Source organism: Pseudomonas sp. H3_C08, assembly GCF_054669455.1.
The window spans coordinates 113,287-168,646 of sequence record NZ_CP162803.1; the positions used below are offsets into that span (position 1 = coordinate 113,287).

The window sequence follows — 55,360 nt, forward strand, 5'->3', positions numbered from 1 at the left end:
GCACTCAGCGAAACCATTACCTATCCGATTGCCTTTCCCAAAAGCGTGCTCTTTCTCTCGGGCGGCGATCTTTCACCGGCATTCTCCGACCTGCGCTTTTCCCTTTACCGACTCTCGCAAAGCCAGTTTCAGCGCTTCTCCAATGCTGACCCTGGTGGCTGGAACTGGTTCGCCATCGGCTTCTGAAATCAACGGTGAATGAAATGAAATACATTGATTTTGATGCCCAGGGCGAACTGCTCGGGCGCTATGACTCGGCGATTCACACGCAGATGCCTGCCACTGCTCTAGAAATCTCTGATGAGTTGTTCCTGCGCACGATCGAGGAACGCGATGGCATCTGGAAGTGGACCGACGGCAAGGTCACCAAGCATGCATTGCCGAACGCATCGCTGCTGGTTGAAAGCGAACAGCGAGCATTGGCCCTGGCGCGGCGTGACGAGCTGCTGGCTGAAGCCGATCAGCAGACCGTCGGTATGGCCGACGCCTACATTGCAGGATTGCTGGATGCCGAAGACATGCAGCGGTTCAAGGCGTATGCCTCCTACAAACTGGCGCTCAACAAGATCGACAGGCAGCCAGGTTATCCGCAGAACGTCGACTGGCCAGTGCTACCGGCTTGATGCTCTTTCTGACATGAAGCCTGCAAAACAGCTTCGTAAACAGTCACCCAGAATAACGGGAGGTCCCCGCGTGGATTATCCAAACAGTGTGCCCAGCGCCGGATTGGTGAATGGGAAGTTCGTTGATGAAAACCCGATGATCGGAACGCCCGGATCGCTGATTCCGGCGGATTGGGGGAATGGGGTCACGCAGGAAATTCTCAACGTGATCAATGCCGGGGGGCTGACCCCCGATGAGAAGAAATACGATCAGTTGTTGCTGGCGATTCAATCGGTGACGGCCAAGGGCTGGAACCAGGATCTGGCGTTGCCGCTATCGGCTTTGCCTTTGCCAACCGTTGCCACGGCGGATGCCCGGTTAACCATCACGCCAGCCGCCGTATCGAGCAGTGGCGGGCGAGTGTCCGTACCGGCGGGCGTATACGTCAGCCTTGGTCAGGAAGTGGTGGCGGGTCAGTTGGGGCGTTCACGTACTTTCACTACCCAGGCCTGGAGCAGTGCAGACCTGCTGCCCAGCTCGAGCTACTTTTTGCGGGCGCAGGTGGTGGGTGGTGTGCTGAGTTTCTATACCCAGCGCGGTACGATTTACGACGTGACACCCGAGACGCTGAAAGGTTTGGCCAACGGCGCTGCCGGCGGCGGTTTTCAGAGTTCGGTGTTGGACATGTGTCTGGCCTGGGTCGTCACCGGCGCGCCAGGCTCCGTGCCGACAGTGCGTGCGATTTACAACCGTGCACGCTTGACCTGGACTCAGACCGTCAACGGCACGGGTGCAGTGTTTCTGCCCCTAGACCCGCATGCGCGTGCTGCGCGGCTTGTGGTAGGCAATCCGACGCCGTCATCGACGGCCGTAACGAGCGTCGCGTTTCCGGCGACTGGATGGGCCGGGGGCAACTATAGCTATCTGTCACCGGTATCGACGGGTGTATCCAATAATGCGGGAGGCTGGAACCCGTCTACTGTGCAACCGTGCGTGATATTCACCAACAACATCGTCTACGACGTCACGGTTTCGACGCTGACCGCCAGTTTTGATCATGCCAATTTGCGCTCGCTCTGGCAGTCCTATCAGGCTGAGCACAATCTGGGGCAATCCAATGCTGACAGTGATGAATTGCTACTCAGCATGGGGATCAAGAGTCATCCGCTAACCGACTATACCGCCGGCATCGCGATCAATTTCGGGGAAGCTGTGAACGTCCAATTGCAGTGGGAGCTGATTCGATGATCGTCATTCAGGAACTCCATCAGATTGACGGCGAGTTGCGCCTTCCTCAACCCTCCGCTGCCCATGACTGGGACGGTGAGAAATGGGTATTGGACGACGATAAACAGGCTGCGCTGGACATGCAGGAAACTGAACGCTTGTGTGCCAAAGTCGACGCCGCCGCTGACGACGCCCGTACCGCTCTGGCTGGTGACCCGCTCAAAGCCATGGAGTACGCCCAGGCTGCCGCCGATGCTCAGGCCTATCAGGACGCCGGTTACCCGAAAAAGGAAGTGCCGCTGTCGGTCGCTGCATGGGTTGCCAAAGGACGCAGCGCCAAACAGGCCGCCGAGCAGATTTTGAGCAAGGCCTATCAACTGACCGACCATCTGCTGGCGCTGCGTGCGCTGCGCCTGAAGGCCAAAGCGCAAATTCGCGCGCAGGCTGCCAAGGGCAACATGGATCTGGCGCGCAGCGCTGGTGACGAAGCTTTGATCGCCATTCGCGAATTGGCCAGCGGCCTTTCCAGCTAAGCCGAAAATTCTGCGTTCCGAGTCACCCAAGCCCACTTCGTTGTGGGCTTTTTATTTTCAGAAAACGGACCGTGGACAGGCACGCAGAAGACGCTGTGTCGACGCCGGTCATTTGTCATTTCAAAGGAACGAACATTCTATGGATTATCCAAAAAGCGTCCCCAGCGTCGGCTTGGTCGATGGCCGCTTCGTCGATGAAAACCCGGTGGCGGGTACGCCGGGGTCGTTGATTCCGGCGGTGTGGGGAAATGCCGTCACCGAGGAAATACTCAACGTTGTCACCGGAGCGGGACTGGAGCCTGCTGAAGGTGATAACCGACAACTGCTCAAAGCCTTGCAGGTGCTGTTGGCATTGGCCAGCCCTATGGCAACGTCAGTGACCAGTGTGTCGGCCTCCAAAGCATTGGCGGCAAATGAACTCGGGCTGGTGCTCGTCAATGCGAGCAGTGGTGCGACCACCATCAGCCTGCCGCCGGCGGACCTTACGTTAGGGATTCGCGACGTCATATTACGTCGGGTCGACAACTCGACAGCGCGCTTGGCAGTGCGCGCGTCGGGCACCGACAAAATCAGGTTTCATACCCATCTTGCCGCAGCCGGGTATCCCTTCTTTGTGCTGATGGGTTCGGGTGACTGGTGGCACCTGCGCAGTGATGGCGCAGGCAACTGGTGGCCGATCGGACGCTTCGATGGCACGCCGTTGGGCCGGGCTGTCTTCGAGACTACGGCGCTGCTCAATCCCGGAGGATACGGTCCGCTTAACGGGGCGGTATTCAGTCGCAGCGACTGGCCGTGGTTGTGGGATCACGCGCAGCAGTCCGGCGCCCTGACCACTGAAGCCGCGAGAGTAGGGGCCGAGGGTGGCTGGACCAGCGGAGATGGCACGTTGACCTTTCGCGGGCCGGAGGGGCGAGGTGAGTTCATCAGAGTGTGCGATGAGGGACGTGGGGTTGATGTCGGTCGCTCGGTTGGTAGTTGGCAGGTCGACATGTTCCGCTCGCATCGCCATGAACTCAAAAGCGACATGTTGGGCGTGCCTTTGGTATCAGCTCAGAACGCAGCACCGGACGCGTTGTTCAACCAGGCCAATATCAGTCTCGGGTTTACCGAAAGCACCGGCGGCCCTGAAACGCGACCGCGAAACATTGCCTATCCAGGCCGGATAAAGCTCATCTAACGCGAGCTTGTCGTTTTCTTGGCACCATTGAATGGAGTTGAACAATGTCCTATTACTACGTAATAAATGAAGGGACGCAAGAAATTAACGGACCGATCGAATTGCCGATCACACCCGGAATAGGCGTTCAAGTACCGGGCAATGCAATCGAGTTGACTGAATTGCTGCCCACCGTTGATCCCGGTTATGTTTGGGTGTGGCGCAATGGGCAAATTTTGCAACTTATCGACTTGCGCAACCAACTGGTTTATCGCAAAGACAACGGCAACCCGCTTTACTGGAGCGAGCTTGGGCCTATCCCTGACTATCTGACCGTCAAGCCGCGTCCCGACACTTTCTACTTCTGGAAAGACGATGACTGGGTGCCGGATGTCGACGCCCAACGTACGGCATTGGTGACGCAGGCAGGCTTAGAGCGCGATAACCGCCTGCACGAAGTGGTCATTCGTGTCGCACCACTGCAATACGCTTACGAATTGGGGGAGGCGAGCAGTGATCAACTGGCCACGCTGCAAACATGGAAACGCTACGCGCTTACTCTGGCCCGGATCGAGCTGCAACCGGATTATCCCTTGGTCATTGAATGGCCCGCGACGCCCGCCGAGCTGGTTGTTTCACCAATCTCATAAGCACAACTCAAGTGATTAAAGCCTCGTAGACGGCCTGGTGCTGTCGGTATTCGGCTGCCTGTCAGAAGCTTGAAGGCTATGGCGTGGAGGGGCTGGAACAATGCGCGTTTGTTGACAGCAGATTGACGGCCTTCAGGGCCAGAGTGGCTTGTTTAAAAAACAGGAGAAATTTAATGGATTATCCAAATAGTGTACCCAGTGCCGGTCTTGTAAACGGCCGGTTTGTCGATGAAGAGCCGCTGAGTGGTAGGCCGGGATCGTTGATTCCGGCGAGTTGGGGAAATAGCGTTACGCAGGAAATTCTTGAAGTTATCAGAACCTCGGGAGCAGTCGCGGACGAAGCTGATAACACTCAGTTAAGAGCAGCAATTAATACGCTGATTTCGAAGAAATACAGTGAAAGCCTGGCCAGTCAAGAAGACGCGGAGTCTGGTGCCAGTACCACCAATTTAATGACACCTTTGCGCGTAGTCCAATCCATTGCGAAGAAAATCCAACAGTCGACAGAGTCCATCGTAGGCATAGCAAAAGTTGCTTCTCAGGCAGAGGTCAATGCTGGCGTCAGCGACGCGTCTATTGTGACTCCGAAAAAACTTAGACTTGGATTCAAGGTGAATCTGGGCATTTCAGGCTACATCGTTTTTCCCTCTTGGATGGGAGGGTTGATCATCCAGTGGATTAACGGCAGCGCCAGTCAGTCAGGCAACAACAATTGTGGTGACCTGAATTTATGGCCACTCGCATTTCCCAATGCGATGTTTCTCGCGGTCGCCACCCATGAAGGTGGTTCAACGGCAACCTTCTTGACGTGGAACGATACTTCAACAGTAAGTAGGAGAGTGGGCATCAATGTGCGCTGTCCTGATTATTCCAACTCTTCCATTTCCGCCCGAATCATAGGAATAGGGTACTGACTATGTATTATTTTTCGCCGGCAACTTCTGGTTTTTATCATTCGGATGTACATGGAGTGAGTATTCCTTCTGATGCGTTTGCACTCAGCGAAGGTGAATACTGCGGGCTGGTATCGAATGCTCCAAAAGGTACGGTTCTTTCGCTGAATAGTGAAGGACGACCGGAGCGGATATTTTTGGCGGAACCGTCCAGTGACGCGCAGGAGCGAATGTGGCGAGACAAAGCGTTGGGGCTGACTCAATGGCTGGTCCTTCGCGATGCCGAAGAATTGGAAGTGGGCGAGGGCACGACCCTGCGTACGGAGGAGTTCAAAGAACTCCTCGCCTATCGGCAGGCGCTGCGCGACTGGCCCAATCAGCCGGACTTCCCGGATGCCCGCTCGCGCCCGGTCGAACCTGACTGGCTTGAAGATTTGCTGCGGACCCATGGCTGAGCGGTTCGCCCTTCCATCAAGGATAGATATACATGGATTACCCAAAAAACGTCCCGGGCTCAGGCTTGGTCGACGGCAAGTTTGTCGATGAAGATGCCATCGCTGGAACGCCGGGGTCGTTGATCCCGGCGAGCTGGGGCAACAGTGTCACCCAGGAAATTCTCAGCGCGATTACCGCAGCGGGTCTGAAACCTGATGAACAGCAAACTGATCAGTTGGCGCAAGCGATCCGTCAATTGTCCAGGCCTGATCCGCTACAGCAGTTTCCTGTGCAGGTGTACCGCAGGAATGTGCTGATCAATGGCGGGTTCGATATCTGGCAGCGCGGCACGACCAACCAAGGGCCAAATATCGGTGGCTATGTAGCGGATCGTTTTCGCTGCGACTGGAATGGCAATGCTGCCGTAACCATCTCTCGTCAGGACTTTGCCCCAGGCCAGACAGAAGTGGCAGGCGAGCCGGGTTATTTTTTACGCTGGCAGCAAACCTCAGCGGGCGTCGGCGCTACCGAGCACAAGATTTCCCAAAGCGTTGAGTCAGTCAGGACTCTGGCCGGACGAACCGCCACCGTGACCTTTTGGGCGCGCTCCGATGCCACACGCTCATTGAAAGTGACGATCGGCCAGTACTTTGGCAATGGTGGTTCGGAAGCCGTCGTCAAAGTAGTCGATGTTTTTCCATTGAGCACGGCATGGAGCAAGTACAGCGCAACGTTCCAAGTGCCATCGATCGCGGGGAAAATGCTGGGCGCCAATGATTGTTTGCGCTTGGCTTTTGATTTGCCGCTCAACGTTTTGCAAACCGTGGATCTGACTCAGGTTCAATTGGAAGAGGGACCGGTTTCCACTCCATTCGAATACCGTCTTTCTGGCGAAGAATTGACGTTGTGTCAGCGTTATTTCGAAAAGTCTTTTGCCAACCGTTTACCGATTCGTGCAAACAACGGCACTGGCACCTGCATCGTCTCGTTTACTCAGGCAGCGGCTGGAAATACCGGTCAATACGGTATGGTCGTAGACATGCAGACTCAGAAGAGAGTGCAGCCGACTGTTGTCCTGTATTGCCCTGGAAATGCAAGTAATCAGGTTTGGAACTATTCGCAGGGAGTGCCTTGCACAGGCACTACGGTGCAAAGTGTGACACAGCGTAGTTTCGCGATCGGCACTGTGACGCCTGTAAACAGTCAGCCCGGTAACGGATTGCAGATTGAATGGACAGCGGACGCTGAGATCTAGGAGTGACCCCATGACCTATCAACTGACCACTTGCGGAGTACTGCGCACGGAGGACTCTTCGTTTATCCCGCAGGACCCAACCAATCGCGACTGGCTTGATTATCAAGCCTGGCTGTTATCTGGCGGCCAAGTCTTGCCGTTGAATGAAACCCTCGAAAAAGCAGCCCCGGACAGCTCAGTGAAAACTCTGGCAAAAAAATGGCTTGCAGGCATTGGTCGTCAACCGTGATTCAATCGGGGCAATATCCAGGGAGGATCAAGCATTATGCAAATAACTGAAAACAACCTTATCGACATCATGCCCAACGCCCGCTCCCAAGCGGGCGTTTTTGTTTCGGCGCTCAACAGCGCGATGGCGCGCCGTCATATCGACTCGCCCAAACGCGTCGCGGCGTTCCTTGCGCAAGTCGGTCACGAGTCCGGGCAATTGCGCTACGTGCGCGAACTGGGCAACAACCAATACCTGAGCAAATACGACACCGGTACGTTGGCCTTGCGTCTGGGCAACACACCAGAGGCTGACGGCGACGGGCAAAAATACCGCGGACGCGGGTTGATCCAGATTACTGGCCGTTCGAATTACCGCCAGTGCAGCGTTGGCCTGTTCGGCGATGAACGTCTGTTGTCCCTGCCCGAACTGCTCGAACAGCCACAATGGGCCGCCGAGTCTGCGGCATGGTTCTGGGAACAGAACGGCTTGAACGAACTGGCTGATCGCGATCAGTTCAACACCATTACCCGTCGCATCAACGGCGGGTTGAACGGCCTGCAGGATCGCCTGGAAATCTGGGCGCGGGCGAGGGCGGTGCTATGCCAATCCCCTGGCGAGTGATCGGCATCTTATTGCTGGCCGCTGCTGCGTTTGCAGCGGCCTGGCAATTTCAGGAGTGGCGCTACGGCCGACAGTTGGCCGAGCAGGCCCGGTTAAACGCCGAAACCCTTAATCAACTGACGCAGACCGCCGCCACCGCGCAACAGGCCGAGCAGGATAAACGCCTGGCGCTGGAGCAGCGGCTCGCGACCAGTGAACAAACCCATTATCGAGCGCTGAGCGATGCCCAACGTGATCAGGATCGCCTGCGCGATCGTCTTGCCACTGCTGATGTGCGCCTGTCAGTCCTTCTCGACGCCAGCGACATCGCCCCAGGCTGCAACGTGCCAGCCACCGCCGGCGCCGGCCGCGTGGATCATGCAACCGTACGCGCCCGACTTGACCCGGCGCATGCTCAACGAATTATCGCCATCACCGACACCGGCGACCGTGGACTGATCGCCTTGCAGGCGTGTCAGGCGTATATCAGAGCGCTGGCGCCCGAACATTTTGAATGAGTCTGTGTATTGAAAGCGCAACCGGCTCGTGTACGGTGGAGGCATTCCACACGATCCGGAGCACGCCGTGAAAGAGATCACTCAACTGGCCGCCGACCTTGGCCGACGTCTGCAACTGCTCAATGCCCACGTCACCACCGCTGAATCCTGTACCGGTGGCGGGATTGCCGAAGCGATCACGCGGATCCCGGGCAGTTCGGCGTGGTTTGAGGCTGGCTACGTCACGTATTCCAACCGGCAGAAAACTCAGCAACTGAATGTGCCGGTCGAGCTGTTCGAAACAGTCGGGGCGGTCAGCCGCGAGGTGGTCGAGGCGATGGTACGTGGTGCCCAGGACAAAAGCCTGGCGCGATTTGCCGTAGCGGTCAGCGGTGTCGCCGGGCCGGACGGTGGCTCGCCGAACAAGCCGGTCGGTACGGTGTGGCTGGCGTGGGGCGTTGGCGAGACGGTCACCACTGAGGTTCAGCACTTTCCCGGCAACCGCGATGAAGTCCGCCGACAAACGGTGAAGGCCGCGCTAGAGGGGCTCTTGCGACTAGCGGCACGAGAAATCGAAAATCAGGGGTAGGCGATCCGCGAACGCTGTGGAATAATACTGGCTACTTATACAGGTGTTGGCCGTCAGGCCTTATTGATTACGTGAGGACTTTAATGGACGACAACAAGAAGAAAGCCTTGGCTGCGGCCCTGGGTCAGATCGAACGTCAATTCGGCAAGGGTGCCGTGATGCGTATGGGCGATCAAGACCGTCAGGCGATCCCGGCTATCTCGACTGGCTCTCTGGGTCTGGACATTGCACTCGGCATTGGCGGTCTGCCAAAAGGCCGTATCGTTGAAATCTACGGTCCTGAATCTTCCGGTAAAACCACGCTGACCTTGTCGGTGATCGCCCAGGCGCAAAAAGCCGGCGCGACCTGCGCATTCGTCGACGCCGAACACGCCCTCGATCCTGAATACGCCGGCAAGCTGGGCGTCAACGTCGACGACCTGCTGGTGTCCCAGCCGGACACCGGCGAACAGGCGCTGGAAATCACCGACATGCTGGTGCGCTCCAACGCTGTTGACGTGATCATCGTCGACTCCGTGGCAGCCCTTGTACCGAAGGCTGAAATCGAAGGCGAAATGGGTGACATGCACGTGGGCCTGCAAGCCCGTCTGATGTCCCAGGCGCTGCGTAAAATTACCGGTAACATCAAGAACGCCAACTGCCTGGTGATCTTCATCAACCAGATCCGTATGAAGATCGGCGTGATGTTCGGCAGCCCGGAAACCACTACCGGTGGTAACGCGCTGAAGTTCTACGCTTCGGTTCGTCTCGACATCCGCCGTACCGGCGCGGTGAAGGAAGGCGACGAAGTGGTCGGCAGCGAAACCCGCGTCAAGGTTGTGAAGAACAAGGTCGCTTCGCCGTTCCGTCAGGCCGAGTTCCAGATTCTTTACGGCAAAGGCATCTACCTCAATGGCGAGATGATCGACCTGGGCGTGCTGCACGGTTTCGTCGAGAAGTCCGGCGCCTGGTATGCCTACGAAGGCACCAAGATCGGTCAGGGCAAGGCCAACTCGGCCAAGTTCCTGGCGGACAACCCGGAAATCGCCGCGAAGCTCGAGAAGCAACTGCGTGACAAGCTGCTTACTCCAGCCGTGATCGACTCCAAGGCCTCAGCAGTCAAAGAGACTGAAGACGACCTGGCCGACGCTGACATCTGATTGCAGCGATGACCACTGCAGTACTCGATACCCTCGTCGCGGTGCGACGAACCGCCATGGACCTGCTCGCACGTCGCGAGCATGGTCGAGTCGAGCTGACGCGCAAATTGCGTCAGCGCGGCGCCGAGGCGCAGATGATCGAAACAGCCCTCGACCGTTTGACGGAAGAGGGGCTGCTTTCCGAAGCCCGTTACCTTGAAAGCTTTGTTTCCTACCGTGCCCGTTCCGGCTATGGCCCTCTGCGGATTCGCGAAGAGCTGAGCCAGCGCGGTTTGCAGCGCGCCGATATCGAACTCGCCCTGCGCGAAAGCGGTATCAGTTGGCAGGAGCAATTGCAGGAGACGTGGCAACGCAAGTTCTCCGGGCATTTACCGATTGATGCGAAAGAACGGGCCAAACAGGGCCGGTTCCTGGCCTATCGGGGGTTCTCGATGGAGATGATCAACCGCTTGTTCAGCGGTCGAGGGATGGACGATTAAACCGATTCAATAAAAACGGCCCGCTATGAAAATAGCGGGCCGTTTTTTTTTGCCCTCAAATTACCTTTGACGGTTCGCGGCTGCGTTGCGCTGTTTGCGGTTGGGAATCTGCCCAGTTTTCCGGTAGGTTGATGTAATCGATCAACTCCCTCAGACGCCCGTGAGTGCGCGCGTTGAAGGTGAAGGCCAGTCGCGCCAAATGGCTGAACTGCGCTTCATCGTGTTCCTCGCCGGCGTAGTCGTGCTGATGAAACTGGTCACTCAGGCACAGATCGGCGAATGCTTCCTGCATGTGCTCCAGCGCCTGATCGCTGAGTTTGTGATGCATGCGAATTACGAATTGGCGCTTGAGCCAGCGACTGGAGTGGAAGTTACTGTAGAACTGGTTGATCTGCTCCACCGCCTCGTCGACGCTGTAGACCAGTCGCATCAGTTTCATGTCGGTCGGCAGGATGTAGCGGTTGCTCTCCAGTTGCTGGCGGATAAAGTCCATCGCGCCCTGCCAGAACGTGCCGCCCGGCGCATCCAACAGCACCACCGGCACCAATGGACTTTTACCGGTCTGGATCAATGTCAGCACTTCCAGCGCTTCATCCAGCGTGCCGAAGCCACCGGGGCATAAAACCAGTGCGTCGGCCTCTTTGACGAAAAACAACTTGCGGGTAAAGAAGAAGTGGAACGGCAGCAGATTGCCGGTACCGTCCACCGTCGGGTTGGCATGCTGTTCGAAGGGCAGGGTGATATTGAAGCCAAGGCTGTGATCGCGGCCGGCACCTTCGTGCGCGGCGGCCATGATGCCGCCGCCAGCACCGGTGATGACCATCATTCCCGAGCGGGTCAAGGCTGCACCGAGTTCGCGAGCCATCGCATACAACGGATGTTCGACCGGTGTGCGCGCCGAACCGAATACGGTGACTTTGCGTCGGCCCTTGAATTGCTCCAGTACCCGAAACGCCTGCTCCAGTTCGCGCAGGGCTTGCAAGGTGATCTTGGCATTCCAGCGGTTATGGTCTTCCTGGGCCATGCGCAGCACGGTCAGAATCATGTCGCGGTAGATAGGGATATTCGGGCTGTTGGGGGAAACACGGTTGAGTTGTTCTTCGACCTTGCTGATGAGGTCGGGGCCGCTTTCCTGAAAATGACGACTGAGCAAGTCATTCGGTTGGTAAGGCATTCAACGTCTCCTTCTGCACAGGGCGTCGGCCCTGACGAGCGGCGTCAGTGCCGCGCTGCAAAAAACACACGATCGGCAGTTCCTTGCCTGCCGTTGAAAAAAGATCGGGAATACACTGAATCTAGACCCTCGCACGGATTTGCGCTGACTTGATCATTGCGCCGTAAAGTTTTGGCTGGCAATCGTTTATTGATTTTCCGCGCGTTGCTTCACCGCTCGTCCGAACGTGCGCCAAGCGGCAATCCCTCTGATTAACTAACGTACAGGCGCCGTACGACAGCTTGCGTCAACGACCGTAGGCCAGGCGCATGCAATTCAAGGATTCGTGGGTGGCAAGGAGGCGGGACATATGGCCAGAGTGATTCTGGAGATCGATACGCAGCTGTATCGGATGTTGAAAGCGGCAGCCGAGACCAATCAACTCAGTCTCGAAGAGGAGTGCTGCCGGCGGTTGGCGGGCGGCGAGCGCCGTTCACACTATCTACAGGCCTTGCTGGCCGAACTGCGCGCCGAGGATGAACAGCGGCGCGCCAATTCGCGATGATTACTTCTTCTTCGCCGGGGCGGCTTTCGGGCAATCCGATTCCTGGTAGCTGGCGGAGCCGATCGCTTTGTTGGTTTTCACTTCAGTGAAGTCGTAACGCATGATCGCACCCTTGGCCATCAGCTTGCGGAACGACGGGTTGTTGCACACCGAGGCGCCCAACTGGAAATACACGGCTTTAGGGTCAGCGCGCATTTTGTCGGCGTGGCTCTTCTGCACGCTCAGGTGGTTGATCAACTGCGTGCCTTCCACGGTAAAGCCCTGATCAAGAATGTCTTCACTGATGGCGCGTGGCGTGCCGACGCTGCTTTGTGCGGCGACGTTGCGCAGCTCGCGGTTCAGATTCTGCTCACTCAGGGAGGCAGCCTGAGCGGTGAAGGACGACGCCAGCAGAATGGCAGCGGTAGGAACGATAAGGCGCAGCATGAAACTCTCCTGATTCAGTGACTGGTGGTTCGACCAGCCCTGTGGCTGTGCGTTCAGTGGCGCCGGATTATAGGGGAGCCGGTCGGGACGGTACAGGTTTGCACTCGCCGCTCTGGTAAACTGCCGGCCTTTATAGCCTTGCCGAGTGCTGTGCGTGTCGAGTTTTCCTGCCGTAAGGCGTTGCCCGTGACCCATCATGCCCCCAACGCCGTAGCCCGCTTGCGCGATCAGCGCGAGGACGAGGGCATCAAGCCGATTCAGGCCCGTGGCTTTCGCTCCGAACGTTGCCGCGATTGCCGGGTGATCATCAGCCATTGCCTGTGCGCCTGGCGACCTAGTGTCGAGACGCGGTCGGGCGTGTGCCTGATCATGACCGGCAAGGAAGTGTTCAAACCGAGCAACACCGGTTGGCTGATTGCCGACGTGGTACGCGATAACCATGCGTTTATCTGGTCGCGTACCGAGCCCGATCCGCAGATGCTGGCGCTGCTCAATGACCCGCAATGGCAACCGTACCTGGTGTTTCCCGGCGAATACGTGGAGCCCTCGCGAGTGACCAATACTGTCGCGATCGATAGCAGCAAGCGCCCGTTGTTCATTCTGCTGGATGCGACCTGGACCGAAGCGCGGAAGATTTTCCGCAAGAGCCCGTATTTCGATCGCTTGCCGATTCTCAGTCTGCTGCCCGATAAACTCTCGCGCTACCGCTTGCGCCGTTCGACCCGCAGTGAGCACCTGTGCACCGCCGAAGTCGCGGCGTTGTGCCTGGAGCTGGCCGGTGACAGCGATGCCGCCTCGGCGTTGGACGCCTATTTCGACGTGTTCAGCCAGCATTACCTCGGCGCCAAACAGCAACTGGACATGAATGAATCGACGCCGGCTCACGCCGAGTTGCTGCCCTATATACGAAAGCCGCAGCCGGAGTTGGCCCAATAGTGGCCCATACTGTACAAGCCAGCGGCCGTGCTGCTTGACCACCCCGTCTTCGCTGGGCATGCTTGGCGCCGATTAGGGTGCGGCCAAGGTTTGAAACGCCGTGTTTGCTGATGATTGGCGTTGAACGTGCCCCTGTGGATATCGCTTGAAAGCGGCATCTTGAGTTGCTTTGGCCAGACCGGAATGCTCCGGGTCTGCCATCAAAAACAGGATCATTTGAAAAATGGCCACATACGACATCCTGATTGCCGATGATCACCCCCTGTTTCGCAGCGCCCTGCATCAAGCGGTGACGCTAGGCCTTGGCCCGGATGTACGGCTGGTGGAAGTGGCGAGCATCGCCGAGCTGGAAGCGCGTCTGACCGAAAAGGCTGATTGGGATCTGGTCCTGCTGGACCTGAACATGCCCGGCGCTTTCGGGTTTTCCGGGTTGGTCATGCTGCGCGGGCAGTACCCGCAGATTCCGGTGGTGATGGTTTCGGCGCAGGAAGAAGCTTCGGTGATGGTCAAATCCCGTGAGTTTGGCGCCAGTGGTTTTATTCCCAAGTCCAGCGACCTCAGCGTGATTCAGGAAGCAGTGCGCAAAGTGCTCGATGGCGATGTGTTCTGGCCGCCACAAGCGTTCGAGGCGGTCAGTGTTTCCGACGAAGCCAAAGCCGCCAGCGATGGCCTCGCCAGCCTGACGCCGCAGCAGTTTCGCGTGTTGACCATGGTCTGCGAAGGCCTGTTGAACAAGCAGATTGCCTATGAACTGAGCGTGTCGGAAGCGACCATCAAGGCCCACGTCACGGCGATCTTTCGCAAGCTGAATGTGCGCACTCGCACGCAAGCGGCTTTACTGCTGCAACAACTTGAGTCAATTCCGAGCCAATAATGGCTGGCGTCTTCACGCTTTTTTGACTTTTGTTGATCTAGCTTTCCCACTCCTTTTTGGTTGGTTTCTACTTTATGTCACCTTTCAAGGGCCAGACCGGCCTGAAACGTATCCTCAATGCCTCCGGTTACTCGCTGGATGGCCTGCGCGCAGCTTTCACTGGTGAAGCGGCGTTCCGCCAACTGGTACTGCTCAATGTGGTGCTGATTCCGCTGACGTTCTTCCTCAGTGTCAGCCGTGTCGAACAAGCGCTGTTGATCGCTGTGTGCCTGTTGGCGCTGATCGTCGAGTTGCTGAATTCGGCGGTGGAAGCGGCCATCGACCGCATCTCGCTGGAACTGCACCCGCTGTCGAAGAACGCCAAGGACATGGGCAGCGCCGCACAATTCGTGGCATTGAGCATGATCGCGCTGGTGTGGGCAGTGATTCTGCTTTAAGCGATTGTCGGCAAAACGATCTCGTCGCTGCGCTGCACCCCGGCGGTGAAAGCGCGGCACAGATCGAGAAATTCGCGCATGGCAGAAGTCTGATATTTCTGTTTGTGCCAGATGAAGTAGAACTGTCGCGCCAGATCCAGATCCGGCGTTTCCACCGGCACCAGACTGCCGCGGCGGAACGCATCACGCAGCGCCAGCCGCGAGATGCAGCCAATCCCTAGTCCTGATTCCACCGCGCGTTTGATCGCTTCGGTGTGTTCCAGCTCCAGACGGATATTCAGTGCGCTGCGATGGTGACGCATGGCCTGATCGAAGGTCAGCCGCGTGCCGGAACCCTGTTCACGCAGAATCCATGCCTCGCGAGTCAGTTCTTCCATGGTCGCGCTGCCGCGTTGGGCCAGCGGATGCTGCGGCGCGCAGAACACCACCAGCTCATCTTCAACCCAGCTCTGCACTTCGATGTCCGGGTGGCTACAATCGCCTTCGATTAGACCCAGATCAATTTCGTAGTGGGCGACTTGTTGCACGATATTGGCCGTGTTCTGTACGTGCAGCTTCACCTGGCTTTCCGGGTGGCGCTGCATGAAACTGCCGATCAGCAGGGTCGCCAGATAATTGCCGATGGTCAGCGTCGCGCCCACCGACAGCGAGCCGAAACCGGATTTGCCGTTGAGCAGGTCTTCGATTTCCTTGGCCTGATCGAGCAGGGCCACCGCCTGCGGCAAGAGCTGTTTGCCGAGGGCGTTGAGGCTCAGCCGTTTGCCGGCGCGGTCGAACAGCTGGCAGCTGGATTGGCGCTCGAGTTCGGTGATCGACGTGCTGGCGGCCGACTGCGAGAGGTTGAGCAGACCCGCAGCACGGGATACGCTTTCCTGCTGGGCGACGGCGACGAAGACTTGCAGTTGACGGAGAGTAAATCGCATATCGATATAACCGATAACCCTTATCTTAATAATCCAGTTAACAGATATTGTCGTCGCTATTAGAATGCGATGCAATTGCGCACCGTCGCCTTCAAAAGCCAGCGCAGACCCAATCTCCAGGAGTCAAACGTACATGAGCAACATGAACCACGAGCGTGTCCTCAGTGTTCATCACTGGAACGACACTCTGTTCAGCTTCAAGTGCACCCGCGATCCGGGCCTGCGCTTCGAGAACGGTCAGTTCGTGATGATCGGCCTGCAACAGCCCAACGGCCGCCCGCTTATGCGCGCTTACTCGATCGCCAGCCCGAACTGGGAAGAGCATCTGGAGTTCTTCAGCATTAAGGTGCAGGACGGCCCGCTGACCTCGCAACTGCAGCACTTGAAGGAAGGCGACGAGATCATCATCTCGAAGAAGCCTACCGGCACCCTGGTTCTCGACGACCTGAACCCGGGCAAGCACTTGTACCTGCTGAGCACCGGCACCGGTCTGGCGCCGTTCATGAGCGTGATTCAGGACCCGGAAACCTACGAGCGCTTTGAAAAAGTGATCCTGGTTCACGGTGTGCGTTACGTCAACGAAGTCGCGTATCGCGAATTCATCACCGAGCACTTGCCGCAGAACGAGTTCTTCGGCGAGGCGCTGCGTGACAAGCTGATCTACTACCCGACCGTGACCCGCGAGCCTTTCGAGAATCAGGGTCGCCTGACCGACCTGATGCGCAGCGGCAAGCTGTTCAGCGACATCGGCCTGCCACCGATCAACCCGCAGGACGACCGCGCGATGATCTGCGGTAGCCCGAGCATGCTCGACGAGACCAGCGAAGTGCTCGACAGCTTCGGCCTGAAGATCTCGGCGCGGATGCGCGAGCCGGGTGATTACCTGATCGAGCGTGCGTTCGTCGAGAAGTAAGCCCCCCTTAAAAAGCCCCCATTGCCTATGCAGGCAATGGGGGCTTTTTTATGCCCGAAACATTTCCTTCATGCCTGCCACGATCCATGTGGGTGCGGCCTCAGGCTGTGGCAGGAATCACTTCGAGCACGCGGATCTGCTCTGGCGTCGGGTAATGCCAGCGCACATCCAGATCCCAGAATTGCGCACCGTACTCGCGTTCAGGCGCCGGGGTTTGATAGGCCGGACGCGGATCCTGGGCCAGGCACTGTTCAATCAGCTCAACCAAGGGTTCGCCAAGGCGCTGAGCGTGTGTGTGCGCTTGTTTCAGCGCTGAGTCCGTCCACTGCACGTCAATCAACTGCGGCGCGGCGCTGGCGATGCTGTTGGCGGCGTTGGGAATGATGTCGGCGTAAGGCACGTAGGGCTTGATGTCGAGAATCGGCGTGCCGTCGAGCAAGTCGATCCCGGAGATGAACAACCGATTGGCTTCGACGTTGTCCAGTTTCACCACCGATTGGCCGATGCCGTTTGGTCGATGGGTGGCACGGGTGGCGAATACGCCCATGGATTTGTTGCCGCCCAGTCGCGGTGGGCGGACTTTCAGCCGTGGTTTGTCTTCCAGTGCCTGATGGAACAGAAACAGCAGCCAGACGTGACTGACCTGCTCCAGCCCTTGCACGGCGTCACCCTGATCGAACGGCGCCACCAGTTCCAGCACGCCACGGGCGGCGGGGGCCAGTTGCGGTTGACGGGGGATGGCGAATTTCTCCTTGAAGCAGGAGCGCACGAAGCCGATGGGGGAGACGCTGTAAGTCATGGTTTGCATTCGAAGCGGGGCAGGGGTGGGCATGATAACCCGTCCCGCATGAGGTCTGGTGCTGGCAGGGCTGGCCTCTTCGCGAGCAAGCTCGCTCCCCATTTGATCTATGGCGTGCACAAGATCCCTGTGGGAGCGAGCTTGCTCGCGAAGGCCGCGCCGCCGATCTACAGACTGAACCCACCATCCAGCGGAATAATATTCCCGGTCATATAGGCCCCAGCCGTACTCGCCAGACTGATCGCCAACGCCGCCATTTCCTCTTCACGCCCCCAACGCTTCATCGGAATCAGCGCGGTATCCTCGGCCAATGCCTGCTGGTCATTGCCAATATGCTGGGTCATCTTGCTCGGGAAGCGCCCCGGCGCAATCACGTTGACGTTGATGTGCTGGCTCACCAGTTCCCGCGCGAGAATCCGCGACAATTGATGCAGGGCAGCTTTACTTGGCCCGTAGGCATACGCCTGCTCGCCAAACGAAGAAATCCCCGCCACCGAGCCGATGTTGATGATCCGCGCCGGGTTCGCCGCCGACCCCGCTTTGCGCAACAACGGTAGAAACTGCTGGATGCAACTGAACACCGACGTCACGTTGAGCTGCATGACCTTTTCCCAACCCTTGACCGGGTAGCTCTCCAGCGGCGCGCCCCAAGTAGTGCCGGCGTTGTTCACCAGAATATCCAGATGCGTGATCTGCTCGCCCAGGCGCGCGGCCAGTTCCTGCACGCCTTCTTCCGTCGCCAGATTCGCCGCCACGCCGTGACACTTGCCCAAGGCGCTGAGTTCTTCCGCGGTTTGATGGCAGGCTTCGGCGTCGCGCGAGCAGACATAGACGCGCGCGCCAGCCTCGACAAAGGCTTTGGCGATCATTTTGCCGATACCACGGGTGCCGCCGGTCACCAGAGCGGTGCGGCCTTGCAGGGAGAAATACGGGTGCATGGCGAGTCCTGAGTGCTAGGGATCAATACACCCTAGTCGTCAGCCGCGAAAAGCGGAGCCACTATTTTCAGAGGGAATGAGCGGTTATGCGTTGCGGCGGCGACCATCAGTCGCCACCGCAGAAGGGGATCAGGCCGGGCGAACGCGCAGGGTCAGCCCCTTGAGGAAGTTGCGCAGCAACTGGTCGCCGCACGGGCGGTAGTTGGTGTGGCCGACCTTGCGGAACAGCGCACTCAGCTCAGGCTTGGACACCGGGAACTCGGCGGCCTTGAGGATTGCGTGCATGTCGTCTTCTTTCAGTTCGAAGGCCACGCGCAGCTTTTTCAGGATGATGTTGTTGGTCACCGGCACTTCGATCGGCTGCGGCGGACGGCTTTCGTCCTTGCCACGCTTGAAGATCACCAGACCGTCGAGGAAGTGCGCGATGACTTCGTCCGGGCAGCGCACGAAACCTTCTTCGTCTTCTTCTTTCTTGTCGAGCCAGGCCACTACGTCGGCGAGCGCTACTTCCATGCCGCCGAGTTTGATGATCTCGACAACCTTCTTGTCGCTGATGTCGAGCATGTAGCGCACGCTGCGCAATACGTCGTTATGAATCATGTGAGTAATCCTGATAAGCGTTGTGGGCAGCACGCAGGCGCGCTGCCGGAATGTGTGGCGGCAGTGGAAGTCTTAGAACTTCTCTTTGCCGGACAGGTAGCGCCATTGGCCGACCGGGACTTTGCCGATCGAGACGCCGCCGATGCGGATGCGACGGATGCCGATGACCTTCAGGCCCACCGCTTCGCAGAACTGGGCGATGATGCCGGGCTGCGGGTTTTTCATGGCGAAGCGCAGCCGGTTTTCGTTCTGCCAGCTGGCCTTGACTGGCGGCAGCTCCTTGCCCTTGTGGGTCAGGCCGTGCTGCAGGCGATTGAGGCCGTGGGCGACCATGTCTCCTTCAACTTCAACCACGTATTCCTGCTCGATCTTCGCGGCGTCGGCGGTGAGTTTGCGGAGGATTTTCCAGTCCTGAGTGAACACCAGCAGGCCGCTAGCCTTGGCTTGCAGGTCGGCGCTGGCGGTCAGGCGCAGGAAGTGCCCGCGCAACGGGCGCTTGCTGAAGCGGTGTTCTTCGCTGAGGGTTTCGGCGCTCAGCGATTGCATGGCGGTCTCGACATCCATGCCAGCCGGCGCGTTGAGCAGGATGGTCACCGGCTCCGGTGCGGTGGCCTTGGCGTCCTTGTCGAGCTCGACCTTCTGGTCGCCGACCTTGAATTGCGGCTCGTCAATCACTTCGCCGTCAACGGTGACCCAGCCGCCCTCAATGAACAGTTCGGCCTCCCGGCGGGAGCAACCGACCAGTTCGATGAGGCGTTTGGAGAGGCGAATCGGGTCAGTCATGACAGGGCCGTAACAAAAAAGGGGTGGGCATTGTACCTGTGTGGCGCCGGTTAAGCCCGGTTCCATTTACAGGCTGTTCGCAATTCCCTGTGGGAGCCAGCCTGCTGGCGATTGCATCACCGCGGTGTATCTGACTGACCGCGGCGCATGCATCGCGAGCAGGCTCACTCCTACATGGGGTTGTGTTGTATCAGCCGTTGCCTGAGCGTTGCTGATTTTGTCGCAGGCGCATGTGCAGCAACGGATACGGCTGGCCCATGCCATCCACCTCCGAACGGCCGATCACCTCAAAACCCTGCTTGAAGTAAAAGCCCAAGGCTTGTGGGTTCTGCTCGTTGACATCGAGTTCATCGGCATTCAAGTGCTGCATCGCGTAGGTGAGCAGTTTCTTGCCCAAGCCCTGGCCACGATGTTCGGGATCGATGAACAGCATTTCAATCTTGCCCGCTGCAACTCCGGCAAATCCGGTGATGCGCTGGTTAGCATCCTTGGTGCAGATCAGCATTACTGCATCGAGATAGCGGGTGAGCACCAGATTGCGCAGCAGTTCGATATAGCTGTCCGGCAGAAAATCATGGGTCGCACGGACCGAGGCCTCCCAGACCCGGGTCAGTTCCTGGTAATCGCTGAGTTTCGGTGTGTGGATGACCGAATGGTGACGCATGCCCGTCTGCCTCTTGTCCGTTTCAAGGGAGTCCGTCCCCCGCTAAACGATAGCCGTAAAAAAGCCCCGCATCTCGTAAAAAGAGCGGGGCTTTTTGTATTTTTTTGCGGTGTCTGGCTGGCTGTTTCTGTCGCCAGCAAGAGCTCACCCCCTCACCCCAACCCTCTCCCCCAAGGGGGCGAGGGGGAAGGGAGCTGATCTCCGTGCTGTTCAAAGCCTGAGTCCGACTCGATATTTCAGGTCGCCGCAATTCGAAAGAACACATAGATCAGTCCCCTCTCCCTCCGGGAGAGGGTTAGGGTGAGGGGCTTTTGACGTTCAGATCAGATCTGCTCAGCCCACAGATCATATTCGTCAGCGTCAGTCACCTTGCACCAGACCTTATCGCCCGGCTTCAAATTGCTGCCGTTATCAATAAACACGTTACCGTCGATTTCCGGTGCATCGAAGAAGCAGCGGCCAACCGCGCCTTGCTCGTCAACTTCGTCAACCAGCACTTCAATCTCACGGCCGATGCGCATTTGCAGGCGGGCCGAGCTGATCGCCTGCTGGTGCGCCATAAAGCGATCCCAACGATCTTGCTTGACCTCGTCCGGCACCACTTCCAGATCCAGATCATTGGCCGGAGCGCCTTCAACCGGCGAGTACTGGAAGCAGCCGACGCGGTCGAGCTGGGCTTCGGTCAGCCAGTTCAGCAGGTACTGGAAGTCTTCTTCGGTTTCGCCCGGGAAGCCGACGATGAAGGTCGAACGGATGATCAAATCCGGGCAGATTTCGCGCCAGTTCTTGATCCGCGCCAGGGTCTTGTCTTCGAACGCCGGGCGTTTCATCGACTTCAACACTTTCGGGCTGGCGTGCTGGAACGGGATGTCCAGGTACGGCAGGATCTTGCCGGCAGCCATCAGCGGGATCAGCTCGTCAACGTGCGGGTACGGGTAAACGTAGTGCAGGCGGACCCAGACGCCGAGGGTGCTCAGCGCTTCGCAGAGTTCGGTCATGCGGGTTTTCACCGGCGCGCCGTTCCAGAAACCGGTGCGGTATTTCACGTCAACGCCGTAGGCGCTGGTGTCTTGCGAAATCACCAGCAGCTCTTTAACGCCGGATTTGACCAGACGCTGAGCTTCGTCGAGCACATCGCCCACCGGACGGCTGACCAGTTTGCCGCGCATTGATGGGATGATGCAGAACGAGCAGCTGTGGTTGCAGCCTTCGGAAATCTTCAGGTAAGCGTAGTGGCGCGGGGTCAGTTTGATGCCTTGCGGCGGCACCAGGTCGATCAGCGGGTTGTGATCTTTACGCGGCGGCACCACTTCGTGCACGGCGTTGACCACTTGCTCGTACTGCTGCGGACCGGTCACGGCCAGCACGCTCGGGTGCACGTTGCGGATGTTGCCTTCTTCCACGCCCATGCAACCGGTGACGATCACCTTGCCGTTTTCCTTGATCGCTTCGCCGATCACTTCCAGCGACTCAGCCTTGGCCGAATCGATGAAACCGCAGGTATTGACCACGACCACGTCGGCGTCCTGATAGGTGGACACCACGTCATAGCCTTCCATGCGCAGCTGGGTCAGGATGCGCTCGGAGTCGACCAGTGCTTTCGGGCAACCCAGAGATACAAAGCCAACCTTTGGATTGGCCGGCGCAGGAGTGGTGGACATGTCTAACCTCGGTATTTTGTGACATCGCTTTCTTGGTGCGAAAGCCGACGGATGGGCGCTTAGGGCGCGCCTCTGATCAAAAAGTGCGCAATTCTAGCGGTGAGGAGCGCACTTGACCAGCTTTATGCCGGGAAATACGACGAGTGCTGCGCTATGCTTCGCGCCGTTGAGCTTTACCAATTTTTTACAGTCAACAAAACGTCTGTAACAACAGGTAAAACAGCGCATGCTGCACCACAAAGCATAGTGCTTCATTCAAAGAAGCCGGTTCTGAGAAGTAGGAGTGTTGGATGGGTCAGGCAAGTAGTCATGCGGCAGGCGCCGAGGGTTCGGCAACCAAGCCGCTGAGCATGCTGGTCGCGGCAGTCGGGGTAGTTTACGGCGACATCGGCACCAGCCCGTTGTACACCCTCAAAGAAGTGTTTTCCGGCGGTTACGGCGTACCGGTCAATCACGACGGCGTGCTGGGCATTCTGTCGTTGATCTTCTGGTCGCTGATCTGGGTCGTGTCGATCAAATACATGATGTTCGTGCTACGCGCCGACAACCAGGGTGAGGGCGGCATCATGGCGCTCACCGCACTGGCCCGTCGCGCGGCCGGGCATCGCAAGAAGCTGCGGTCGTTGCTGGTGGTGTGCGGGCTGATCGGTGCGGCGCTGTTTTACGGCGACAGCATGATCACCCCGGCGATTTCCGTGCTGTCGGCGATTGAAGGTCTGGGGCTGGCGTTTGAGGGTATCGACCATTGGGTGGTGCCGCTGTCGCTGGTGGTGCTGGTCGGACTGTTTCTGATCCAGCGTCACGGTACGGCGCGGATCGGCATCTTGTTCGGGCCGATCATGGTCACCTGGTTCCTCGTCCTCGGCGCCCTCGGTGTGTATGGCATCAGCCACACGCCAGAAGTGCTGCATGCGCTGAATCCGGTCTGGGCCGTGCGTTTCTTCATGGTCCACACCGGCATGGGCGTGGCGATCCTCGGCGCCGTGGTGCTGGCCCTGACCGGTGCCGAAGCGCTGTACGCCGACATGGGCCACTTTGGTCGCAAGCCGATTGCCCGGGCGTGGTTCCTGCTGGTGCTGCCGGCGCTGGTGCTGAACTACTTCGGCCAGGGTGCCTTGCTGCTGGACAACCCGGAAGCGGCGCGTAACCCGTTCTATCTGCTGGCGCCGAGCTGGGCGCTGATTCCGCTGGTCGGACTGTCGACGCTGGCCACGGTGATCGCTTCGCAAGCGGTGATTTCCGGCGCGTTCTCCCTGACGCGTCAGGCGATTCAGCTCGGTTACATCCCGCGCATGTACATCCAGCACACCTCCAGCGATGAGCAGGGCCAGATTTACATCGGCGCGGTGAACTGGGCGCTGATGGTTGGCGTTGTGCTGCTGGTGCTGGGCTTCGAATCCTCCGGCGCACTGGCCTCGGCCTATGGCGTGGCAGTGACGGGCACCATGCTGATGACCACCATTCTGGTGTCGGCGGTGATGCTGCTGCTGTGGAAATGGCCACCGATCCTTGCGGTGCCGGTGCTGATCGGCTTCCTGCTGGTGGACGGTCTGTACTTCGCCGCCAACGTGCCGAAGATCGTTCAGGGCGGCGCATTCCCGGTGATCGCCGGTATCGCGCTGTTCGTGCTGATGACCACCTGGAAGCGCGGTAAACAACTGCTGGTCGATCGTCTCGACGAAGGCGCGCTGCCGCTGCCGATCTTCATCAGCAGCATCCGCGTGCAACCGCCGCATCGGGTGCAGGGCACTGCGGTGTTCCTCACCGCGCGCTCCGACGCCGTACCGCATGCGTTGTTGCACAACCTGCTGCACAACCAGGTGCTGCACGAGCAGGTGGTGTTGCTGACCGTGGTCTACGAAGACATCCCGCGTGTACCGCCATCGCGGCGTTTCGAAGTGGAAGCGCACGGGGAGGGCTTCTTCCGGGTGATCCTGCACTTCGGCTTCACCGATGAGCCGGACGTGCCGCAGGCGCTGAAGCTGTGTCATCTGGATGATCTGGACTTCAGCCCGATGCGCACCACGTACTTCCTCAGCCGGGAAACGGTGATTGCCTCGAAGCTAGAGGGCATGGCGCGTTGGCGTGAAGCGTTGTTTGCGTTCATGTTGAAGAATGCCAACGGCAACTTGCGGTTCTTCAATCTGCCGTTGAACCGGGTGATTGAATTGGGGACGCAGGTGGAAATGTAAGCCAGGCCTCAAATTAAAGGCCCCCGTCAGCTTCAAGGCTGCCGGGGGCTTTTTTGTGCCCGCACATAAACTTCCAATCCACTGCAAATCCTATGTGGGAGCGAGCTTGCTCGCGAAGGCTGAGTGTCAGTCGAGACATATGGTGGCTGATCCACCGCATTCGCGAGCAAGCTCGCTCCCACAAGGGTTCTGTGGTGTTAGTGGCTTTCAGGCAATTCTTCTTCGGATTCGGTCTTTGTGCGAGCAGGTCGTGGGATCAGCGCTTGGATCACATCATCAATCAAGGCTTTGCCCATCACTGTCAGATAATGCGCGGCCCAGGCATGGCGGTCGGTGTCTTTGATGAAGGCTGCATCCTCGGCGAAGGATTTGGCGAGGGATAGCAGGTCGGAGGATTGGGACAAGGCATCGATGATCGGGATGCCGGCGCGGACGTTGAAGAACGCTTGATCCGAGTTGTAGAGGAAAGGGGTGAAGCCGATGGTTTTAAGATCAGGTGGATTGTTCATGGTCAGTTCCCTTGATTTCGAGAGCTGCCGCATCCGATACCAAGCGAATGGGTGGCAGCTGTGCGCAGGTTGGTAAACCGGGGAATCAAGGAAACCGGCACGCCCGAAAGCGTCCCACGCACAGCTGCCATAACACAGGGACTCGGACGGGATTTCGCCTGAGTCGTGTCGGGTGCGCTGTTGCGCCTTATTCCACCGGGTTACCAAGCCCGATCGCTGAATGGGTCAGCGACGTCCGGAGAGTATCCCGTCGAAAAACAGCGCAACAGAGCGGCAAAGCGTCCAAACACGAGTTTCGGAGTTTGCCTACAAGGTCTGTGGGCGTCATCTGATATTGCGAGACCAGAAGTAAACGAAACTAAACGTTGCTGGCGGCTTTGCGGGTATTTGTTCGGCAGATGAATGAGTGTGGAGTTGACGATTCGATAATGCCAATTAAGCAGGTGTCCACGTTTTATGGAATGTGGACACTTGGTTTTTTTAGCTTCCTGAAGAGTCAAGAGATTTGCGAGTCTTGGCACAAAACTGCTGAATCCAGCGCAATCCCCCTGTGGGAGCGAGCTTGCTCGCGAAGTCTTAGTGTCAGTCGGCGAATCTGTTGACTGACCCGCCGCTTTCGCGAGCAAGCTCGCTCCCACAGCGATTGTGGTGGCGGCTGGAATGTAAAAAGCCCCCGAAACTGTGAAGTTGCGGGGGCTTTTTTGTGGGCGTGGCTCAGATCACTCTTCGGCGACCGAGTCCTTGCTCTGACGCTTCTCGATCAAATCCACCAAGCGCTTGGCCAGCGCCGGGTAGTTCTCGTCGAAGTGGTGGCCACCAGGCAGTTTCACTGCTTCGCCGACTGCAGTCTTGTCCGTGCAGCCACTTTCATCGGTCTCTTCTTCACCGTAGATGCACACAACCTTGGCCGCTGGCAGCTTGGCCATCTCCGGGCCGGTGGCGGCTTCTTTGCCGGCATTGCCCAGCCAGCCTTCGACTTCGATTTCGAAGCTGCCGGTGCGGGCGAAGGCCAGCAGGATGATAGCGTCTACACGCTGCTGCTCGGTTTCCGGCAGGCGGTTGTAGATCGCCGGCAGAACGTCGGCACCGAACGAGTAACCGGTGAGGATGAAGCGCTTGGTGCCCCATTTCTGCCGGTAGTGCTGCATCAGTTCGGTCAGGTCCAGCGCGCTTTGCTCCGGGCTCTTGTGCTGCCAGTAGTAGCGCAGGGTGTCGATGCCGACCACCGGGTAGCCGATCTTGGCCATTTCACCGGCCACGTCGCGGTCGAGATCGCGCCAGCCGCCGTCACCGGAAAGGAACAGGGTCACGGTGTCCTTGGCTTGACCGGCCGGCACTTCAACCACCGGGATCGCCAGACCGCCGTTGGCCTTGTCGCCGCCGACGAGGATCTTGCGCAGTTCGTTGTTCAGCACTTGCGGCAGGTTGATGTCGTAGTCACTGATGCTGGTTTCGGCGTTCGGTTGATCGCGCACGAAACCTGCGCTGGCGTCGTCCGGGTTGTCGTTCCACGCCACCAGCCAGTGGCCGTGGGCGGCGGATTTCGGCAGCAGGTGGGTGCAGCCGGGTTTTTCCAGCGCCAGGTCGACGGACACGGCTTGGGCTTTGTCATCTTTCTGTTCCGACAACCAGCGCCACGCCAATACGGCGCCCGGGCCAATGCCGCTGACCAAGGTAGCGGGGCCGTTCAGTTCGCGCAGACCGGTTTGCAGGGCGCGGCTTTGCAGCAGGCAGTCCTTGGGCAGAATCACCTGAACGATCTGCGCCGAAGCGCTGCGGCTCAGGGTGGTCAGTTGTTTTTCACTGAGTTTCTGGTCGTCGTTGACCGCTATCAGGACCTGCGCCTTGGGCTTGGTGCCGGGGATGATGCGGGTCATGGCGGCGCCGTCGGCCGGGGTCAGCTGTTCGACGGTCGGTTCCGGTGCCGGGCGTTTGAGGTACCAGAAACCGCCGCCGGCAATCACGGCCAGCACGATCAGTGCGGCCAGGATGTACTTCAGGGAGCGTTGAATCATCAGCGTTTCACCAATCCAGTCAAGCCGCCCGCGATCAGGGCAGCAGTGTCGGCCAGCGCCACCAGCGGATCGAGTCCGGCGGGCACGGCCATATAACGGGGTTCCCAGTCAGGCTGGAACTTGTCTTTGAAGCGGCGCAAGCCTTGGAAGTTGTACAGCTGCTCACCACGGCGGAAAACCATCGAGCCCAGACGCTGGGTCAGCGGTGCACCACGCCGGGGTTGCAACCCCGACAACGGCACCATGCCCAGGCTGAAGCGCGCGTATCCGTGACTCTTATAGTGTTGAATCAGGCCGACCATCATGAATTCCATGGTCAGCTTGGGGGCGTCCGGGTGCGCGCGCATCAGGTCGAGACTGGCCAGGTCATGGCTGTAAGTCTCGAGCAGGTTGGCGAATGCCACCGGGCGACCTTCGAAGCGAATCACCGCGATGCGGAAATGCTTCAGGTAATCGTCGCTGAAGCGGCCGAGGGAGAAGCCTTTCTCACGCACGTTCTTGCCGGTCAGCCACGCATCGGAAATCACTTTCAATTCGTCCATCGGCGCTTGGCCCGGTTCGTGGATTTCCAGCGACAAGCCGTCGCGGGTGCCACGGTTCCAGGTGTAACGCAGGTCCTTCATCTCTTTGCCCTTGGCTTCCAGGTCAAAGCGAAGCAGATCGACCCGGGCTTCTTCGCCGAGTTTGATCGCGGTCAGGCCGATGTCCATGTAGTACGGCAGGTTCTCCGCGCGCACCTGATAGAACACCGGGCGGGCGTGGTGAATGTCACAAAGGTCGCGGAACTGCCAGATCATCTCGGCGCGCTGCTGGCCGGGGCCGATCGGGTCGTACAGCGCCACCAGGCTGCGGCCACGGCGTGCGTACATCAGGAACGCTTCGTCGTTCTGGTGAAACAGCAGCGCCTTGTCACCGGTCAGCGCGAGGCCACCGTCGGGTTGCGACGACGCCATCAGAATCTTCGCCGCGCGATCGAGCTCGTCAGGCGTCGGCAGGTGAATGACCGGGCGCGCGGTGCGCAGCAGCCAGGTCAGCGCGATGACCAGCAACAGCACGGCAGCGCCGAGCAGCGAGCGCAGGCCACGCGGGGCGTCAGCGTCGAGGGTGAACTGCCACCACAGTTGATGGCTGTACGGCACGTCCTGATAGGCGAACAGCAGCAGCCACGTCGAAGCGCCCAGCACACAGAGGCTGGCCACCAGATACAGGGGGGAGAAGGGCAGTTCGGTCAGGCGGCTCGGGCGATAGAACGAGCGACGGAACACACCGAGCAAGGCTGCGGTGAGGGTCATCAGCGTCGCTTCTTCCCAGTCGAAACCTTTAAGCAGCGAGAGCAGGGCGCCGACCAGCAGCAGAATGGTGGTGAGCATCCACGCCGCCGACAAGCGCCGACGCAGGCCCTGAGCGAGCATCAGACAGAGCACGCCGATCAGGCTGGCGCCGAAGTGCGAGGCGTCGACCAGACGATGCGGGATCAGAAAGCCGATGTGTTCCAGACGTGTATCGATCTCGGGCGTCGCACCAGAAAACAGCAGCACCACGCCGGACAGGAACACCAACACCGCCAGAATCGGTGCCGCCAGGCCGGACGCCGCGCGCATGGTCTGGGTTTGAAACAGGCGTTGGCCTTCGTTGATCAGCAGGAATACGCAGGCGACCAGCAGCGGCAGCACCACATAGATCAGGCGATACAGCAGCAGCGCCGCGGCCAGTGGTGCGGCACCTAGCGTGTCGGCGAAAGCGGCCAGCAGAATCGCTTCGAACACACCGACACCGCCGGGCACATGGCTGAGTACGCCGGCAGCCAATGCCAACAGGTACACCAGCAGGAATGCGCCGAACGGCGGCGCCTCCGGCAGCAATAGATAGAGGACAGTAGCGGCAGCGGCAACGTCGAGCGCGGTGATGATCAGTTGCAGGAACGTCAGGCGGCGGCCCGGCAGGCGCAGCGTGCGCCGGCCAACCCTGACCAGCAGGTTGTCGCGCAACGGTTGTTCCGGCAGGCGCCGACGGTAGATGCCAACAGCCAGTACTGCGCCAAGCGCCAGCACAACAGCGGCAACCGTGCCGAGCAGACCTTCGGACAAACCCAGGGCTTGAGAGGCAGCAGGCAGGTCGCTCAGCGTTGCCAGTGCAGCCAGCGGCGGCAAGGCGCAACCCAGCGACAGGCTGGCGAACAAGGTCATGTGCGCGACTTCCGACGCCCCCAGACCCAGTCGTGCATATAAACGGTAGCGAACCGAGCCACCGGACAGCAGCGACAGACCGATCGCATTACCAATCGCAAACGCGGTGAAGCCGCCCAGCGCCAATGTGCGCGGCGGCAAGGTCACGCCGGCATAGCGACTGGCCGACCATTCATAGCCAAGCAGAATAATGAAGCCGACCACGGTCGCACCGAAGGCGCCGAGCAGGGCGGGTTTCGGCACGTCAAGAATCGAGTCGTGCAGCGCATCGAGATCGAGTTCGGCGAGCAGATGACGACAGGCAATCAGCGCAATGGCGAACAACAGCAAGGTGACCCCCAGCCCGATGGGCTGACGGTATTTGCTCAACCGATCCAGCAAGCGCAGGCGCTCGGGTTTGATCGGGTGTTCCGCTGTGACGGTGTCTTGTGGATCAGACGAGTTGGCGCGCATCAATCACCTCTTGGATTGTGCGCGACAGGATGGAGGTATCCAGCCAAGTTACCAATCCCTGTAGAAAAAAATAATCACAAAATACTACGCCTCTCACCGGGTATCGGCGAGGGCAGTTCCTGGATTGCAGAGGCCTTGCCTGCGACTCAAGCATAGTCGCAAGTGAGGACTTCTGAAGATCCCAAGCGGTTCACTGCACAGTGACAGATCATTGTTGCGAAAGGACTTTTTCAACAGATACAAAAAAGGCCACTCTTTCGAGTAGCCTTTTTTGATGTTTGGTTGCGGGAGCCGGATTTGAACCGACGACCTTCGGGTTATGAGCCCGACGAGCTACCAGACTGCTCCATCCCGCGTCTGTGTGGCGGCATTCTACAGGCGAACGGCGAGGTGTCAACCGCTAATCCCGTAAAGGGTCAAATAAGTGTGCATTCGCGTCAAACGGTCGCAGGTGGTGCGTTAAGTTTCGGAAATGCAAAGAATTCCTGTTTGGCGATCGCTTCTTTATAAGAAGCGGAAATCGACAAAACAGACGCGCACAAAAAAGGCCACTCTTTCGAGTAGCCTTTTTTGATGTTTGGTTGCGGGAGCCGGATTTGAACCGACGACCTTCGGGTTATGAGCCCGACGAGCTACCAGACTGCTCCATCCCGCGTCTGTGTGTCGGCATTCTACAGAGGAACGCCGGGGTGTCAACCCGCAATCTGGATAAAATCTGTTGAGGTTCAATCGGTTAGCGTTTTTTCTCGGGTGTTTTTGACGCTGCAGGGCAGGTGGGGCAAGGCTTTCAGCTCTATTGGAGGTCGCTCGTCGATTGATAAAATAAATTCAAAGGACATTTCCTACCGCCTAGAAAGAACATTCATACCACTGGTGCTATATACAGGTGTCAGTGAGATACTGCCGATCCGGCTCGCCACGTTTCCTTTTCTGACATGACTCAGCGAAAAATCATCCACATCGACTGTGATTGCTTCTACGCCGCTATCGAGATGCGCGATGACCCGCGTCTGGCCGGCAAGCCGTTGGCGGTGGGTGGCTCGGCGGACCGGCGCGGGGTGATCGCCACCTGCAATTACGAAGCGCGGGCCTATGGCGTGCGTTCGGCGATGGCTTCGGGACATGCTTTGAAGCTGTGCCCGGACCTGACCATCGTCAAGCCGCGCATGGACGCCTATCGCGAAGCGTCGAAAGAAATACACACGATCTTCAGCGATTACACCGACCTGATTGAACCGCTGTCGCTGGATGAGGCTTATCTGGATGTTTCCGATAGCGCGCATTTCGGCGGCAGTGCCACACGCATTGCCCAAGACATTCGCCGGCGGGTCTCCAATCAATTGCACATCACCGTGTCTGCGGGCGTGGCGCCGAACAAGTTTCTGGCAAAAATCGCCAGTGACTGGAAAAAGCCGAACGGCTTGTTCGTTATTACGCCGGATCAGGTGGAGGAGTTTGTCAGCGGTTTGCCGGTGAGCAAGTTGCACGGCGTCGGCAAGGTCACCGCCGACAAGCTCGGCAAGCTGGGGATCGTCGACTGCCAGCACTTGCGCGAGTGGGACAAGCTGGCGCTGGTGCGCGAGTTCGGCAGTTTTGGCGAGCGACTGTGGAGTCTGGCCCGTGGGATCGATGATCGGTTGGTGCATAACGACAGCCGGCGTCAGTCGATCAGTGTGGAAAATACCTACGACGTTGATCTGCCGGATCTGCGCAGTTGCCTGGATAAATTGCCCGAACTGCTCGAAACCCTGAAAACCCGTATGGCGCGGATCGACAGCAGTTATCGGCCGGGCAAGCCGTTCGTCAAAGTGAAGTTTCATGATTTCACCCAGACCACACTGGAGCAGGCCGGGGCAGGGCGGGATCTGGGCAGTTATCAGTTGATGCTGACGCAGGCGTTTAATCGCGGCGGGAAACCGGTGCGGTTGTTGGGGGTTGGGGTAAGGCTGGAGGATTTACGCGGAGGGTTTGAGCAGATGGAGTTGTTTGAGCGGTAGATTTGCGGTGTTTGTCAGGGCCTCTTCGCGAGCAGGCTCGCTCCCACATTGAAATGCGTTCCAATGTAGGAGTGAGCCTGCTCGCGATTGGCTTTAATTCGGTCCCGGATCCGCCACCAGACGCCCGGCATCCTTGGTCAGCGACTTGAGAAACTCGGTCTGCAACTCAGGATCATTGCGCGTCAATTCGATCAGGCTTTGTTCCAGCTCGCTGGCTTCTTCTTCCAGACCCAGTTCCGACAGACGTTTGACCCGGTGCACCCACTGGCTCACTTCGTCGTCTTCCAGGTCGTCATAAATCAGCCCGTGCGCTTCCAGCAACTTGCCGCGCAGATGACTGCTGATCATCAGCGATGAGTCAGAGTGAACGTCATCCTTGGCGTCTTCGACGCTGATCTGCAGTTTGCCGACATGATTGAGGTCATTTTCGGCAAACGGACTGTCGAGCAGGTTCAGGCGCAGCACACCGTTACGATCAGTGGTCATGTCGAAGGTCTGTTTGCCAGCCTTGACCTGCACCGGACGTTCGCTCCACGGCAGGCTCGAATACTCCGTACGCTTGTCGCGCTGGACTTCATCGATGCCGGCCAGGTTCTGTTGCGCACGACCGTTGGACTGCGCGTTCATGAACGGGTTGAGCCCGGCAAAACCATAGCTCAGCCAGTCCTTGGTGACGCTGTCCGGCAAGTTGCCGAGGGCGAACACATTGACTACGTTGGCGCCGATGCCGCCCACCACGGCTACCGCGCCCAGCGGAATCTCATAGATCTCCCGCCAAGGCTGGTAAGGCGTGTAGCGATCGTAGCGACGCGTCACTTCGAACTCGGTGACTTCGAAGGTCTTCTGCTCGTTGATCTTTACGCGTCGCTGCGGCAGCTCAAGCTCCTTAGGCTCACCGACATCGATCTGCAGGCTGTGGTCGAGCAATTTTCGCTCGACCCGCTCTTCGTGCTCGCTGCGTTGTGACATGTGATTGGCACAGCCGCTGACCAGCAGGGCACCGCACAGGGCGGTGCCACCGAGGCCTAAGGTGTTTCGCTTGAACATGACGTCTCTATCTGGTTTCAGCGGCGGATACGGGCCTGAAGGAAGGACACCACATCGGCGACCGGCAGCGCTTGCGCTTCCGGCTCGGTACGGCTCTTGTATTCCAGGTTGCCTTCGGCGAGGCCGCGGTCGCTGACCACGATCCGGTGTGGAATGCCGATCAGCTCCATGTCCGCGAACTTGATGCCCGGGCTGGTTTTCTTGTCGCGATCGTCCAGCAGCACTTCGAAGCCGGCAGCTGTCAGTTCGGCGTACAGCTTGTCGGTGGCTTCGCGCACCTGCTCGGTTTCATAGCGCAGCGGCACCAGAGCGATCTGGAACGGCGCCAAGGTGTCGCTCCAGATGATGCCGTTGGCGTCGTTGTTCTGCTCAATGGCCGCAGCCACCACGCGAGATACGCCGATGCCGTAGCAACCCATTTCCAGGGTGACTGGCTTACCGTTCTCGCCCAGCACTTCGCACTTCATCGCCTTGCTGTACTTGTTGCCCAGCTGGAAGATGTGCCCGACTTCGATGCCGCGCTTGATTTCCAGCGTGCCTTTGCCGTCCGGGCTTGGGTCACCGGCGACTACGTTACGCAGGTCAGCGACGGTCGGAACCGGCAGGTCGCGCTCCCAGTTCACGCCGAAGTAGTGCTTGTCGTCGATGTTCGCGCCGATACCGAAGTCGCTCATCAGCTCGACCGAACGGTCGATGATGATTGGCAGCGGCAGGTTCAGCGGGCCGAGCGAACCGGCGCCGGCGCCAATGGCGTCACGCAGTTCGGCATCGGTGGCCATGACCAGCGGGCTGGCCACGCCAGGTTGCTGGGCAGCCTTGATTTCGTTGAGTTCGTGGTCGCCGCGGATGACCAGCGCGATCAGCTTGCCTTCTTCTTCGGCGCGCACGATCAGGGTCTTGATGGTCTTTTCAATCGGCAGATTGAATTTTTCCACCAGCGCCGCGATGGTTTTGGTGTCTGGCGTATCGACCAGGCGCAGCTCTTCGGTCGGAGCAGGGCGCGAAGTTTCGCGTGGCACCGCTTCGGCTTTTTCGATGTTCGCCGCGTAGTCGGAACCGTTGCTGAAGACGATGTCGTCTTCGCCGGACTCGGCCAGTACGTGGAATTCGTGCGAACCGGCGCCACCGATCGAACCGTTGTCGGCTTCAACCGGACGGAATTTCAGGCCCAAGCGGGTAAACACGTTGCAGTACGCTTGGTGCATGCGGTCATAGGTGACCTGCAGCGATGCCTGATCAGCGTGGAACGAGTAAGCATCTTTCATGATGAATTCACGGCCACGCATCAAGCCGAAGCGTGGGCGGATTTCGTCACGGAATTTGGTCTGGATCTGGTACAGGTTGATCGGCAGCTGTTTGTAGCTGCTCAACTCGTTGCGCATCAGATCGGTGATCACTTCTTCATGGGTCGGGCCCGCGCAGAAGTCGCGACCGTGGCGGTCTTTGATGCGCAGCAGCTCAGGGCCGTACTCTTCCCAGCGCCCCGATTCCTGCCACAGCTCGGCCGGTTGGGTGCTCGGCATCAACACTTCCAGAGAACCTGCAGCGTTCATCTCTTCGCGAACGATGGCTTCAACCTTGCGCATGACTCGCAGGCCCATGGGCAGCCAGGTGTACAGGCCGGAGGCGAGCTTGCGGATCATGCCGGCGCGCAGCATCAGCTGGTGGCTGATCACGACCGCGTCGGAAGGCGTTTCTTTCTGTGTGGCGAGCAAAAATTGACTGGTGCGCATGGTTGGCCGTTGTCGGTTGCTATGACTGGAAATGACTCCGCAGTGTACCGGCGAGTTTTGCCGACGTACAGGCGTGAGGTCAGTAGGGAGGCACGACGGCGGGATTCCTCCCGCCGTTGCCGAAACGTCTTACGATTCTTCTGCGACCGGTGTCGGCACAGGCTCGGGCGTTGGCGTCGGGCCTTGGCGGCGGCTCTCCTGGAACCAGTGCAGGGCGATCAACAGCAGAGTCGGCACACCGAGCAGGGCGGTGATCAGGAAGAAACTGTGGTAACCGAACTTCTCCACCAGAACCCCGGAATAGCCGCCCATCAGGCGCGGCAACAGCAGCATGATCGAGCTGAGCAGCGCGTATTGCGTGGCCGAGAACTTCAGGTTGGTCAGGCTCGACAGGTAGGCAACGAACGCCGACGTCGCCAGGCCGGAACTGAAGTTGTCGAGGGATATGGTCACCACCAGCATCTGCAGGTTCGGGCCCATGTCGGCGAGCATGACGAACAGCAGGTTGGTGGCTGCCGAGGCCGCGCCGCCGATGAACAGGATCGGCAGAATGCCGAAGCGCACGATCAGCAGGCCGCCCATGCCGGCGCCGACCAGCGTCATGATCAGGCCGAAGATCTTGCTGACACTGGCAATCTGATCCTTGGTAAAACCCTGGTCGATGTAGAACACGTTGGCCATGACGCCCATCACCGTGTCCGACATTCGATAAGTGGCGATCAGGCCGAGCAACAGCAGTGCCTGCCAGCGATAGCGCAGAATGAAGTCGTTGACCGGCGTCAGCACCGGGGCGAGGCCGCGACGGCCCATGGTCGACAGGCACAGACCGGTCAGCAGCGTATACAGAATGGCGCGCAGAAACGCGCGGTCTTCAAGCAGCAGGTCGAGCGGGCTCATGCCGCCGAACAGTACGCTGGCGAAATCAGTGTTGTAGAGCTGGGTGAACATCGCCGGTACCGAGACCAGCAACACGATCAGCACAAACACCGACATCAGTTGGTGCATGAAGGTGTAACGCCCGGCCTGCAACTGAGTGCGTAGCGGCACCGGTGGCTCGCGCATGAACAGCGTGGTCAGCAGCGCGGGAATCATCAAGGCACCGAACAGCGCGTAGGTGCCGGCCCAGGCCGAATGCTGATAGTTGAAGCCAGTGGAGCCGAAGCCCTCAGCGAAGAACAGCGCGCCAGCGGTGGCCAGCAGTGCAGCCACGCGATACCCGGACATATAGCTGGCGGCGAGGGCGGCCTGGCGGTTGTCTTCGGCGATTTCCAGGCGATAGGCGTCGACCGCGATGTCTTGGGTGGCGGAGGCGAAGGCGACGACAACCGCAATGGCGATCAACCAGGACAGGTGCTTTTGCGGGTCGCAGAAACCCATGCCGATCAAGCCGAGGATGACCAGGGCTTGTGAGAGCACCAGCCACGAACGGCGACGGCCAAGTTTGCCCAGCAAAGGCAGGCGCCATTGGTCGAGCAGTGGTGACCAGACCCATTTGAACGCATAGGCCAAGCCGATCAGGCTGGCGTAGCCAATGGTTTCACGGGCGACACCGGCTTCACGCAGCCAGACGGATAGCGTAGAGAACACCAGCATGTACGGCAGGCCGGCGGCGAAACCGAGCAACAACAGCACGAGCGTCGAAGGACTGGCATAAGCGGCTAGCGCGGCGCGCCAGGTTTTACGGGGCATGGGCTGAAGTCTGCCTCAAGATTGCGGAAACAAAGCGCGCACTCTAACCGCTGTGCTCTACCGGACGCCAGCCATGGCGCTGAATATCCACACGATTGTTCAGGACGGTGATGCCTTCCATGCGCAATCGAGCCCGTTGTTCATCGCCGGACGGGGTGCCCACCGGCAGGCTGATCCGACCGCCGGCGCCCAGCACACGGTGCCAGGGCAGCTTTGTATCGCTGGGTAACTGACTCAAGGTGCGGCCGACCCAGCGGGCGGCGCGCCCCAGCCCGGCCAGTTCAGCTAACTGACCATAACTGACGACTTTGCCTTCGGGCACTTGGGCGAGCGTCGAGTAGAGCGCCGTGCGTCGGATTTGCGCATCGTTTTCAACGCTGTCGAGCGGGTCTTTCACGTGCGCGGTTCCTGAGCATGAACAGTTTGATGGCTTTCAGAGTAATCGGTGATCGCGCAATTGAGAAATGAACTCATCGGAAATAGTCCGGTCAGTCCTTGTCAGGGTCTTATTCCTACGGATAATGCCGACCTTTTTTCGCAAACTTGAGCCTTCGATTTGCTTATGTTGTCCAGATCCCTGCTGTGCCTTGCTGTTTTCAGTGCGTCCACGCCCCTGCTTGCCGACACCGTCTGGTTGAAGAACGGTGACAAGTTGAGCGGCACCATCACCGTGTTCGATGGCGGCAAGCTGTTGATCCAGACCAAATACGCCGGTGCGGTCACCATTGACTGGAAAGAGGTCAAGACGCTGGACAGTGATCAGCACTTGCTGGTCAAACAGGATGCCTACAGCGGTGAAGTGTCCAAGTCGCTGACGGCTGCCGAAGATGGCAAGGTCACCCTGGCCAACGGTGAGGCGCCGAAAACCGTTGAGCTGGCGAGCATTCAGCAGATTCTCAAACCGAAACCGGTGGTCGAGGATCTGGTGTGGAAGGGCAATGTCGACCTGGCGCTGGATTATCAACGCGCCGAGAAAGACACTGATGACTACGATGTCGGCTTCAAGACCACAGCACGGCATGGGCGCTGGCGTCATACCGCCGAGGGTGAATACAACCGCGAAGTGCAGGACGACGAGACCACCACCGACAACTGGCGCGCCGAATACGCACTCGACCGCTTCCTGACCGATAAATGGTTTTGGCAAGGCCGTCTGAACTACAAGCGCGATCACATCGAAGAGCTGGCACGCCAGCGTGTGGTCGGTACCGGTCCTGGCTACCAGTTCTGGGACGACGAGTTGGGCGCGTTCTCGCTGGGCTCGCTGCTTAACCGCACCGACTACGAGTATCGCGATGGTAGCAAAGACAATTTCTATTCCGTCGCGATGAAGTGGGATTACAACCGTTACCTGATCGGCAAGAAAGTCGAGTTCTTCACCAACGGTGAAGTGGGCAAGCCGCTGTCGGGTGTTGCCGATTACGCGCTGGATGCTGAATTGGGGCTGCGCTACAAGGTCACCGACTGGGCGTCGCTCAACCTCAAGGCTGAACGCGACATCATCAGCGGCACCAACGATGCCGATCTGAACAAGACCCGTTATACCGCCGGGTTTGGCGTGGCCTGGTAAGGCACCCACAAAAAATCGCAGCCCTGGCAGGCTGCGATTTTTTTTGCCTGTACAAAACAGGCGCCCACAAAAAAGCCCCGCTTTTAAGGGCGGGGCTCTTTTCTAAAGAAGCTACAAGTTAGATAACTTGTACTTCTTCAGCTTGCATGCCTTTCTGACCGCGGGTAGCGATGAAAGAAACCTGTTGGCCTTCTTTCAGGCTTTTGAAGCCGTCGGATTGGATAGCTTTGAAGTGAACGAACAGGTCGTCACCGGATTGTGGAGTGATGAAGCCGAAGCCTTTTTCATCGTTGAACCACTTAACGGTACCGGTTTGGCGATTAGACATGGTGTAACTCCTTGAACAAAGATAACTGCGACTCAGGAAGAACCCTGGCCGAGACTGAGTGCAAAGAGCAGGAAAAATTCTTGTAGATGGTTGGATCGAAATTCAACATATCGTGTAGAGATTCTCAGTGACACAAGCAACACAGTGACGCCACCTTAACCCAGTTTCCGAGAAGTGCCAATGCTTCTTGCGAAGGTTTCTCTGTTTTCGGGATCGGCGGTGTGACGGTTCGTCGCCAAAGCCCGTATTTCATGGGTGTTCGGCGAGAATTGCACCGCGCACTTTGAACCCGGCGGCGCGCCCGGTAAGATGCCGGACAGAATTTTTCCACCTCGCTATTCAGGACACCCCGCCATGAGCATCAAATCGGACAAGTGGATTCGCCGCATGGCGCAGGAACAGGGCATGATCGAGCCGTTCGTCGAGCGCCAGATGCGCGGCAGCGATGACAGCCGAGTGATCTCCTACGGTGTATCGAGCTACGGCTACGACGTGCGCTGCACCAATCACTTCAAGGTGTTCACCAACATCAACTCGTCCATCGTCGACCCGAAAAACTTCGATCCGGGCAGCTTCGTCGACGTCCACAGCGATGTTTGCATCATTCCGCCGAACTCCTTCGCCCTGGCCAGCACCGTCGAATATTTCCGCATTCCGCGCAATGTGCTGACCATCTGCCTGGGTAAAAGCACCTACGCGCGTTGCGGCATCATCGTTAACGTCACCCCGCTTGAGCCTGAGTGGGAAGGCCACGTGACCCTGGAATTCTCCAACACCACCAACCTGCCGGCGAAAATCTACGCCAACGAAGGCGTGGCACAGATGCTGTTCCTCGAATCCGACGAGGAATGTGAAGTGTCCTACAAGGATCGCGGTGGCAAGTACCAGGGCCAGCGTGGCGTGACCTTGCCGCGCACCTGATCGGTCCATCCGACAGATCGCGGGAATTCTTTGGCGGGCAGACACTCTATGGGGTGTACTGCCCGTTTTTGCTTTCGGCAAAACGGGCCTTCGCCGAGGAGTGCCCTATGAAGATCGATCCGCAAATCACTGCCGAACTGGCAAGGCTCGAGCCCAATCAGATTGGCGTATTGGCCTGGTCCTTGTTGGCGCATCCGCCACTGAGCATGGCCGGCGGAATTCCCGGACAGCCCAATCCCGATACCCCCAACGAGCAACCAAGCGAGCCTGGCGAACCGACGCTTCCGGACGAGCCGCCACCGGCACCGGTTGCCTGATCTGCATTGACAACCAATGGCCAGTCAGATGAGGTCTGCAAAGACTTCAACTGACTGGCCATATTTCGTTATCGCCGATGACGAAAATCCTGCAACTCTCTTCGCGCTCGACCGCATAGCCGCCGGTGAAGGCGCCGAATGCCGGTAGCAGGCTGAGGCGTTCGCCGAGCCTGAAACACGCCAGGCGCAAGCTTTGCCGACCCTTGCCGCGCAGCCGATAGACCGGGTGTACGTGACCCGCCAGCACGTGCCTTTCAGGGTGCGGATCAGGCTCGTGCTGCAAGGCGAATGGCCCGAGCAGCAGCGGTTCCGGCACCACCCGGATATTCAGCGATTCAGGTGGATCACCGGCGCGTTTGTCATGATTGCCGCGAATCAGTGTCATCGGCAGATCAGCGTGGCGCGCGCGCCATTGTGCCAGCGCGTCCAGCGTGCCTGGCGCATGAGAGCCGGGCCCGTGGAGGAAGTCACCGAGAAAGATCAATAACCGGCAGGGCAGCTTCGCCAGCAATTGATCAATCACTGCGATATTGCTCGCCGTGGTGCCGTGCGGAACCGGTTGACCCAGACTGCGGTAAGCCGCCGCTTTGCCGAAATGCACATCGGCAATCAGCAGGACCTGTTGCGCGGGCCAGTACAGGGCTTTTTCCGGCAAAAGCCATAGTTCTTCGCCGGCCAGGCGTACCGGGTAGCCTGAACTCATGAGGATTTATCCTTGTCGGCGCTGTTCTCCAGATCACCAACCATTCGCCTGATGCGATCAGCGAGTTTTTCCGAACTCATGCTTTCGCGCATGCGCTCCACCAGCAGCGGGAAGCCCAGTGGTGTAGGACGTTTAACCTGATGCACGTCCAGTTTCATCCCGTTGATCCGCTCCAATGTCTGTTCCAAGCGACGAATATCCAGTTCTTCTCGCAGGACTTCTTCCCCGGCCTGGGCCAGCAACAGATTATCTGCGTCGTATTGTTTGAACACTTCAAAAAACAGTCCGCTGGACGCCTGCACCTGTCGGGTGCTTTTCGGTGCGCCGGGGTAGCCGGCGAAGACCAGCCCGGCAATCCGCGCGATCTCGCGAAAACGGCGCAAGGCCAGTTCGCCTGCGTTCAGACTGGCCAGAACGTCCGCTAATAAATCATCGGCATTGAAGAGATCGGCATTCAAATACTCGGCCCAGTCGATCGGCGTGGCGCTGAGCAATTCCAGGCCGTAATCGTTCACCGCGATGGAAAACGTCACGGGCTGCCGTTGACTGACGCGCCATGCCAACAGGCTCGCCAGTCCCAGATGCACCTGGCGCCCGGCAAAGGGATAGAGGAAAAGGTGCCAGCCTTCGCGGGACTTCAGCACCTCGGCCAACAGGTTTTCGGTGGTGGGCAGTCCAGACCAGCGCATCTGCGTTTCCAGTAACGGCCGCAGTGCGTGCATTTCCGGCCCGACAAACTCACCCTGCGCGGCCGCGCTGAAACGACTGACGACAGCGGCGGCGAGCTCATTGGAAAGCGGCATGCGCCCGCCATTCCAGCGCGGCACGGCGGCTTTTTTTGCGGTGCTGCGTTTGACGTAAGCGGTCATGTTTTCCACTCGCACCAACTCCAGTAAACGCCCGGCGAAGAGAAAACCGTCACCCGGTTTAAGCCGTGCGATGAAACCTTCCTCGACACTGCCCAACTGTTTGCCACCGCCGCCCTTGCTCCAGAATTTCAGATGGATGCTCGCGTCACTGACGATGGTGCCGATGCTCATGCGATGGCGCCGCGCCAATCGCGCATCCGGCACCCGCCAGACGCCGTGCTCGTCTGGCTCGACCCGGCGGTAATCCGGATAGGCTGTCAGAGACATCCCGCCATGGCGTACGAAAGCCAGCGCCCAGGCCCAGTCAGCAGCTGTCAGGTCACGATAAGCCCAGGCGCCACGGACTTCTTCGTACAGCTCATCGGGTAAAAATCCACCGCCAAGGGCCATGCTGACCAAATGCTGGACCAGCACATCCAGCGGTTTGTGCGGTGACTGGCGTGGTTCGATACGCCGTTGTTCGACGGCATCACGGGCGGCAGCGGCTTCGATCAGCTCAAGGCTGTGAGTCGGCACCAGCGTTACTCGCGAGGTGCGTCCCGGCGCGTGGCCTGAACGACCGGCGCGTTGCATCAGGCGCGCGACGCCTTTGGCCGAGCCGATTTGCAGCACGCGCTCGACTGGCAGGAAATCCACGCCCAGATCCAGGCTCGAGGTGCAGACCACGGCTTTGAGGTGCCCGTCTTTCAAGGCCTGTTCGACCCAGTCGCGAGTCTCGCGAGACAGTGAACTGTGATGCAAAGCGATCAACCCGGCCCAATCGGGTCGCGCCTCCAGCAATGCCTGATACCAGATTTCCGATTGCGCTCGGGTATTGGTGAAAACCAAGCTGCTGGCGCAGGCCTCCAGTTCGGTGACCACTTGCGGCAGCATCTTCAGGCCGATGTGTCCGGCCCACGGAAAACGTTCAATCGCCGGTGGGAGGAGGGTGTCGACCTTCAGCGCTTTTTCGTTTTGCCCCTGAATGCTGATGCCGCCGCCCTGTGGGATCAGCACTTGTTCGGCGTGGGATTGATTACCGAGAGTGGCGGACACCCCCCAGACGATCAGTTCGGGTTGCCAATGCCGCAGGCGTGCGAGGGCCAGTTGCAGTTGCACGCCGCGCTTGTTACCGAGCAGTTCGTGCCATTCATCGACGACGATCATGCGCAGACTCGCCAGCGCCACCTGCGCATCGGCACGAGCGAGCAGTAAGGTCAGGCTTTCCGGGGTGGTGATCAGCGTGGTCGGCAGGCGCCGGCTCTGCCGGGCGCGTTCGCTGCTGCTGGTATCGCCGGTGCGCAGGCCGATGCTCCATGGGATCTGCAGGTCATCGACCGGTGTTTGCAGGGCGCGCGCAGTGTCGGCGGCGAGGGCGCGCATGGGGGTGATCCACAGCACGGTCAGTGGTTCGGCCGGTGGTTTGCGCTTGCGTGGGCTTTCAACAACAGCGGCGGGTTTGGCGAAGCGATTGAGCGCGGCAAACCACACCGCATAGGTTTTGCCGGCACCGGTGCTGGCGTGGAGCAGACCGGATTGGCCGTTTTTGACCGCCGCCCAGACCTGTTTCTGAAAGGCGAACGGCTTCCAGTTGCGGGCGCTGAACCAGATTTTTGCCAGATCGGAGGATTTCGCCATGCGGGCTGCGCGCGCTCTGGAGGGGTTCTTCCAGTGACCACGGGGCGGGCGGACAAGTTTGATTTTTGTAGGCTGCGGAGGTCCACTGTGGGAGCGAGCTTGCTCGCGAAGGCGGCGGAACATTCAAAATCAATGTGACTGACAGAATGCTTTCGCGAGCAAGCTCGCTCCCACAGGGTTTTGCACTAATGGCTATTTGAGGTTGCCGCTGAGGAATTGTTTCAGGCGTTCGCTTTTAGGGTTGCCGAGTACATCCTCGGGCGCACCTTCTTCTTCCACCAGACCTTGGTGCAGGAACAACACCTGGCTGGAGACTTTGCGGGCGAAGCTCATTTCGTGGGTCACCATGATCATGGTCCGGCCTTCCTCGGCCAGCCCTTGAATCACCTTCAACACTTCACCGACCAATTCCGGATCGAGCGCCGAGGTCGGTTCATCAAACAGCATTACCTCCGGCTCCATCGCCAGCGCCCGGGCAATCGCCACGCGCTGTTGCTGACCGCCTGAGAGAAACGCCGGATATTGATCGGCCACTCGTGCCGGCAGGCCAACCTTGTCCAGATAACGCCGCGCACGGTCGTCGGCTTCCTGTTTGCTGCAACCCAGCACCCGGCGCGGGGCCATGGTGATGTTTTCCAGCACGGTCATGTGGCTCCACAGGTTGAAGTGCTGGAACACCATCGCCAGCCGCGTGCGCAGGCGTTGCAGTTCATCGGCGTCGGCGACGTGCATGCCGTGGCGGTCGGTGACCATGCGGATCGCCTGGCCATCGAGGCTCATGGCGCCATCGTTGGGTTGTTCGAGAAAGTTGATGCAGCGCAAAAAGGTGCTTTTGCCCGAGCCGCTGGCGCCGATCAGGCTGATCACGTCGCCGGTCTTGGCCTTGAGCGAAACGCCTTTGAGCACCTGATGGTCGCCATAGCTTTTGTGCAGGTCTTCAACGGTCAGTTTGTACATGGGACAGACATCCTCAAGGCGAAAGTAGGTAGCCGCTGCGATAGGCTTCAGCGCCCGCGACGTGGGCGATAACCATGCCGGCAGTGGCCATGCGTCGCAGCGAGCGGGCGTACATCACGCCGGCGCTGGTGCAATGAACGGGGGTGACCCGATCGTGGATCGGGTCGATGATTTCGGCGATCTGTTGCCCGGCTTCGAGGTATTGACCCGCCGTGGCGGTGTAAACCAGCAGCCCGCCGACCGGGGTGGTCACCGGTTCCACACCGGCCAGCGGCGTAGCGGGGAACGGCAACGGTGGTTGCGATTTGGTCTCGCCGACAATCGCATCGGACTGGATCAGATAATCGATCAGCGCCTGGCAGTCGCGGCTGGCCAGCGGATGGGTGACATCGCCTTGACCGCGCAACTCGACGGTCACCGAGAAACTGCCCAGCGGAATCTCGAAGTGTTCGCCGAAGCGCTCCTTCAGTTGCCACCACAGCAGGGTGAAGCATTCGTCGAACGACTGACCGCCGGAGTCGGTGGCCAGCAAGCTCGCCTGAGCTTCGATGTAGCGCGCCAGCGGTTCGACCTGCGGCCACGCTTCGGGCGTGGTGTAAAGGTGCACCACCGATTCGAAATCACAGTGCAAGTCCAGCACCATGTCCGCGTCGCAGGCCAACCGTTGCAGGGTCAGACGCTGGGATTGCAGTTGCGTGCTGGCGGTCTGGCGGGCGAGCGCGTCGCGCAGATGTGTGCGGATCAGTTCGAGGTTGTGTTGCGGATCGTCGTTCAGCTTGCCTTCGATGGCGTTGCCGATCTCTTCGCTGAGATCGACGAACCAGCGGTTGAAGTTCTGCCCGCTCTCCAGTTCGTAGCGGCCCAACGGCACGTCCATCAGCACTTGTTCGAGGCCGACCGGGTTGGCCACCGGCACCAGCACGATTTGGCTGCGCAGGCGCCCGGCGGCTTCCAGCTCCGCCAGACGCTGCTTGAGGTGCCAGGCGACGAGCATGCCGGGCAATTCATCGGCGTGCAGCGAGGACTGGATGTAGACCTTGCCTTTGGCCTGCTCCGGGCCGAAGTGGAAGCTGTGGATCTGTCGTGCGGTCCCCGGCAGCGGGGCCAGCAAGTCATGAATCAGGTGGCGCATTTTTTATCTCTTTATTCCTGAACTGGGCCTAGTGAGTCGGCCCGAGGAAGGCCAGCCATCGGCGTTCGGCAAGGCGGAACAGGCCGACCAGCGCAAAGGTGATGGTCAGGTAGATCAACGCGGCGATGCCGAACGACTGAAAGGTCAGGAAGGTCGCCGAGTTGGCGTCCCGCGCAACTTTCAGGATGTCGGGGATGGTCGCGGTGAAGGCCACGGTGGTCGAGTGCAGCATCAGGATCACTTCGTTGCTGTAATACGGCAACGAACGGCGCAGCGCCGACGGCATGATCACGTAGGCATACAGTTTCCAGCCGGTCAGCCCGTAAGCCTTGGCCGCCTCGACTTCGCCGTGGTTCATGCTGCGAATCGCCCCGGCGAAAATCTCCGTGGTGTAGGCGCAAGTGTTCAGGGCAAAGGCGAGGATCGTGCAGTTCATCGCATCGCGAAAGAAACTGTCGAGCAGCGGCTGCGCACGCACGGCGGCCAGGCTGTAGATCCCGGTGTAGCAGATCAGCAACTGGATATACAGCGGCGTGCCACGGAACAGGTAGGTGTAGAACTGCACCGGCCAGCGGATGTAGAAGTGGCTCGAGACGCGCGCGATCGACAGCGGAATCGACACCAGGAAACCGATGAAGATCGAGGCGCTGAGCAGCCACAGCGTCATCGCCAGCCCGGTAATGTTCTGGCCGTCGGTATAGAGGAAGGCGCGCCAGTATTCCTGCAGAAGTTCGATCATCGTACGGCCTCCCGGGCACCGGCGGCGTAGCGGCGTTCGAGCCAGCGCAGGATGAAGTTCGAGGCACTGGTGATCAGCAGATAGATCAACGCGGCGAGGACCAGGAAGTAGAACAGTTGATAAGTGCTTTTACCGGCGTCCTGCGCCGCTTTGACCAGGTCGGCGAGGCCGATGATCGACACCAGCGCGGTGGCCTTGAGCATCACCATCCAGTTGTTGCCGATGCCCGGCAGGGCGAAACGCATCATTTGCGGGAACACCACGAAGCGAAAGCGCTGGCCGCGTTTGAGGCCATACGCGGTGGCGGCTTCAACCTGACCGCGCGGCACGGCGAGGATCGCGCCACGGAAAGTTTCGGTGAAATACGCACCATAAATGAAGCCCAGCGTCAGCACCCCGGCGCTGAACGGGTTGATCTCGATGTATTCCCATTCCATGTAGTCAGTCAGGGACGTCAGCCAGGTTTGCAGGCTGTAGAAAATCAGCAGCATCAGCACCAGATCCGGCACCCCGCGAATCAGCGTGGTGTAGAGCTGGGCGGGCAGGCGCACCAGTTTAATTTTTGACAGTTTGGCGCTGGCGCCGAGCAGACCGAGCAACACGGCCACCAGTAGCGACAACGCCGACAATTTGATGGTCATCCAGGTGCCTTCCAACAGCAAAGGGCCGAAGCCCTTGAGGCTGAAGGCGGAGAGCCCCAGATTTTGTAAGAGGTTTTCGAACATAAATCAGCAACCTGAGCGGATGGAAAAGGCGCCCATCGAGGATGGGCGCCGGGGCATTATTTGCCGCTGTACAGATTCAGATCGCCAAAGTGTTTCTTTTGAATCTCGGCGTATTTGCCGTCATCGTGTAACGCTTTGATACCTTTATCTAAAAGCGCCTTCAGCTCAGTGTTACCTTTCTTAATACCGACAGCGGTTTTGGCTGGCAGCAATTCGTTGTCGACTGGCTTGCTGACGTCATAGTCGGCACCCTGTGGCGACTTCAAGAAGCCCAGTTCGGCTTGCAGCATGTCCTGAATACCGGCGTCGAGACGGCCGGAGGTCAGGTCGGAGTACACCTGATCCTGATTCTGATAGGCCTGGGTTTTCACGCCGGCCTTGTCCAGCACGGCTTTGGCGTAGGCTTCCTGAATGGTGCCTTGCTCGTAGCCGACGGTTTTACCCTTCAGCGAAGCAACGTCGGCGGTGATGCCGGAGCCTTTTTTCGACACGTAAGCGGTCGGGCCGGAGAACAGTTCGCTGGAGAAGTCGATGACTTTTTCGCGAGCCGGGGTCACGGTCATCGACGAGATCACACCGTCGAATTTGTTGGCCTTGAGGCCCGGAATCATGCCGTCGAAGTCACTTTCGACCCACTTGCACTTGACCTTGAGTTCGGCGCAGATCGCGTTGCCCAGGTCGATGTCGAAGCCCACCAGGCTGCCGTCGGCCGCTTTCGACTCGAAGGGTGCGTACGAAGGGTCAACGCCAAAGCGCAGCTCTTTGTATTCCTTGGCCAGCGCGGAGCCAGCGGCCATGCACAACGCCAGTGCAGAAAGGGTCAGCAATGCTTTTTTCATTATTCAATCCCTAAGAACCAATATGAGCGCTTGTGGCGCAGAATTATTGTTACTGGAACGCATACGACCTATAGAAAGTAGCAATTTCCGAACCAGAGTCCCGAACAAGTGTTTTAAAAGGTTGGGCGGGGAGGGATGAGGGGAACTGAGTGCACGGAAATGGGCATTGCCCAAAGCGTGCACCGATTTGTGGCCGCGTCATGTGTTGTCCCGGGAAAAGGGGTCAGGCCAGCAGATCCTGCAAAGTGGCCAAGCTATCCGCTTCATCCACGGTTTTATCCTGCCGCCAGCGCAGCATCCGCGGAAAACGCACCGCGATCCCGCTCTTGTGTCGGCGTGACAGGGCAATACCTTCAAAGCCCAGTTCAAAAACCAGACTCGGCTTCACACTGCTCACCGGGCCGAACTTCTCCACCGTGGTCTTGCGCACGATGCTGTCGACCTGACGCATTTCCTCATCGGTCAGCCCCGAATACGCCTTGGCGAACGGCACCAGCGCGCGCTGACTCGAATCGGGCGGGCCGTCCCACACGGCAAAGGTGTAATCGCTATACAGACTGGCCCGCCGGCCATGCCCGCGCTGCGCGTAAATCAGTACCGCATCGACGCTGAACGGGTCGACTTTCCACTTCCACCATACGCCCATGTCTTTGGTGCGCCCGACGCCATATAACGCGTCGCGCGCCTTGAGCATCATGCCCTCGACACCCAGTCGCCGCGAGGACTCGCGTTGGCGGGCGAGGTCCAACCAATCAGTGCCGGTCAGCACCGGTGAAGCCAGCAGCACCGGGCTGTTGCAGCGCGCAATCACCGCTTCCAGTTGCGCCCGACGTTTCGCTTGCGGCTGGTTGCGCCAGTCTTCGCCTTGCCATTCGAGCAGGTCGTAGGCGAGCACCACCACCGGCACGTCTTCAAGGATTTTCTTGTCGAGGGTCTTGCGGCCGATGCGTTGTTGCAGCAGGGCGAAGGACTGCACGGCTGGCGGTTCGGTCGATTGCGGATCAAAGGCGTCTTCGGTGCTCGGATGCGTGCTTTTCCACACGACGATTTCGCCGTCGATCACCGTGCCATCGGGCAAACCGTGTACCAGGACCTCCAGTTCGGGAAAACGCTCGGTCACCAGTTCCTCGCCCCGCGACCAGATCCATAGTCGGCCCTCTCGCTTGACCACTTGGGCGCGGATGCCATCCCATTTCCATTCAATCTGCCAATCGCTGGCCGGGCCGATCAGCGTTTCAAATTCTTCCACCGGTTGCGACAAGGCGTGGGCCAGGAAGAACGGATACGGCTGACCACCCCGCTGAGCATGTTCATCGCTGGATTCAGGGGCAATCAGCTTCAGGTAACTGGCGGCGCTCGGCCGGTTGGACAGATCGGTGTAACCGACCAGACGCTGCGCCACACGCTTGCTGTCCAGCCCGGCCATCGAGGCCAAGGCCCGGGTGACCAGCAATTTCGAGACGCCGACGCGGAAACTGCCGGTGATCAATTTGATGCACAGCATCAGGCTTGATCGATCCAATTGCGCCCACAGGGCCGGCAGTTGCCGGTTCAGATATTCCGGTGCTTCACCGCGCAGTGGCAGCAGTTTGTCTTCGATCCACTCGGCGAGGCCAGCGTCGGAGCTGTGCGGGTTTTCTGCGAGTACCAGCGAAATGGTTTCCGCGAGGTCGCCGACCGCTTGATAGCTTTCCTCGAACAACCACGGCTCCAGGCCGGAGATCTCGACGGCGAGTTCGCGCAGAATTCTCACCGGCACCAGTTGCCGGGGCCGGCCACCGGAGAGAAAGTACACCGCCCATGCGGCATCGTGCGGTTCGGCCTGGGCGAAGTAGGCTTGCATCGCCGCCAGTTTGGCGTTGCTCGAGGTGGTCGCGTCGAGTTCGGCGTACAGTTCGGCGAATGCTTTCATGCGGGCATCTCTGCGATGGTCGGTTCGGTGGCGAGGTGTTCTTCTTCGTCATCGCCGTATTCGGTGTTGAAACCCTGGGCATCCAGACCCTGTTCGCGCAGATGCCGCACCAGCACGCCGATCGAACCGTGGGTGACCATGACGCGTTCCGCACCGGTTTGCTCGATGGCCCACAATAGGCCGGGCCAGTCGGCGTGATCGGAGAGCACGAAACCGCGATCGACGCCGCGCCGTCGTCGGGTACCACGCAAGCGCATCCAGCCACTGGCAAATGCGTCGCTGTACTCGCCAAAACGGCGCATCCAGCTGCTGCCACCGGCCGAAGGCGGGGCGATGACCAGGGCCTGGCGCATGATCGGATCGTTTTTTTTCACCTCTCCGGCGTAGATCGTCGGCGGCAAATACACGCCGGCCTCGCGGTAGACCCGATTCAGCGGTTCGACCGCACCGTGGCTGAGGATCGGACCGAGGCTTTCGTCGATGCCGTGGAGTATCCGTTGAGCCTTGCCGAACGAGTAACAGAACAACACGCTGGCCTTGCCGGCCGCGATGTTCGCTGCCCACCACTGATTGATCTCGCTGAACACCTGCGCTTGGGGCTGCCAGCGATAAATCGGCAGGCCGAAGGTCGATTCGGTGATGAAGGTGTGGCAGCGCACCGGTTCGAACGGGGCGCAGGTGCCGTCCGGTTCGATCTTGTAGTCGCCGGACGCGACCCACACTTCGCCACCGTATTCCAGGCGCACTTGTGCCGAACCGAGCACGTGGCCGGCGGGGTGAAAGCTCAGGGTGACACCGTGGTGCGTCAGGCGCTGGCCGTAGGCGAGGGTTTGCAGGTTGATGTCCTGCCCCAGACGCGCGCGCAAAATCCCTTCGCTGGCGCTGCTGGCCAGATAATGTTGGTTACCGGTACGGGCGTGATCGCCGTGGGCATGGGTAATGACCGAGCGCTCGACGGGGCGCCACGGGTCTATGTAGAAATCTCCGGCAGGGCAGTACAAACCCTCGGGGCGGGCGATAACAAGGTCCATGTCCTTACCAGAATGGGGGGCTTGTTAGCTATGAGGCTGACGCTGGGCTGGAAGTTCTATCGACTTTGAAGAGCAACCCTCACCCCAGCCCTCTCCCTGAGGGAGAGGGAGCCGACCGAGGTGTCTGGGAGAGCTACGCCGACGTGAAATACCGAGTCGAACACAGATTCTGGACCAGATCAAAAGCCCCTCACCCCAGCCCTCTCCCTGAGGGAGAAGGGGCCGACTGAGGTGTCTGGCCAGCTACATCGACCTGAAAGACCGAGTCGATTACGGATTCGGCAAGGCACGAACCGAGTTGATTCTGGATTCGGCAGTGCACGTTCAGGTCGGCGTATGACTCAAGCATCCCCCAATCAGTCCCCTCTCCCTCCGGGAGAGGGTTAGGGTGAGGGGCTTTTGATGTACAGCTATTTGCCGGGAGTAAGCGTCAGACGGGTCTTGCCGTAGACCCGGTCAAAGTTCTGCGGCTGCATCGGCAAGCCGATGTACTGCCCCTTCAGCCACGCATCGATGCCATTGAGGTAGTTCGGACTCACCGGATTACCCGACTGCCCCGTACCGTTCTGCCCCATCAGCGGTTCAGCCTGGCCGAAGTCGACGATGAAACGCATCGACGGCGCACGCGTCGTGGTGAAATCCTGACCCCAGGCGAACGCCGACGTGTTCAACGTGGTGTGATCGCCACCGGCCGCCAGTGGTCGGCGCACGGTCTGTCCATTGCTGTTCTTCCAGGCATAACTGTGCAGCTTGCCCCACTGCCAGGCGCGGTGGTCGCCGCCCAACTGGCTCTCGCCAGCGCTGATCGCCGCCGCGAAGCTACGGGCAAGAATCAGCGCTTTGTCTTCTTTCTGCGGCGTACGAATGTCGTCCCAGAACGGACTGTCTTCGCGCCCCAACAGATGGTCAGCCTGCGCCGCGTAGGACAAATCACCGTTGGCGATAAACGCCTTCCACGCAGGACTCGATTCCGGACCGAGCTCATCGAGGAAGATCTGCTTCATGCTTTCTTGCAGGAACAGTTCGTAGATCGCCGCATCCGCCGAGGTCGGGCTGAGCTTGCCGTCGAACGCCATCAACCGCGTGAACGCTTCGCGCGCCTTGCTGCGATCCGCTTCCGGCAGGGCATCGATCGCCTGTTTCAGCGGCTGCTTCATGCCCGGTGCTTCGAAGACTTTCTTCAACTTGGCGGCGAAGGTGGTGGTCTGGTCGTACTGCATGGCGATCACGCTGCGGCTGTCGTGCTTGCCGCTGCCGGCCAGTTCCGCCAGACGTTCGCCACGTTCCGGCGCCGCCCAAGAGTTCGACAGTTGCATGCCGTAACCGTGAGGAATCACACGCTGGTTGGCGGTGCCGAGCCAACCTTGCGCCGGATCCTGATCGTACGGATGCAGCATCGGGTCGGCGTAACCGTCCCAGTCGTAGCGACCTTCCCAGCCCGGCGACGGCAGCAAGCCTTCGCCTTCGCGGCGGTTGGGGAAACGCCCGGTGACCTGCCAACCGATGTTGCTCGCATCGGCGAACACCAGATTCAGGGCGATGGCGCGGATCTCGCGGCTCGCGTCGGAAGCGCGTTCAACGGTTTGCGCGCGGGTCAGATCAAAAAACGCATCCAGCGACTTGTCGTCGGTGAAGCTCGGGGTCTGCAAGGCCAGGCCGAAACCGCTGCCTTGCGCGGCCGCCTGAGCACTGTTGAGCAATGCGCCGTGGCGGGTTTCGTACACCGCTTCGCGAATCGGCCGTTGGCCTTTGACGAAGTAGGTTTCGTTGCGCACGCCCAGCGGCTGCCATTTGCCGTTGACCTCGTAGGTCAGGCTGCTGCCCTGACGGCGAATTTTTTCCAGAAACAGATCCTGGTTGTCGCCGAGCACGCTGGTCATGCTCCACGCGACTTTGCCGTTGAAACCGCCGAGGACCATCGGCAGACCGGCAACGGTGACGCCGGCGGCCTGATATTTCGGTGCGCGGATCTGCACGAAACTCCACAGCGAAGGCGCGGCCAGCGGCCCATGGGCGTCACTGGCCAGCAGGCTCTTGCCGCTGCGGCTGCGTTGCGGGGCGATCGCCCAGTTGTTCGAAGACGGGGTGCCGAGCAGGTTCAGCGCCGACAGTTGCTGGCTGGCGTTGCTCAGTTCGGTCAGGCCGGGGATCTGCCCGTTGAGCTTGAGCCCTTGCAGCTTGTCGGCCTCGGCCAGTGGCAGGTTTTCGTCAGGCGCGGACGGCGTCAGCCAGGCGAGTTTGTCGGTGGTGACGGTTTGCGCCAGCACCAGCGAGGAAATCTCTTCCGGCAGATTGGCTGACTGGCTGAAATTCAACAGGGCGAAAATCAGCGCCGAGTCTTCCGGCTTCCAATACTCAGGCTTGTAGCCGCTGGAGGCGAGGTCGCCCGGCAGCTTGTCGGCGTAGCGGAACAGGTAGGCGTTGACCCCTCGCGCATAGACTTCGAAGAAACGCTTGAGGCGAGGCGACGAGGCCTTGTACAGCTCGCCAGCGCTTTTCTTCAGATTGACCGCGCGCATGTAGCGGTCGGCGTCGAGCATTGACGCGCCGGACATTTCCGCCAGACGGCCCTGCGCCAACAGGCGCAAGGTCACCATCTGATTGATGCGATCGCTGGCGTGGACGTAACCGAGGCTGAACAGTGCGTCATGGAACGTGTTGCTCTCGATCAGCGGCATGCCCATGGCATTGCGACGTACCGACACGTTCTGCGCCAGACCCTTGAGCGGTTGCACGCCGGAGGTCGGCGGGAGGGTGTCCTGAGCATTCCAGGTCTGGCAACCGGACAGGCCCAAAACACCGGCCACTGCTGCGGCAACGCCGAACCGGGGAAGAAAATGTGTGAGGGCTGGCGAGGCCATGGCAAAGCTCCTGCGGGGGGTAGCGTCAGTAAAGGCGCTACGTTAGTGAGCAGGAGGTGGCCGCGCAAGCGGGGGCGGGGGTTATTTGCGTATTTCTGTCGAATGGAAAAGATCGCAGCCTGCGGCAGCTCCTGCATAAGCATGCATTCCCCTGTATGAGCTGCCGCAGGCTGCGATCTTTTGCCGTTCAATCAAGCCTTCGGTGGATTGATTTTCTGCACCAGCGCGTAGGCCTTCACCGTCGCCGGGCGATCCTTGATGTGGTTGAACCAGCGCTGCACATGCGCGAAGTCTTCAAGGTTCTGGCTTTGCCATTTGTGCGAGACGATCCACGGATAGATCGCCATGTCGGCAATGCTGTATTCGCTGCCGGCGACGAATTCGTTATCAGCCAGTTGCTTGTTCAATACGCCATACAACCGCGCGGTCTCGTCGATGTAGCGCTTGATCGCGTAGGGGATTTTCTCCGGGGCGAACTGGCTGAAGTGGTGATTCTGGCCGGCCATCGGCCCCAGTCCGCCCATTTGCCAGAACAGCCATTGCAGCGCCGTTTGCCGACCGCGCAGGTCTTGGGGCAGAAACTTCCCGGTCTTCTCCGCCAGATACAAAAGAATCGCCCCGGATTCGAACAGCGACAACGGTTCGCCGCCATCGGCCGGTTCATGATCGACGATGGCCGGGATGCGGTTGTTCGGGGCGATTTTCAGAAAGTGTGGCTGAAACTGCTCACCCTGACCGATGTTGATCGGGTGCACGTTGTACGGCAGGCCGGCTTCTTCGAGGAACAGAGAGATCTTGTGGCCGTTGGGGGTGGTCCAGTAATACAGGTCGATCATGGAGAACTCCAAAGCAGAAATGGACTTGCGTGCGGACAGCAAACGCCGGCGTCAGGTCGTCCCGTGTGCGTTCGATAGCTTGCTTAGTAGGAAGAGGTGATGCTGAACTGCGCAGAATTCAATGACTCTGCATGAGAAAAATCGCCATGGAGCTTCAGGCCAACGCTGCACTGATCATCATCGACCAGCAAAAAGGCATCCTGCAGCCGCGTTTGGGGCGAAGAAATAATCCTCAGGCGGAAGAGCGAATCCTTGATCTGCTGGGGCTGTGGCGGCGTAGCACAAGGCCGGTGATTCATGTGCAGCATCTGTCGCGTGAACCGGATTCGGTGTTTTGGCCGGAGCAGGAAGGCGTGGAATTCCAGCAGCGTTTTTTGCCGCAGGACGGCGAATGGCTGATTCAGAAACAGGTGCCGGATGCGTTTTGTGCCACCGGGTTAGAGGCGCGGTTGCGAGAGGCGGGGATCGGGCAATTGGTTATTGTCGGCGTGGCCACTAACAACTCCGTGGAATCGACGGCGCGCACGGCGGGGAATCTGGGGTTTGATGCGTGGGTGGCGGAGGATGCCTGTTTCACCTTCGACAAGGCTGATTATTTCGGCACATTGCGTACGGCTGAAGAGGTGCACGGGATGTCGCTGGGGAATCTGCACGGTGAGTATGCGACGGTGGTCAGTTCTGCACAGATTCTGGTGGCCGGCTGAAAAACTTCACCGTATGTGCCGGCCCCTTCGCGAGCAGGCTCGCTCCCACAGGGGAACGCATTGCAGCTGAAGAAACCCGCTCAGGCGACAACGATGTTGGATGTGCCGGCCTCATCGCGAGCAGGCTCACTCCTACAGGGATTGCATTCCAACTGGAGGAACTCGATTGACTGTGGGAGCGAGCTTGCTCGCGAAGGCGGCAGGTCAGGCGAAGAGGGTCTTCGCCCCGGGCATCACGCCCCGTGGCACTTCTTGAATTTCTTGCCGTTGCCGCATGGGCACGGGTCGTTGCGGCCGACGTCTTTCAGGGCGTTGCGCACCGGTTCCTGGTGGGCGTGGCCGCAGTTCGGGCCGTGCACGTGGCCGTGGTCATGTTCGTGATGATGGTCATGATCGTGATTGCAGTCAGGGCCATGGACATGAGGTTGCTGGGTCATCGGTGTTGCTCCGGAATTAAATCGGCGGGGATTATCACGCCATTGCGCTCAAGGTGCACGTAGTGGGCGATGAATAAACCGGTTTCCATCTCACCCTGCAAGCGATAGGGAATCTGTTGATTCGAGCTTTTCAGCATTTTCACCACATCTTTTACCCGGGGCCACAGGTTGGTGCGGATCGGCACTTTGAAGTAGGCACTGCGTTTTGGTCCGACCGTAAACCAGTGTTCATGCTCACCCTCGGCCAGCAGTATGTCGGCAAGATGAATACGGTATTCGAGGCCGCGCACGGTCAGGTCGCTATCGTTGGGGTTATCGACGCGAAAGTGCAGGATGAATTTCTGTTCAAGCAATTTGGCGCGCACCACTTCGACTTTCACCAGATGCACGGCGGGGTCGACGCTGTCATCGCTGAACCACGACGCGCAACCGCCGAGGTTCAGGATCAGCATCAAAAACAGAAAATGTAGTGTGCGCCAGCGACCGAGCATGGTTTTCTCCCTTTGCTGGCAGTCTAGCCGCTAAAAGATCGCAGTCTTCGGCAGCGCCTACAGGCGAAGCGCAAATCCTGTGCAGGAGCTGCCGCAGGCTGCGATCTTTTGATCTTAAGCGCCGAAATATCCCGCACAGCACTTCTTGAACTTCTGCCCACTGGCGCACGGGCAACTGTCATTGCGCCCCAGCTTCAACTGCACCGTCGGGTCGATGAAGTACCAGCGCCCGGCGTTCTGCACGAACGACGAACGCTCGCGATGGCTATGCTCGCCCTGACCGTCATGCCAGCGCGCGGTGAAGGTGACGAAAGCGTGTTCCGGCTGGCCACCGAAGACTTCCGAGCTCTCGACTTCAAGGCCGAGCCAGGTGCTCTGCGCACTCCAGTCGGTGATCGATTGGCGATTGAGGCCCGCTTGCTGGGCGGGCAGGGTGGTCGCCACCAGATAGTCGATCAGCCCCAGCACATAGGCGCTGTAGCGCGAACGCATCAGCGCTTCGGCGCACGGTGCCGGATGGCCGTCGTGATAATGGCCGCAGCAGGCCTCCAGCAGATTGCCGCTGCCGCACGGGCAAATGGCTGTACTCATTGCATTACCACCAGTATTTC

59 protein-coding genes and 2 tRNA genes (2 of these 61 running past the window's edge) are annotated in these 55,360 nt (G+C 59.3%); 26 read left to right on the plus strand and 35 right to left on the minus strand.

Annotated features, from left to right (window positions below):
• The 15 genes from AB4N74_RS00540 to recX all read left to right on the plus strand — a co-directional run.
• Positions 1-186: the 3' portion of a gp53-like domain-containing protein gene (locus AB4N74_RS00540; protein ID WP_093436469.1), read on the plus strand. It extends 696 nt beyond the left edge of the window; 186 of the gene's 882 nt are visible here — the last part of the coding sequence; its start codon lies off the left edge, out of view; its stop codon occupies positions 184-186.
• 17 nt (positions 187-203) lie between these two features.
• Entirely contained in the window at positions 204-623 is a 420-nt protein-coding gene (locus AB4N74_RS00545; protein ID WP_116254548.1) for a tail fiber assembly protein, read from the plus strand.
• Positions 624-693: 70 nt separating this feature from the next.
• Complete coding sequence (locus tag AB4N74_RS00550) at positions 694-1,851, plus strand: phage tail protein (protein WP_116254547.1); 1,158 nt, start codon at positions 694-696, stop codon at positions 1,849-1,851.
• Positions 1,848-2,363: a phage tail protein gene (locus tag AB4N74_RS00555; protein WP_093436460.1), complete on the plus strand. Its 516-nt coding sequence runs from the start codon at positions 1,848-1,850 to the stop codon at positions 2,361-2,363. Before AB4N74_RS00550 ends, AB4N74_RS00555 begins: the two co-directional genes overlap by 4 nt.
• A 139-nt stretch (positions 2,364-2,502) precedes the next feature.
• Positions 2,503-3,540, plus strand: a complete 1,038-nt coding sequence (locus AB4N74_RS00560) for a phage tail protein (protein WP_460097979.1) — start codon at positions 2,503-2,505, stop codon at positions 3,538-3,540.
• A 44-nt stretch (positions 3,541-3,584) separates the two neighbouring features.
• Entirely contained in the window at positions 3,585-4,169 is a 585-nt protein-coding gene (locus AB4N74_RS00565) for a tail fiber assembly protein (RefSeq protein WP_414926594.1), read from the plus strand.
• Between the two features lie 173 nt (positions 4,170-4,342).
• Complete coding sequence (locus tag AB4N74_RS00570; protein WP_414926593.1) at positions 4,343-5,083, plus strand: gp53-like domain-containing protein; 741 nt, start codon at positions 4,343-4,345, stop codon at positions 5,081-5,083.
• Positions 5,084-5,085: 2 nt separating this feature from the next.
• Entirely contained in the window at positions 5,086-5,517 is a 432-nt protein-coding gene (locus AB4N74_RS00575) for a phage tail assembly chaperone (protein ID WP_414926592.1), read from the plus strand.
• Positions 5,518-5,549: 32 nt separating this feature from the next.
• On the plus strand, positions 5,550-6,752 hold the full coding sequence (locus tag AB4N74_RS00580) for a carbohydrate binding domain-containing protein (RefSeq protein ID WP_414926591.1): 1,203 nt from the start codon (positions 5,550-5,552) through the stop codon (positions 6,750-6,752).
• A gap of 10 nt (positions 6,753-6,762) precedes the next feature.
• On the plus strand, positions 6,763-6,981 hold the full coding sequence (locus AB4N74_RS00585) for a hypothetical protein (RefSeq protein WP_414926590.1): 219 nt from the start codon (positions 6,763-6,765) through the stop codon (positions 6,979-6,981).
• 36 nt (positions 6,982-7,017) lie between these two features.
• Entirely contained in the window at positions 7,018-7,584 is a 567-nt protein-coding gene (locus AB4N74_RS00590; protein ID WP_095050439.1) for a glycoside hydrolase family 19 protein, read from the plus strand.
• Positions 7,563-8,081: a lysis system i-spanin subunit Rz gene (locus tag AB4N74_RS00595; protein WP_116254540.1), complete on the plus strand. Its 519-nt coding sequence runs from the start codon at positions 7,563-7,565 to the stop codon at positions 8,079-8,081. Before AB4N74_RS00590 ends, AB4N74_RS00595 begins: the two co-directional genes overlap by 22 nt.
• 67 nt (positions 8,082-8,148) lie before the next feature.
• Entirely contained in the window at positions 8,149-8,649 is a 501-nt protein-coding gene (locus AB4N74_RS00600) for a CinA family protein (protein ID WP_093436433.1), read from the plus strand.
• Positions 8,650-8,732: 83 nt separating this feature from the next.
• The gene (gene recA / locus AB4N74_RS00605) at positions 8,733-9,788 is read left to right on the plus strand and encodes a recombinase RecA (RefSeq protein ID WP_007908746.1); all 1,056 of its coding nucleotides are present in this window, start codon (positions 8,733-8,735) and stop codon (positions 9,786-9,788) included.
• Between the two features lie 8 nt (positions 9,789-9,796).
• Positions 9,797-10,267, plus strand: coding sequence for a recombination regulator RecX (recX, locus tag AB4N74_RS00610; protein ID WP_093436430.1), 471 nt, complete (start codon positions 9,797-9,799; stop codon positions 10,265-10,267).
• 55 nt (positions 10,268-10,322) lie between these two features.
• Here the strand turns inward: recX and AB4N74_RS00615 are convergent, their stop codons facing one another.
• On the minus strand, positions 10,323-11,441 hold the full coding sequence (locus AB4N74_RS00615; protein ID WP_093436427.1) for an LOG family protein: 1,119 nt from the start codon (positions 11,439-11,441) through the stop codon (positions 10,323-10,325).
• Between the two features lie 349 nt (positions 11,442-11,790).
• On the opposite strand from AB4N74_RS00615, the gene AB4N74_RS00620 reads away from it, so the two are divergent.
• Positions 11,791-11,985 (plus strand): hypothetical protein, encoded by a 195-nt coding sequence (locus AB4N74_RS00620; RefSeq protein ID WP_077571372.1) that lies wholly within the window; start codon positions 11,791-11,793, stop codon positions 11,983-11,985.
• Here the strand turns inward: AB4N74_RS00620 and AB4N74_RS00625 are convergent, their stop codons facing one another.
• Positions 11,986-12,411, minus strand: coding sequence for a PA3611 family quorum-sensing-regulated virulence factor (locus tag AB4N74_RS00625; RefSeq protein WP_016985722.1), 426 nt, complete (start codon positions 12,409-12,411; stop codon positions 11,986-11,988). It abuts the gene before it with no gap.
• Between the two features lie 186 nt (positions 12,412-12,597).
• Here AB4N74_RS00625 and AB4N74_RS00630 point away from each other — a divergent pair, with 186 nt between their 5' ends.
• Positions 12,598-13,347, plus strand: coding sequence for a tRNA-uridine aminocarboxypropyltransferase (locus tag AB4N74_RS00630; RefSeq protein ID WP_007908736.1), 750 nt, complete (start codon positions 12,598-12,600; stop codon positions 13,345-13,347).
• A 72-nt stretch (positions 13,348-13,419) separates the two neighbouring features.
• On the opposite strand, the gene AB4N74_RS00635 is transcribed toward AB4N74_RS00630, so the two are convergent.
• Complete coding sequence (locus AB4N74_RS00635; protein ID WP_156685511.1) at positions 13,420-13,578, minus strand: hypothetical protein; 159 nt, start codon at positions 13,576-13,578, stop codon at positions 13,420-13,422.
• Here AB4N74_RS00635 and erdR point away from each other — a divergent pair.
• Both erdR and AB4N74_RS00645 read left to right on the plus strand, forming a co-directional pair.
• On the plus strand, positions 13,571-14,221 hold the full coding sequence (erdR, locus tag AB4N74_RS00640; RefSeq protein ID WP_095119237.1) for a response regulator transcription factor ErdR: 651 nt from the start codon (positions 13,571-13,573) through the stop codon (positions 14,219-14,221). The genes AB4N74_RS00635 and erdR overlap by 8 nt on opposite strands.
• A gap of 74 nt (positions 14,222-14,295) precedes the next feature.
• Positions 14,296-14,658, plus strand: coding sequence for a diacylglycerol kinase (locus AB4N74_RS00645; protein ID WP_099758166.1), 363 nt, complete (start codon positions 14,296-14,298; stop codon positions 14,656-14,658).
• On the opposite strand, the gene AB4N74_RS00650 is transcribed toward AB4N74_RS00645, so the two are convergent.
• Complete coding sequence (locus tag AB4N74_RS00650; RefSeq protein WP_093436421.1) at positions 14,655-15,581, minus strand: LysR family transcriptional regulator; 927 nt, start codon at positions 15,579-15,581, stop codon at positions 14,655-14,657. The genes AB4N74_RS00645 and AB4N74_RS00650 overlap by 4 nt on opposite strands.
• Positions 15,582-15,714: 133 nt before the next feature.
• Here AB4N74_RS00650 and fpr point away from each other — a divergent pair, with 133 nt between their 5' ends.
• Positions 15,715-16,494 carry a ferredoxin-NADP reductase gene (fpr, locus tag AB4N74_RS00655; protein ID WP_007908723.1) on the plus strand — a complete coding sequence of 260 codons (780 nt, stop codon included), beginning with the start codon at positions 15,715-15,717 and terminating at the stop codon, positions 16,492-16,494.
• Between the two features lie 100 nt (positions 16,495-16,594).
• Here the strand turns inward: fpr and tsaA are convergent, their stop codons facing one another.
• The 6 genes from tsaA to rimO form a co-directional block, all read right to left on the minus strand.
• Positions 16,595-17,293, minus strand: a complete 699-nt coding sequence (gene tsaA / locus AB4N74_RS00660) for a tRNA (N6-threonylcarbamoyladenosine(37)-N6)-methyltransferase TrmO (RefSeq protein WP_175559640.1) — start codon at positions 17,291-17,293, stop codon at positions 16,595-16,597.
• A gap of 167 nt (positions 17,294-17,460) precedes the next feature.
• Entirely contained in the window at positions 17,461-18,231 is a 771-nt protein-coding gene (locus AB4N74_RS00665; RefSeq protein WP_093436415.1) for an SDR family oxidoreductase, read from the minus strand.
• Between the two features lie 129 nt (positions 18,232-18,360).
• Positions 18,361-18,831: a YehS family protein gene (locus AB4N74_RS00670; RefSeq protein WP_320335685.1), complete on the minus strand. Its 471-nt coding sequence runs from the start codon at positions 18,829-18,831 to the stop codon at positions 18,361-18,363.
• Between the two features lie 72 nt (positions 18,832-18,903).
• Positions 18,904-19,614 (minus strand): rRNA pseudouridine synthase, encoded by a 711-nt coding sequence (locus AB4N74_RS00675; RefSeq protein WP_042704893.1) that lies wholly within the window; start codon positions 19,612-19,614, stop codon positions 18,904-18,906.
• 190 nt (positions 19,615-19,804) lie between these two features.
• Complete coding sequence (locus AB4N74_RS00680) at positions 19,805-20,278, minus strand: GNAT family N-acetyltransferase (protein WP_093436409.1); 474 nt, start codon at positions 20,276-20,278, stop codon at positions 19,805-19,807.
• A gap of 323 nt (positions 20,279-20,601) precedes the next feature.
• Positions 20,602-21,939 carry a 30S ribosomal protein S12 methylthiotransferase RimO gene (gene rimO / locus AB4N74_RS00685; protein ID WP_093436402.1) on the minus strand — a complete coding sequence of 446 codons (1,338 nt, stop codon included), beginning with the start codon at positions 21,937-21,939 and terminating at the stop codon, positions 20,602-20,604.
• A 350-nt stretch (positions 21,940-22,289) separates the two neighbouring features.
• Between rimO and AB4N74_RS00690 the strand changes: the two genes are divergently transcribed.
• Positions 22,290-24,131 (plus strand): potassium transporter Kup, encoded by a 1,842-nt coding sequence (locus AB4N74_RS00690; protein WP_371748304.1) that lies wholly within the window; start codon positions 22,290-22,292, stop codon positions 24,129-24,131.
• 197 nt (positions 24,132-24,328) lie between these two features.
• Here AB4N74_RS00690 and AB4N74_RS00695 read toward each other — a convergent pair whose 3' ends face one another.
• From AB4N74_RS00695 to AB4N74_RS00715, 5 genes are all read right to left on the minus strand, one after another.
• Complete coding sequence (locus AB4N74_RS00695; RefSeq protein WP_257357179.1) at positions 24,329-24,640, minus strand: DUF3077 domain-containing protein; 312 nt, start codon at positions 24,638-24,640, stop codon at positions 24,329-24,331.
• 719 nt (positions 24,641-25,359) lie between these two features.
• Positions 25,360-26,655, minus strand: coding sequence for a virulence factor family protein (locus AB4N74_RS00700; RefSeq protein ID WP_460097980.1), 1,296 nt, complete (start codon positions 26,653-26,655; stop codon positions 25,360-25,362).
• Positions 26,655-29,294 carry a bifunctional lysylphosphatidylglycerol flippase/synthetase MprF gene (gene mprF, locus AB4N74_RS00705; protein ID WP_099758168.1) on the minus strand — a complete coding sequence of 880 codons (2,640 nt, stop codon included), beginning with the start codon at positions 29,292-29,294 and terminating at the stop codon, positions 26,655-26,657. The genes AB4N74_RS00700 and mprF overlap by 1 nt, the downstream gene beginning before the upstream one ends.
• Before the next feature lie 279 nt (positions 29,295-29,573).
• A tRNA-Met gene (locus AB4N74_RS00710) sits at positions 29,574-29,650 on the minus strand.
• Between the two features lie 222 nt (positions 29,651-29,872).
• Positions 29,873-29,949: transfer RNA gene (locus AB4N74_RS00715), tRNA-Met, on the minus strand.
• A gap of 280 nt (positions 29,950-30,229) precedes the next feature.
• Between AB4N74_RS00715 and dinB the strand changes: the two genes are divergently transcribed.
• On the plus strand, positions 30,230-31,291 hold the full coding sequence (gene dinB / locus AB4N74_RS00720; protein ID WP_095049107.1) for a DNA polymerase IV: 1,062 nt from the start codon (positions 30,230-30,232) through the stop codon (positions 31,289-31,291).
• Positions 31,292-31,384: 93 nt separating this feature from the next.
• Here dinB and AB4N74_RS00725 read toward each other — a convergent pair whose 3' ends face one another.
• From AB4N74_RS00725 to AB4N74_RS00740, 4 genes are all read right to left on the minus strand, one after another.
• Positions 31,385-32,338, minus strand: a complete 954-nt coding sequence (locus AB4N74_RS00725; RefSeq protein WP_093436376.1) for a hypothetical protein — start codon at positions 32,336-32,338, stop codon at positions 31,385-31,387.
• Positions 32,339-32,355: 17 nt separating this feature from the next.
• A complete protein-coding gene (locus tag AB4N74_RS00730) occupies positions 32,356-34,071 on the minus strand; it encodes a proline--tRNA ligase (RefSeq protein ID WP_093436373.1) in 1,716 nt (571 codons plus the stop codon).
• Between the two features lie 129 nt (positions 34,072-34,200).
• A complete protein-coding gene (locus AB4N74_RS00735; RefSeq protein WP_093436370.1) occupies positions 34,201-35,760 on the minus strand; it encodes an AmpG family muropeptide MFS transporter in 1,560 nt (519 codons plus the stop codon).
• Between the two features lie 43 nt (positions 35,761-35,803).
• The gene (locus tag AB4N74_RS00740) at positions 35,804-36,157 is read right to left on the minus strand and encodes an MGMT family protein (RefSeq protein ID WP_257357183.1); all 354 of its coding nucleotides are present in this window, start codon (positions 36,155-36,157) and stop codon (positions 35,804-35,806) included.
• Positions 36,158-36,322: 165 nt separating this feature from the next.
• On the opposite strand from AB4N74_RS00740, the gene AB4N74_RS00745 reads away from it, so the two are divergent.
• The gene (locus AB4N74_RS00745; protein ID WP_093436364.1) at positions 36,323-37,330 is read left to right on the plus strand and encodes a DUF481 domain-containing protein; all 1,008 of its coding nucleotides are present in this window, start codon (positions 36,323-36,325) and stop codon (positions 37,328-37,330) included.
• 118 nt (positions 37,331-37,448) lie between these two features.
• On the opposite strand, the gene AB4N74_RS00750 is transcribed toward AB4N74_RS00745, so the two are convergent.
• Positions 37,449-37,658: a cold-shock protein gene (locus AB4N74_RS00750; protein WP_002554837.1), complete on the minus strand. Its 210-nt coding sequence runs from the start codon at positions 37,656-37,658 to the stop codon at positions 37,449-37,451.
• Between the two features lie 354 nt (positions 37,659-38,012).
• On the opposite strand from AB4N74_RS00750, the gene dcd reads away from it, so the two are divergent.
• Positions 38,013-38,579 (plus strand): dCTP deaminase, encoded by a 567-nt coding sequence (dcd, locus tag AB4N74_RS00755; RefSeq protein WP_093436360.1) that lies wholly within the window; start codon positions 38,013-38,015, stop codon positions 38,577-38,579.
• A gap of 107 nt (positions 38,580-38,686) precedes the next feature.
• Positions 38,687-38,896 carry a hypothetical protein gene (locus AB4N74_RS00760; protein WP_093436355.1) on the plus strand — a complete coding sequence of 70 codons (210 nt, stop codon included), beginning with the start codon at positions 38,687-38,689 and terminating at the stop codon, positions 38,894-38,896.
• Positions 38,897-38,942: 46 nt separating this feature from the next.
• On the opposite strand, the gene pdeM is transcribed toward AB4N74_RS00760, so the two are convergent.
• The 11 genes from pdeM to AB4N74_RS00815 form a co-directional block, all read right to left on the minus strand.
• A complete protein-coding gene (gene pdeM / locus AB4N74_RS00765) occupies positions 38,943-39,599 on the minus strand; it encodes a ligase-associated DNA damage response endonuclease PdeM (protein WP_460097981.1) in 657 nt (218 codons plus the stop codon).
• Entirely contained in the window at positions 39,596-42,085 is a 2,490-nt protein-coding gene (locus tag AB4N74_RS00770; RefSeq protein WP_099758170.1) for a ligase-associated DNA damage response DEXH box helicase, read from the minus strand. The genes pdeM and AB4N74_RS00770 overlap by 4 nt, the downstream gene beginning before the upstream one ends.
• A 192-nt stretch (positions 42,086-42,277) precedes the next feature.
• Entirely contained in the window at positions 42,278-43,042 is a 765-nt protein-coding gene (locus tag AB4N74_RS00775) for an ABC transporter ATP-binding protein (RefSeq protein ID WP_460097982.1), read from the minus strand.
• Between the two features lie 13 nt (positions 43,043-43,055).
• A complete protein-coding gene (locus AB4N74_RS00780) occupies positions 43,056-44,174 on the minus strand; it encodes a succinylglutamate desuccinylase/aspartoacylase family protein (RefSeq protein ID WP_099758172.1) in 1,119 nt (372 codons plus the stop codon).
• Positions 44,175-44,202: 28 nt separating this feature from the next.
• On the minus strand, positions 44,203-44,913 hold the full coding sequence (locus tag AB4N74_RS00785) for an ABC transporter permease (RefSeq protein ID WP_093436336.1): 711 nt from the start codon (positions 44,911-44,913) through the stop codon (positions 44,203-44,205).
• The gene (locus AB4N74_RS00790; RefSeq protein ID WP_093436331.1) at positions 44,910-45,638 is read right to left on the minus strand and encodes an ABC transporter permease; all 729 of its coding nucleotides are present in this window, start codon (positions 45,636-45,638) and stop codon (positions 44,910-44,912) included. The genes AB4N74_RS00785 and AB4N74_RS00790 overlap by 4 nt, the downstream gene beginning before the upstream one ends.
• 56 nt (positions 45,639-45,694) lie before the next feature.
• Positions 45,695-46,477, minus strand: coding sequence for a transporter substrate-binding domain-containing protein (locus tag AB4N74_RS00795; protein WP_008083900.1), 783 nt, complete (start codon positions 46,475-46,477; stop codon positions 45,695-45,697).
• A 223-nt stretch (positions 46,478-46,700) separates the two neighbouring features.
• Entirely contained in the window at positions 46,701-48,389 is a 1,689-nt protein-coding gene (locus tag AB4N74_RS00800; protein ID WP_460097983.1) for an ATP-dependent DNA ligase, read from the minus strand.
• Positions 48,386-49,420, minus strand: coding sequence for a ligase-associated DNA damage response exonuclease (locus AB4N74_RS00805; RefSeq protein WP_186623652.1), 1,035 nt, complete (start codon positions 49,418-49,420; stop codon positions 48,386-48,388). The genes AB4N74_RS00800 and AB4N74_RS00805 overlap by 4 nt, the downstream gene beginning before the upstream one ends.
• A gap of 410 nt (positions 49,421-49,830) precedes the next feature.
• Positions 49,831-52,281 carry a penicillin acylase family protein gene (locus AB4N74_RS00810; protein WP_460097984.1) on the minus strand — a complete coding sequence of 817 codons (2,451 nt, stop codon included), beginning with the start codon at positions 52,279-52,281 and terminating at the stop codon, positions 49,831-49,833.
• A 191-nt stretch (positions 52,282-52,472) separates the two neighbouring features.
• A complete protein-coding gene (locus AB4N74_RS00815; protein ID WP_093438818.1) occupies positions 52,473-53,117 on the minus strand; it encodes a glutathione binding-like protein in 645 nt (214 codons plus the stop codon).
• A gap of 146 nt (positions 53,118-53,263) precedes the next feature.
• Here AB4N74_RS00815 and AB4N74_RS00820 point away from each other — a divergent pair, with 146 nt between their 5' ends.
• On the plus strand, positions 53,264-53,821 hold the full coding sequence (locus tag AB4N74_RS00820; protein WP_460101254.1) for a cysteine hydrolase family protein: 558 nt from the start codon (positions 53,264-53,266) through the stop codon (positions 53,819-53,821).
• Between the two features lie 233 nt (positions 53,822-54,054).
• Here the strand turns inward: AB4N74_RS00820 and AB4N74_RS00825 are convergent, their stop codons facing one another.
• From AB4N74_RS00825 to AB4N74_RS00840, 4 genes are all read right to left on the minus strand, one after another.
• Entirely contained in the window at positions 54,055-54,258 is a 204-nt protein-coding gene (locus AB4N74_RS00825; protein WP_034154967.1) for an SEC-C metal-binding domain-containing protein, read from the minus strand.
• Complete coding sequence (locus tag AB4N74_RS00830; RefSeq protein WP_093438814.1) at positions 54,255-54,749, minus strand: LEA/WHy family protein; 495 nt, start codon at positions 54,747-54,749, stop codon at positions 54,255-54,257. The genes AB4N74_RS00825 and AB4N74_RS00830 overlap by 4 nt, the downstream gene beginning before the upstream one ends.
• Positions 54,750-54,863: 114 nt before the next feature.
• Positions 54,864-55,340 (minus strand): YchJ family protein, encoded by a 477-nt coding sequence (locus tag AB4N74_RS00835; RefSeq protein WP_093438810.1) that lies wholly within the window; start codon positions 55,338-55,340, stop codon positions 54,864-54,866.
• Positions 55,341-55,344: 4 nt separating this feature from the next.
• Positions 55,345-55,360 carry the 3' end of a DUF6231 family protein gene (locus tag AB4N74_RS00840; RefSeq protein ID WP_099758176.1) on the minus strand. The gene runs 482 nt beyond the window's last position, so only the last 16 of its 498 coding nucleotides appear in the window; the start codon falls outside the window, past its right edge — the gene reads right to left on this strand; it ends in the stop codon at positions 55,345-55,347.

Excerpts from the sequence above, each read along its gene's own strand:
- AB4N74_RS00545 (WP_116254548.1), top strand. The coding sequence starts at position 204 with ATGAAATACATTGATTTTGATGCCCAGGGCGAACTGCTCGGGCGCTAT.
- AB4N74_RS00555 (WP_093436460.1), top strand. The coding sequence starts at position 1,848 with ATGATCGTCATTCAGGAACTCCATCAGATTGACGGCGAGTTGCGCCTT.
- AB4N74_RS00560 (WP_460097979.1), top strand. The coding sequence starts at position 2,503 with ATGGATTATCCAAAAAGCGTCCCCAGCGTCGGCTTGGTCGATGGCCGC.
- AB4N74_RS00565 (WP_414926594.1), top strand. The coding sequence starts at position 3,585 with ATGTCCTATTACTACGTAATAAATGAAGGGACGCAAGAAATTAACGGA.
- AB4N74_RS00570 (WP_414926593.1), top strand. The coding sequence starts at position 4,343 with ATGGATTATCCAAATAGTGTACCCAGTGCCGGTCTTGTAAACGGCCGG.
- AB4N74_RS00575 (WP_414926592.1), top strand. The coding sequence starts at position 5,086 with ATGTATTATTTTTCGCCGGCAACTTCTGGTTTTTATCATTCGGATGTA.
- AB4N74_RS00580 (WP_414926591.1), top strand. The coding sequence starts at position 5,550 with ATGGATTACCCAAAAAACGTCCCGGGCTCAGGCTTGGTCGACGGCAAG.
- AB4N74_RS00585 (WP_414926590.1), top strand. The coding sequence starts at position 6,763 with ATGACCTATCAACTGACCACTTGCGGAGTACTGCGCACGGAGGACTCT.
- AB4N74_RS00590 (WP_095050439.1), top strand. The coding sequence starts at position 7,018 with ATGCAAATAACTGAAAACAACCTTATCGACATCATGCCCAACGCCCGC.
- AB4N74_RS00595 (WP_116254540.1), top strand. The coding sequence starts at position 7,563 with ATGCCAATCCCCTGGCGAGTGATCGGCATCTTATTGCTGGCCGCTGCT.
- recA (WP_007908746.1), top strand. The coding sequence starts at position 8,733 with ATGGACGACAACAAGAAGAAAGCCTTGGCTGCGGCCCTGGGTCAGATC.
- recX (WP_093436430.1), top strand. The coding sequence starts at position 9,797 with ATGACCACTGCAGTACTCGATACCCTCGTCGCGGTGCGACGAACCGCC.
- AB4N74_RS00615 (WP_093436427.1), bottom strand. The coding sequence starts at position 11,441 with ATGCCTTACCAACCGAATGACTTGCTCAGTCGTCATTTTCAGGAAAGC.
- AB4N74_RS00620 (WP_077571372.1), top strand. The coding sequence starts at position 11,791 with ATGGCCAGAGTGATTCTGGAGATCGATACGCAGCTGTATCGGATGTTG.
- AB4N74_RS00625 (WP_016985722.1), bottom strand. The coding sequence starts at position 12,411 with ATGCTGCGCCTTATCGTTCCTACCGCTGCCATTCTGCTGGCGTCGTCC.
- erdR (WP_095119237.1), top strand. The coding sequence starts at position 13,571 with ATGGCCACATACGACATCCTGATTGCCGATGATCACCCCCTGTTTCGC.
- AB4N74_RS00645 (WP_099758166.1), top strand. The coding sequence starts at position 14,296 with ATGTCACCTTTCAAGGGCCAGACCGGCCTGAAACGTATCCTCAATGCC.
- AB4N74_RS00650 (WP_093436421.1), bottom strand. The coding sequence starts at position 15,581 with ATGCGATTTACTCTCCGTCAACTGCAAGTCTTCGTCGCCGTCGCCCAG.
- fpr (WP_007908723.1), top strand. The coding sequence starts at position 15,715 with ATGAGCAACATGAACCACGAGCGTGTCCTCAGTGTTCATCACTGGAAC.
- tsaA (WP_175559640.1), bottom strand. The coding sequence starts at position 17,293 with ATGACTTACAGCGTCTCCCCCATCGGCTTCGTGCGCTCCTGCTTCAAG.
- AB4N74_RS00665 (WP_093436415.1), bottom strand. The coding sequence starts at position 18,231 with ATGCACCCGTATTTCTCCCTGCAAGGCCGCACCGCTCTGGTGACCGGC.
- AB4N74_RS00670 (WP_320335685.1), bottom strand. The coding sequence starts at position 18,831 with ATGATTCATAACGACGTATTGCGCAGCGTGCGCTACATGCTCGACATC.
- AB4N74_RS00675 (WP_042704893.1), bottom strand. The coding sequence starts at position 19,614 with ATGACTGACCCGATTCGCCTCTCCAAACGCCTCATCGAACTGGTCGGT.
- AB4N74_RS00680 (WP_093436409.1), bottom strand. The coding sequence starts at position 20,278 with ATGCGTCACCATTCGGTCATCCACACACCGAAACTCAGCGATTACCAG.
- rimO (WP_093436402.1), bottom strand. The coding sequence starts at position 21,939 with ATGTCCACCACTCCTGCGCCGGCCAATCCAAAGGTTGGCTTTGTATCT.
- AB4N74_RS00690 (WP_371748304.1), top strand. The coding sequence starts at position 22,290 with ATGCTGGTCGCGGCAGTCGGGGTAGTTTACGGCGACATCGGCACCAGC.
- AB4N74_RS00695 (WP_257357179.1), bottom strand. The coding sequence starts at position 24,640 with ATGAACAATCCACCTGATCTTAAAACCATCGGCTTCACCCCTTTCCTC.
- AB4N74_RS00700 (WP_460097980.1), bottom strand. The coding sequence starts at position 26,655 with ATGATTCAACGCTCCCTGAAGTACATCCTGGCCGCACTGATCGTGCTG.
- mprF (WP_099758168.1), bottom strand. The coding sequence starts at position 29,294 with ATGCGCGCCAACTCGTCTGATCCACAAGACACCGTCACAGCGGAACAC.
- dinB (WP_095049107.1), top strand. The coding sequence starts at position 30,230 with ATGACTCAGCGAAAAATCATCCACATCGACTGTGATTGCTTCTACGCC.
- AB4N74_RS00725 (WP_093436376.1), bottom strand. The coding sequence starts at position 32,338 with ATGTTCAAGCGAAACACCTTAGGCCTCGGTGGCACCGCCCTGTGCGGT.
- AB4N74_RS00730 (WP_093436373.1), bottom strand. The coding sequence starts at position 34,071 with ATGCGCACCAGTCAATTTTTGCTCGCCACACAGAAAGAAACGCCTTCC.
- AB4N74_RS00735 (WP_093436370.1), bottom strand. The coding sequence starts at position 35,760 with ATGCCCCGTAAAACCTGGCGCGCCGCGCTAGCCGCTTATGCCAGTCCT.
- AB4N74_RS00745 (WP_093436364.1), top strand. The coding sequence starts at position 36,323 with ATGTTGTCCAGATCCCTGCTGTGCCTTGCTGTTTTCAGTGCGTCCACG.
- AB4N74_RS00750 (WP_002554837.1), bottom strand. The coding sequence starts at position 37,658 with ATGTCTAATCGCCAAACCGGTACCGTTAAGTGGTTCAACGATGAAAAA.
- dcd (WP_093436360.1), top strand. The coding sequence starts at position 38,013 with ATGAGCATCAAATCGGACAAGTGGATTCGCCGCATGGCGCAGGAACAG.
- AB4N74_RS00760 (WP_093436355.1), top strand. The coding sequence starts at position 38,687 with ATGAAGATCGATCCGCAAATCACTGCCGAACTGGCAAGGCTCGAGCCC.
- pdeM (WP_460097981.1), bottom strand. The coding sequence starts at position 39,599 with ATGAGTTCAGGCTACCCGGTACGCCTGGCCGGCGAAGAACTATGGCTT.
- AB4N74_RS00770 (WP_099758170.1), bottom strand. The coding sequence starts at position 42,085 with ATGGCGAAATCCTCCGATCTGGCAAAAATCTGGTTCAGCGCCCGCAAC.
- AB4N74_RS00775 (WP_460097982.1), bottom strand. The coding sequence starts at position 43,042 with ATGTACAAACTGACCGTTGAAGACCTGCACAAAAGCTATGGCGACCAT.
- AB4N74_RS00780 (WP_099758172.1), bottom strand. The coding sequence starts at position 44,174 with ATGCGCCACCTGATTCATGACTTGCTGGCCCCGCTGCCGGGGACCGCA.
- AB4N74_RS00785 (WP_093436336.1), bottom strand. The coding sequence starts at position 44,913 with ATGATCGAACTTCTGCAGGAATACTGGCGCGCCTTCCTCTATACCGAC.
- AB4N74_RS00790 (WP_093436331.1), bottom strand. The coding sequence starts at position 45,638 with ATGTTCGAAAACCTCTTACAAAATCTGGGGCTCTCCGCCTTCAGCCTC.
- AB4N74_RS00795 (WP_008083900.1), bottom strand. The coding sequence starts at position 46,477 with ATGAAAAAAGCATTGCTGACCCTTTCTGCACTGGCGTTGTGCATGGCC.
- AB4N74_RS00800 (WP_460097983.1), bottom strand. The coding sequence starts at position 48,389 with ATGAAAGCATTCGCCGAACTGTACGCCGAACTCGACGCGACCACCTCG.
- AB4N74_RS00805 (WP_186623652.1), bottom strand. The coding sequence starts at position 49,420 with ATGGACCTTGTTATCGCCCGCCCCGAGGGTTTGTACTGCCCTGCCGGA.
- AB4N74_RS00810 (WP_460097984.1), bottom strand. The coding sequence starts at position 52,281 with ATGGCCTCGCCAGCCCTCACACATTTTCTTCCCCGGTTCGGCGTTGCC.
- AB4N74_RS00815 (WP_093438818.1), bottom strand. The coding sequence starts at position 53,117 with ATGATCGACCTGTATTACTGGACCACCCCCAACGGCCACAAGATCTCT.
- AB4N74_RS00820 (WP_460101254.1), top strand. The coding sequence starts at position 53,264 with ATGGAGCTTCAGGCCAACGCTGCACTGATCATCATCGACCAGCAAAAA.
- AB4N74_RS00825 (WP_034154967.1), bottom strand. The coding sequence starts at position 54,258 with ATGACCCAGCAACCTCATGTCCATGGCCCTGACTGCAATCACGATCAT.
- AB4N74_RS00830 (WP_093438814.1), bottom strand. The coding sequence starts at position 54,749 with ATGCTCGGTCGCTGGCGCACACTACATTTTCTGTTTTTGATGCTGATC.
- AB4N74_RS00835 (WP_093438810.1), bottom strand. The coding sequence starts at position 55,340 with ATGAGTACAGCCATTTGCCCGTGCGGCAGCGGCAATCTGCTGGAGGCC.